Consider the following 57,671-nt stretch of genomic DNA (forward strand, 5'->3'; position numbering starts at 1 on the left):
CGCCGGACTCGTAGCTGCGATGCGTCGACAACACGCCCGATCATCTATGCAAACCGTCCTCTTCAAGACGGAACTCATTTTGCCGATCAGCTCATCAGCAACAAGGTGCGGGAGACACGCCGCTTACGATTGAGCAGCAGGCTCATCGTTTTGCCGGCGCCTTTCTGTTTCCACGAGAAGCATTTCGTTTTGAGGTGACGCGTCCGACGCTGGACTATTTCTGCGCGCTCAAGAAGCGATGGGGGATGTCAATCGCCGCTATGATCTATCGAGCGTTCGACCTGGGCATGATCGACGATAGGAAAAGAGCGTTCTCTATCGAAATTTGACGCGGCGAGGCTGGCGTGGCCCATTGCAAGAGCCATTCGACAACCCGTCTGAGATGCTGATCGAACGGCCGAGAATGATCCGCCGTGGAATGCGGGTTGTCATTGAGCTCGGGACAAGCAACGTAGCCATCAAAGCCGCGTTGAATTTGCCTGAGAAGGAGATTGAGCAGATCGCGGGCTTAGAGCCAGGTTCTTTCGACCTGCGGCCGAGGTTCATAGCCTTGCGACGGCGAAACGGCAGACGCTGAAAGCAGTCGACGTCGAAAGCGGCGAGGTAATAGAGTTTCCGCACGCCACAAAGCGTTCCTAATCTCGCATCCGATAAGCCCCATCGGCCGAGCCGCGAGGAACGAGAGGGGCAGCAGACTCGGGAAGCCGCGCAGAAGTCAAGTCGCGTAAGCAATCCGCGACGCGGCAAACAAACTTCGCATCGCGCGGTGTACTTCACTAGATGGAAGCCGCCCGAGAGGCGGTACCTAGCATTTCCAACGGTCCACGTGCATTGGCCGACTCAAGTTCCTCGGACGTGCCGAAGGCTCAGAACGCCAATGTGTCATTCCATGAAGGTGTCCGCCAGGCAAGTTCAGCCTGATGGATGTCGAGAGCTGGTTGGAGGCTGGGACGCTGCAGCTCAAGGAGGCGCAGCACACGATTTTATCGGAGTGCGTTTGTCGTCGTTCCTCAAGTGTTGTGGGCAGCGGCTGTATAATGGATACGTGAGCAGCGCAAGAAACGAGCCTGCCGAAAGGCGAGTGACAGGAGTGTTAGGAGGGTCGGCCAATGTGCAAAGCGCAGCTGCACAATGAACGAGGTGACCACCATTGCTCAGCATTTGTGAGGCTCAAAAGACAGCGCCTACCACTATCGATCCCTAGCGCCGGACGGCAAGCCTTATGTTCGGCCAACTCCCGCAGCGACTTCAGACCGAATGATGGTTGCGGTGTTCAATGAGGCCTCTAGCGAGAGGTCCCCAAATGCGAGCTGACAAAGAAGATAGTTGGCACCTGCCTCTTCCAGATGATTAAGAAGTGTTTGTCGTATTGAAGCGGCCGTCCCGACAACGCACAACTCACTCTCGATTGCTGCATCGAACGTCAAGGGCAGGTTTTGTGGAGTGGGGATGTTGTTGCGTTCATAAAGGAACTTGAAGCTGTCGAGCCAGCGTCCGTAAGCAGGTGCAGCGAGTGAATAAGCATCTGCTTCAGAACTTCCAGCCACGACCATGCGAAGCAAGCCAAGAAACGGCGACGGACCATTCGCGTCTGAGCGTTGCTCTCGACGCGAGCGGTATGCGTCCGTGACCCTCCGGACGGACGATGAGGGTCCAAGACTCGCGATGTTTGCACCGAGTTCCGCGGCCCAGCTTGCCGAATCGGGTTGATTTACAGCGATCCATGTCGGGGGGTGCGGCCACTGACGAGGCGTCAGCGTCAATGGAACCTCGTCCAATCGGTAATGGATACCCTCGTAGGAGAGCGTGCCGCCTCGCATAGCTTTAACAAGGATTTCGCTGGCTTCCGTATAACGTCCCGGCGCCGCGTCTGCACTGACGCCGAAATATCCCAACTCAACCGGGAGGGAGCCGCGTCCGATGCCAAGTTCAAGCCTGCCGCCGCTCAAGTGATCCAGCATACAGGCCTCTTCAAAGACTCGCAGCGGATGGTGAAGGCTAAGCAGCATAACCAACGGGCCGATGCGAAGATTGGTTGTGCGTTGAGCGACGCTGGACAAGAACAGATTCGGCGAAGGACTTCTGCCATGTGGAGTGCAATGGTGCTCTGCCAGATGATAGGCATAGAACCCCAGGCGGTCGCATGCCTCGGCGAGCAGCAGCCGATCGTCATATTGTTTGGCGACATCACGGCCGTTCGCGTCCAGGTGATCGAAGATGCCGAACGTCAGTGTTGAAGAAGGGAGATTTTTCACTTGACCACCTCGAGAATTGCAGCAGGAGAGCTATCGGCTTGGCTTAGAGCGAAGATCTGGAAATGTCACAGACCGCTGAAAGAAACGTATCCATTTGCGTGTCTGTGCCGATTGCAATGCGTATGAAATTTTCGAGACCGCTTTCAGGAAAGAATGCAACAAGCACGTTGTGGCCCTGCAATGCGGCTTGCCACCAAGCGCCATCGTGCTCGCCGGGCACCCGAGCCAGCAAAAAATTGGCGTGGGAAGGCAATACCGAAAACCCAAGTTTGGACAGCTCAATTGTCGTTCGCTCTCTTGCAAGCATGATACGTTGGTGGTTCTCCTCGAAGGCGGCCCGATGCGCAATGATGCTCGCGCCGACCGCATGACCAATCACATTCATGTTGAAGAGGTTCTGCATGGTACGCAGCCTGCCGATGAGCTCGGGGTGACCGAAGCCGAAGCCGATGCGAAGGCCTGCGGTGGCATAACTTTTCGAAAAAGTTCTCAGTACCAGAAGATTTGAATAGCGGTTGACGAGCCGTAGTCCGTTATCGGGCGCAAAGTCGACATACGCTTCGTCGAGCACGATCAGTCGATCCGATTGTGCTACGAGCCTTTCGATATCGGCGATCGGAACAAACGTTCCCGTCGGATTGTTCGGATTGGCCACCACGATGAACTTGGCATCTCTGGCGGGACCGAAAAGCAGTTGGTGCGTGGGTAAGGAATGGGTCTTACCCCACCCGACCTCCAGAAGTTGAGCTTCGTGCAACATGGCGAGCTTGCGGTTGAACGAAAATCCGGGCGATATCATCGCGACGGTGTCGCCCGGAGCGAGGAACGCTTTGTAGATGAGACCGAGAAGTTCGGACGATCCGTTCCCAGCAATCACCTGATCGGCGGACAGGCCGTACACACAGGCCGCTGCCTCGCGTAAGCCGGCGTTCTCGTTTTCCGGATACAGATAGTGCTGCTCAAGGGCGGCAATCGCGCTTTGTCTGACGATTGGCGGCAACGGGAATGGGTTCTCGTTCATGTTGAGTTTGACGCAATTAGCATCAAGCGCGGGCGGAGCAGGCGGTGCAACATCCAACTGTTTTGCCACGTGCGAGAGGGACGAGAGTGCGCTTAGCAGCCTTGCGTCTGACATGTGGTCGCTCCGTCGAAAAGCATGGGTTCTGAGCATGGCGATGGTCCGATCTGGCTGAACACCCGGGTCTTGGCGCATGAGCTTCCGCACCAGCAGGCCGACCTGTCTCTTCACAGTCGGACGGCGCGGGGCTTCACCCGTTTTTAGATATCTATCCTAACAGTTGCATGAATGCAGTAGCGAAACCGTAACTTGCGTTACTCGTTCCTTGTATTGCGAGGGGTAAGCCGGTCGGATGTGTGCTCCCGCATGATACCTGCATTGAGTGCTGTTCAACTCCAGCGAAGGCGCATTGTCGGCCTGGAGAACTTCGTCGACATCTCGATGAAGACTGTCGGCGGTGAATTCAGGCAGATCGATGTCTGCTGTTCGGTAACGGCGGACCTCAAGAATGCCCGCCGTGCGGCCGCCGGTCATGCTTGGAGTTGAGGGACATCGTAGTTGTTCTCCAGCAGGGAGATATAGATGCTCTTGGGCGCTTTCTTGGACGTGATCGAGGAGCGTGACAGACTGACGCGGCGTAAACATTTGCGTTTGAGACATTCACAACCCTCGTTCCAGAGCCATCGACGGCCCCGATGCCCTACTTGTTCTGGTAGTGTACAACTTGACCCCACGTTCGTTTCAAGGGGGCCGATAGTCATTGGACAATGTGTCCTACTCGCTACAATGAGACTCGCGCGCGCTAACGATCGACGAAATCGCCAAGCCATCAAGAAACTGGTCGAACAAAAGTGCAGCGAGGCAGCCGTTCCACAAAATTGCGTGAGCGACAACTAGCTCAAAGCCGCATTGACCTTTCATTCATCGCCAAAGGAAGCGAGAGAGCTGCAGTAGCATTGCTCGAGAGTGGCATTGTTGTTGCAGAAGCTATGCAGTCGAAGTGGGCAGGTGCTCCAGAGCGTGCCCATAGAGCGTGCCCATATGGCACGAGCGGGAAGGAAATGCGATGGAAGAGAAATTGCCATGGAGGATCTGAACGACAAGGAGCCAGGAGACACAGAAACCCTACTTTGTCACCTAGGTCGTGCGCCGGCCGAACATGCCGGGATGGTGAATGTGCCGATCTACTGCGGTTCTACCATTGTTTCGGAGACCTTGGAGGATTGGGATATCCGGAACAAAGACACTCCGAGCGACGGTCGCCTTGGCTCGCCCCTGTCTCGCGCGCTTGAAGCGGCCGTTTGCAAGTTAGAGGGTGGCTTCCGTTCGATTCTCTTCCCATCAGGGCAATCTGCTTGCACTCATTCGCTGCTTGCGTGTCTAAAGGCCGGCGACGCTATTCTGATCAGCGACGGCGTTTACGCGCATGTGAGAGCCTTCGCGGATAGCGTTCTTGCGAGACTGCAGATCAAGGCACAGTATTTTTGTCCAACCCGCCCGTCAGAATTGGCGGCAAAGATCAGCGCAAATACACGGGCCATCTATCTGGAGTCGCCGTCGTCCACGACCTTCGAGGTTCAAGATGTGCCAGCACTCGCGGCCATTGCACATCAGTCAGGCGCGCTTGTGATCATGGACAATACCTGGGCGACACCTCTGTATTTCAGACCATTCGAGCATGGGGTCGATATATCGATCCAGGCCGCGACGAAGTATATCGTTGGTCATTCCGATGCATTTCTTGGCGTTGCAACTGCGAATGAAGCGGCATGGCCTGCACTGAAGTCTACCGCGCACCATTTCGGCGAAATTGGCGGACCAGATGACATTTATCTGGCTCTCCGGGGACTGCGTAGTCTGGCTTTGCGCATGAAGCGGCATTGGGAAAAATGGCCTTATTCTGGCGCAAAGCCTGCAGACACATCCAGCTGTCGACCGGGTGTTGCACCCGGCCCTTCCCGACGATCCCGGCCATATCATTTGGAGAAGGGATTTTTTTGGGCGCCAGTGGACTCTTCGCGATTGTTCTGAAGCCCATGTCACGGGAACAACTTTCGGTTCTCTTCAGTCGCCTGCGCCTCTTTGGGATTGGTCTGTCCTGGGGCGGGTACGAAAGTCTCGCTCTGCTTGTCGAGCCACCAAAGCGAACGGAAGCCTCGCACGCGTTCGCAGGACCGCTGATTCGCGTACACGCGGGCCTGGAGAGTCCCAACGAGTTGATCGCGGACATGCACAACGCACTGAGCGCCGCCTGCAACGCTGCAACTGATGGCATTGAGCGCCAGGAAATGAGCGAACTCGTCAGTCAATGCCAAGTAGTCAGTTAGCGCTGGTGCTTTAACCTTAAGTAGTGTCGCAAAGGGGCCTCGTGGCTGCGGCGCTGACACGCATCAGTTAGGCACGAACGTCTCGTCGAATGCGTGGGACATGAAAGCGGCAATGCGCGGCCGCGCAGTGTCTCATAGTCTCAGCGCCAGAGGTTTGTCCTGGCAAGATCAATGACCTCATCGGTCCGGCCATTCACAATTGCTTTAAGCGTGTAGAGAGAGAAGCCCTTGGCCATCTCCATCGTGACGGAAGGCGGCACGGCGAGCTCGGTCCGATTGACGACGGCGTCGATTAAAGCGGCCCTTCGTGCGCGAGCGCGGCGGCGATGCCGTTGTCTACCTCCGAGGGATGTTCAAGGCGCACCCCATACATACCAGCGGCTCTGGCAATTTCGGCAAAGTCTGGATTGTTGAGCTCGGTCCCGAAATTGAGCAATCCCGTCGACTTTTGTTCCAACTCGATAAAGCCGAGAGTACCGTTATTGAAGACGACGGCTTTCACTGGCAGGTCGAGTTGCACAAGGCTCAGCAAATCGCCCATCAGCATCGTAAAGCCACCGTCGCCCGAGAGGGAGATCACCTGTCGACGAGGATACGTGGCCTGTGCCCCGATAGCCTGAGCCATGGCGTTGGCCATTGAACCGTGCCAAAACGGCGAGGAGGCGACGTTGACCGTTCATCGCCAAATAACGCGCGGCCCAGACGGTAGCCAGGCCGACGTCGCAGGAAAAAACGGCATCGTCAGCCGCCTGGTCGCTGATTGCTTTAGCGACCTGTTGAGCATGGATGAGCTGGCTACCTGGCTTGATCTCGGCTAGCCCGTCCAGCTGTTTGCGGGTCCGGGCATAGTGTTGTTGTGCTCTCTTGAGACGCTAATCATTGGACTTGGAAGACAGACGTGGCAGCAAGTCCGCCAGAGTTGCGCGGACATCACCAACCACCGGGAGGTCGATAGCCACCCGGCGACCTAGATGTTCCGGACGTATGTCCACTTGCGCAATCCGTACGCTGCTTCCCTGAGGATAGAACTGGCGATAGGGGAGATCGCTTCCAAGGATAAAAAGAACGTCGCAATCGGCATGGCGTAATAGCCCGAAGATAGGCCGATCAGCCCGGTCATGCCGACGTTGTAAGGATTGTCCACACGTTCTTTGCCGCGCAGAGCATGCACGATCGGCGACTTCAGCCGCTCGCCGAGCGCCAGCAGTTCATCATGGGCCCCGGCGCAACCAGACCCGCAAAGAACGGTTACCCGCTGAGCTCTGTTCAGCATGTCGGCGAGGCGATCGAGTTCGGCGGCCTTCGGCGAGATCACCGGCTGCGGAGGCCGCAACCCAGCGAGCTTCGGCCGCATCCTATCGGCCGCAGGACGAAGTGCCACATCACCAGGAATGACGACGACGGAAACGCCGCGCTTTCCCACAGCCTCGCGGATGGCTGCCTCAAGGATGCGTGGCATTTGATTGGCGCCGGAGACCAGCTCACAATAGTGGCTACACTAAAGAGGATCTCGGGATGGCTATCCCGAAAGTACGACACGCCGATCTCTGCCGAAGGAATGTGTGCAGCGATCGCAAGCACTGGCACGCGCGAACGATGACAATCAAAGAGGCCGTTAATGAGATGGAGATTGCCTGGCCCGCAGCTTCCGGCGCAGACGGCGAGCTCGCTGGTCAGATGTGCCTCGGCACCGGCCGCAAAGGCGGCCACTTCCTCGTGCCGGACATGAATCCAGTCGATGCATCCGTGACGGCGGATCGCATCGGTAAGGCCATTCAGGCTATCCCTAACGATTCCATAGATGCGCTTGACCCCCACCTTAGCAAGAGTGTGGGCGAACTGATCTGCAACAGACTGCGCCATGACCCATGTCTCGTCCGAGAGATTGACTTAGCGAAGCGCGAATGCCTCGCAAACATATCTACGGCGCAGCGCGATATCGCGTAAATGAATTGTTCGACTGCAATTCAGTCGCCACTGGCATGATTGTCTTCGCGCGTGCAAGCCACCAGATCTAGCCACGCCCTCGCGGCATGTGACAAATAAGCACCGCGGCGCCAAATCATTGCAATGTGCCAGTCCATATCAGCTTCATCGAGCGGCACCCTGGCGATCGACAGATGTTTGCGTTGTTCCGCGATCATCCGTGGCAGAAAAGCGGCCCCCATGCCCGTCGCAGCAAGCTCGACGATAAAATCAATCTGGCTGCTACGCGCGACGACTCGCGGCTCAAAGCCGTGCCGATGACACGCGTCTAAAATCACCCGGTTCAATGCAAATCCGGTTTCGAAGAGAATGAGCGGTAGATCCCGCAATGCCGGAAGATCAAGGGATCGGCACCCCGAAAGCTCGTGATTCACCGGTAGCACGACAGTAAGGGGCTCGCGCTTGACGTCCTGCCACTCAAAGCCTTCTGACACCGGGAGAAGCGAGGCCGCAAGTTCGATCTCCCCCGATAGCAAAACCTCCTCAAGCCGCTCGCTTCCGTACTCCACGAGCCGGATATCAACGCCCGGATAACGTTCGCGGTAGATCGCAAATAGCTTTGCGAACAGCGTGCCGCTACCCACCGGTGGCAGACCGAGCTTGAGAATGCCGCAGTCAAGGCCGCGCAGATCGCCCAGTTCTGAAATCAGATCGTCCCGCTCCATCAGAATCCTGATCGCACGGCGGTAAACAATTTCGCCGGCAGCGGTAAGCTTGCTGCGATGGCCGATCCGATCAAGTAGCGGGACGCCAATCTCATCCTCGAGCTGCTTGACCGCCTTGCTGACTGTGGACTGAGTCGCGAATACGACTTTGCCGGCCTTGGAAAACCCGCCTTGCCGTACGACCTCGACGAAAGCACGTAATGTCCGAAACTCCATGTGAATTCCAAAATCGAATAGACTCTAGTCGATCAATTCATTCGAGAGAGTGCCGCGAGCTTCAGGCCGAAAAGTGTTTTCTTGTTCTTGCTTGTTTAGCGCGGGTTTTCTCTTCCGGACGAGTTGTCTTACATATTGGTCATGCTCTTGCACTTTGCGGCGAGGTCGCGATCGGCTCGACACGCTGCTTTGATGTCGAGTGTCGCAGCGTGGTTCTTTGTTGGCGCCGACCCAGGACTACAAGCGGCTCATTTTTCGCTAGTAGCAACATTCTCTTTGAATGCAATCGGAATCAGGATCGGGCCCCGGTGTCTGAACCTCCGCCGATGATCCTCTGCGCATCGTCTCCAACTAAAGGCAGCGCAAGGTTGAGGCCGTGCCGGAAAAGGCAGTACGGCTTTCTCGACTTGGTGACGAGGTCGATCGGAACGGCCGCTCGGGTGTATACCGCCTTGTGTTTCAGGCAAAAGATCTGTGCTGCATGCCTTGGCGTGTCAAATGCTCGAAAACTGCTCAGTCTTCCGGATGCGTTTGTCTAAGCGCTGGGCGGTTCGGTGCAAGCCAGATCAAAACGATCGCGAAAGAATGCCGAAGAGCGATGAATGATCTCACGAGCTCTGCACATAAATGCCCCTGACGGTCGCTACACCTACGTTGCGTCTGGGGCATCTCCTTCCGCCCCTGTGCACTAGGAAAAGTCCAGTCGACGAGTAAGAATAATCCAGTCGACATTGCGTTTGCACGCCTCCATCGGGCCAGCGCGCTTTCATGTTGCATCGCGCGACAAATCGACCTGCGCATGGGCGCGCCGCAGGTCGGTCGTCTTTTTGCCCTAACGCAGACAAATGCCCTTGCAAGGAGCCGAGCCGCCGACACGATGTTCGACAGGAGAGACGGTGCAAGTGTTGCAGGTAAGAAGTGGTGTCTTCGATCCGGAAGACCTTTCCATGTTGGGAAAGATCTTTGATGAGGCGGTGGCGGCGCTGCCGGCAAGTATGCGAACTCCCATCAACAGAACGGAGATCGCCAAGCTTGTGCTTGGACGCACAGCCGCTGGTCAGGCCGAATTGGTCCTCCTCAGGAAGCTGATGGTAGCCATTGCTTCTGCCGTTTAGTTCAGCAGAGGTCCAATGCTTCTCTGGATGCGCCCATGACGAGGTCATCCGACGCGAAGTCTTCAGTGTGTTGCTGCTGGCTTCTTGCATGTCACATCCGCCCGGTGAAGCGCTTCCCCGGTAGGCAAAGTTCGATATCTCGAGCGAAAACTTCGCAACAAGATCGCCCGGCCGTCAAAACTGCTTGAACCTCACGTGGCGTTAGGTTGTAGGTTTGAAAATTGAGAAACATGACCAGACCTACAGTACTCAGGCGTCGATGGCGACGCATCGGTGAACTTGCGGATGCGACCGGCGTGACGGTGCGCACTCTGCGTCACTATGAGCACACGGGATTGCTGGCCGCCTCGCAGCGCACGTGCGGTGGTCACCGGATCTACGACTGTGAAAGCCTCAGAAGAGTTTATCATATTCTGGCGCTTCGTGAGCTCGGATTCTCTCTTCGAGAGATTCGCAAGGCGATGGACGGCAGAACGTCGCTTCCTGACTTATTGAGCGAGCAATTGGAACGGGCGGAGCTTCAGGTCGCGCGTGCAACAAAGTTGCGCGATCGTCTGCGCAACATCACGAAGAATACGGAATCGGATGTCAGTGTAGACGAGCTACCCGCTCGCCTTGATGCAATGTCGCGAGAGAGCTGTGGTCAGACGCGCCGGCGGGCACGCGCTCCCGATGATGCGGATCGATAGTGGCGGCAGGAGAACGAGGGTTGCGCGAACGATCGGTCAACAACGCGACGTTATGCGTGCTGCAACAACCACGACGCAGGTGCCACACGAGCGCAAATTGTAGCGCGAATCAGCCGACGTCAGGGGCCTCAAATGGCATTCCTACGCATGAGTTCATTTGCCTGTGCAGCGGTCTTTGCTTTCGTGTTGGTCTCCGGCGCCTCCGCTGACGATGTTTACGTTGCAGTGGCCGGACCTATGACAGGCAGCAACGCTGCGGTTGGTGCTCAGATGCTTTACGGCGCAAGTGCGGCCCTGGATGATTTGAACTCTTCCGGATTGCTTCCAGAATTCAAGATTAGATTGACCGTCGCCGACGACGCCTGCGATCCGAAGCAGGCCGTTGCGGTAGCCAATCGGCTGGCGGCTGATCAGGTGAGGTTGGTTGTTGGCCACTATTGTTCTTCTTCCTCAATTCCCGCTTCCGACGTTTACGCCGAAGCCGGAATTATTCAGATTTCGCCCGGATCAACCAATCCTCAGCTGACCGAGCGGGGTCTGCGAACGGTGTTTCGGATCTGTGGCCGCGACGACCAGCAAGGTGTAGTGGCCGCCAACTATATCCTGCAGCACCACTCCAACAGCAAGATTGCCGTCCTCGATGACAAGAGCACAGCCGGCAAGGGCATTGCGGATGTCGTTGCGTCTCGTCTTCAAGATGCGGGTCTGCAGATTATCATGCGGCAAAGCTATATGGCCGGCGGAAAAGACTACACCGCGCTGGTATCAAGAATGAAGAGGGAAGGTATCGAAATCGCCTATATTGGTGGCTATTACGCCGAAATCGGCCTTATTGTACGCCAAGCCGCAGACGCACACGCTCATCTCACGGTCATGGCTAACGACCCGCTGATGACGGGCGAATTCTGGGCGATTGCGAGCAGTGCCGCAAATGGCACTCTCTTCACATTCATGCTCGATGCCACCAAAAACGCGGAGGCGGCCGACGTCGTAGCCAGATTGAAAGCAACAAAACGAACTGCGGAAGGCTACACGCTTTATGCTTATGCCGCTGTACAGGCGTGGGCTCTTGCGGTGAGGCGCGCTGGCTCTTTCAACGCTCTGCGCGTTGCGAAAGCGCTTCGTTCGCAAGAAGCGGAAACCGTGATTGGCCACGTGCGGTTTGATGCGAAAGGCGACAATTCATCTGCCGGTTTCGTCGTCAATCGCTGGCGCGACAACTCGATCGAGAGGGTCGAGTAGACCAGATAGCGGTGACCGAACGAGCGACCTGAACTTCAACAAGCCCGCCGCCGGATTTGGCCAATCGATCGCCCAATAGAGTTGCGCTGGACGAGAATGCGATCCTCCGAGGCAACCATCGCGGGTCGAAAGACACCCGCGATCAACGTGGCCGGGTGGATCAGGGAGAGAACGCTCGAGCTGCTTGACAGAAATAATGTGCTGCGAAGAGCAGCCTCCGAAGAATCACCGGGGACGGAAAGCTGTATCGACTCGGGACTTCTCACTGTCGTCGAGCCAACATTCCTTGGAGCGAGCGAAATTCCTGCGAACCGCGGTTGTCATTCCGACGCGTCTACCGCTGTGTCTTTAGCTTGCGAAGAGTGGTTCGGAAGATCCCGTAGGGGTGTCTTGGCGCGGGGAGAGACCAGGCGCCCTGCCTCCTGCAACAAAACCTCACGCATCCATATGCTTGCCGGATCAGTATTGTGAAGGGAAGGCCATTGGACGGCCTCGGTAAAGCCCGGAAGCGGTAGCGGGAGTTTAGTGATCCGTAGCGGCATCGCTTTTGCGAAATACTTCACGAGCGTCAGTGGCATCGTCGCTATTCGGTTGGTTCCAAGTAACATGGGAGGGATCATGCTGAAGCTTTGCACGACGACCTCAACGCGTCTCTTGATGCCGTGCTCTTGCATAAACCATTCGTCTATGGAAGGCACTCGATTGCTCCCGAACTTGACCGCGACGTGCCCCAACGACATGTACCTCTCGAATGTAAGCTGCCGCGATAGGTGCTTGTTCGAGCGGCAGCCGACGCACACGAGTGTCTCGTCGAAAAGGGTCGCCTTGGGGTGCGCGTCCGACATGTACAGCTCGGGCACGATAAGAAAATCGATTTCGGCGCGTTGGAGAGGGTGATCGAACGGATTCGCGAGAGGCATCAACTCGAATCTGACGCCGGGCGCATCTCGTGCGACACGCTCCACGACATGTCGAAACCACACGACCGTAGCAAAGTCAGACAGGCTGATCCTAAAGCGCCGCTCAGACTCGCTCGGTTTGAATGTATCCCTGGAGGTAATGGAGAACTGGATGTGAAGTAGAGCCTCGCGAGTTGGAGCAGCGAGGGCTTCCGCACGTGGAGTCGGAATAAGTTCGCGGCCCTTCATCGTAAAGAGGTCGTCTTTGAAATACGCGCGTAGGCGGCCAACCGCCGCGCTCATGGCCGGCTGGCTCAAGTTGATGCTGCGTGCTGCTGCCGTGAGGTTGCGCTCGGTCATCAGAGCATCGAGCGCGACGAGGAGATTAAGATCAAGCCCTCGGAAACGCATTGTCACCTATCCGCAGTGTAGATGTTTCTCATCCAAACAATCGATTTTACGAATTCGCTCGGCGCCGTCTAGGAAATCTCCAGTACCTGAGCAATCGGGTAGGTTTCGGAGAAGCAGAGCGTGGCACCGCAAATCGCAAGCATTGGTGATGGAGTGTCGTCAGCGGTTGTGCGCAACAGCTTAGCTCGGCGTCCGTCATTGTATTGTCACATCCGAATGCATTGCATCGATTCCAGTGTTAACCACTCATGCGAACGCCGGCCGAGCGCACACGCGGCGAGCCGTCATGCCCGCTTTAAGAGAACAAATGAGCGGCAACAAGTTCGTCGCGCGCATCAAGCTCGGCGCCAGATATTGGACGAGGCAAATGAAGCCGCGGCTAACACCCTCGTGTCCTGCTTTCCGTGCCCGCGATCAGCATATCTGCCGTGCGGCCAGAGGAGCGTGACGTCGCTTGCAGCGGAGTCGCAGTCCCTTCGCCCGGTCGAGACAGTTTCTACAATGGGGTCGTCTCCCACTGCAACTGTAGGCGGCTCAATAATGCGGCCAGGAGCGCGATTTAAACCATCGTATATGCTCCGCATACCATTCAATGGAGGGCGTCTACCTCGATATGATTGGGTAACTGGGTGGTCCTTCGATAACTTGAGTACCACACATCGCGGCCGCGGAGGATTTGAGGCAGTAGACAGAGCACGACCTGTAACAGAGCCGGTCGCCACTCGCCTGGAGACAGCGGCGATAATGAGCCGCGGCACACACAAGAGGAGCACGCAAATTGGCCGGCTCCCCGCGCGATGCGATCTTAACGCCGTCCACAAGCCAACATTCCCCCCATTCGCTGACGACCCCATCGAAACGAGCACCGTCACACTGCCCGTCGCTCGCTTGATGCGTGCCTCAGGAACGTAGCAAGAAGCAGGAGAGTCTTTCATGCGCCCTCAACTCCAGTGGAGGACGTGCTGGGAAAATGACTTACAACTCGCCGACCACGTCCAAATCTCCGAGTTCTTTCGAAGCGCCTACGGGCCGACCGGGGCGTTCAACGCAAAACCGTTTGAAGGCAATCGAAGCTGGGCCGGCGCGAGACCGGAGCTTCGGGTAGTTGGCTACGATGATCGCGGCGTGGCGGCTCATATCGGCGCATTGCGCCGGTTCATCAAAGTCGGTGAAATCGATCTGTTGGTGGCCGAACTTGGATTGTACGCGGTACGTCCGGATCTCGAAGGACTCGGAATCAGTCATTCCATGCGCGTGATGTATCCCGTGTTGCAGGAGCTCGGTGTCCCCTTCGGCTTCGGTACGGTTCGACACGAACTCAAAGAGCATATCTTTAGGCTGCTCGGCCGCCCAGGAATGGCGACAATCGTTCCGGGCATTCGCGTGCGATCAACTCTTCCGGATATCTATGCCGACCTGCCCCCAACTCGGGTCGATGACGCGCTGCTTGTGGTGTTCCCTATAGCGCGGTCGATGAGCGAGTGGCCCACCGGTACAGTCATCGAGCGTAATGGGCCAGAGCTGTGAAACACACCAGTTGCTTCTTCGAAGCGGACAGCAAGCGCCTCACGGACACCGCTCGCCACAGCGTCCATCTGACGTTCGATGACGGGCCTAATCCATACTGCACGCCGGATATTCTCGATGTGCTGGCGGAGCACCGCGCGCCGGCGACGTTCTGCGTCATTGGCACGTACGCGACGAATGAGCCAAAGCTGATCCGTCGGATGATCGCGGAAGGGCACGAGGTCGCGAACCACACGATGACACATCCGGATCTGTCCAGATGCGACCCCGACGAAGTGCAATTTGAAATAATGACCGCGAGTAGCGCCATCAGGAGCGCATGCCCTCAGGCCTCGGTGCGACGCGTGCGCGCGCCGTATGGCATTTGGACCGAAGCCGTGCTGGCCAAGTCAGCGAAGGCCGGACTTAACGCTCTCCACTGGTCAGTAGACCCGCGCGACTGGTCCTGTCCCGGCGTGGATACGATCGTCGAAACAGTGTTAGCCTCTGTCCGCCCTGGTGCGATCGTTCTCCTGCATGATGGATGCCCGCCCGACGAGGTGGGACGGGGCATTCATGCCGGTCTGCGCCACCAGACGGTGAAGGCACTTTCCCAACTTATTCCAGCCTTGCACGATCGCGGTTTCGCGATCCGCCCGCTTCCGCAAACTCATTGAACAATTGGCCTCCCAATGAACCTGCTTGCCACAACTAGTACTATTGTCGTCTCGTCTTATGCGTTGCTCTCTGCGGTCTACAAGTCCGTGCAGGCGTTCCATGCCTCGCCGACACAAGTGTCGTTGGTGTCATCGGATGGGGGCGACCCTGAATCGATGCCCAGCGTGGATGTAATCGTGCCCTGCTTCAACGAGGACCCGCGCACGCTGTCGGCATGCCTAGAATCCATTGCGAGCCAAGACTACGTCGGGCAGCTACGCATCTATGTGGTCGATGACGGTTCTGGAAATCGGGAGGATGTGGCACCCGTCCATCATGCCTATGCGTACGATTCAAGGTTCAACTTTATTCTCCTGCGAAAGAACGTTGGAAAACGGAAGGCACAGATTGCCGCGATCCGCCGGTCATCCGGAGATCTGGTCCTCAACGTCGACTCGGACACCATACTCGCGACCGATGTGGTCAGGAAGCTTGCACTGAGGATGCAAGATAATGCGATCGGCGCTGCCATGGGGCAGCTGACGGCGAGCAACCGGAGCGCCACTTGGTTAACTCGGTTGATCGACATGGAGTACTGGTTGGCGTGCAACGAAGAGCGCGCAGCTCAAGCTCGTTTCGGCGCGGTCATGTGCTGCTGCGGTCCATGTGCGATGTACCGACGATCAGCTCTCGATCTGCTGCTGGATCAGTACGAGGCGCAATTCTTCCGAGGAAAGCCGAGCGATTTTGGTGAGGATCGCCATCTGACGATTCTTATGCTGAAAGCAGGATTTCGAACTGAGTACGTTCCGGACGCGTACGCCGCAACAGTCGTTCCAGATAGGGTAGGGCCGTATCTGCGCCAACAGCTTCGCTGGGCCCGCAGCACTTTCCGAGATACGCTGCTTGCGTTGCGCCTTTTGCCCGGTCTGGATCGATACCTGACATTGGACGTTATCGGGCAAAACGTCGGCCCGCTTCTTCTGGCGCTTTCGGTGGTAATGGGCATTGCGCAGCTCGCCCTGACGGCCACTGTGCCATGGTGGACAGTTCTGATAGTCGCATCAATGACCATGGTGAGATGCGGCGTAGCTGCCTTGCGTGCCCGTCAACTGCGATTCTTCGCTTTTGCTCTGCACACGCCCATCAATATCTTTCTGCTACTTCCGGTAAAGGCCTATGCGTTGTGTACGCTAAGCAATAGCGATTGGCTCTCACGCAAGCCAGCCAAGGCACCTGGGTTTGGCGGAAACCAGGCGCGTGATTCCCAACCAGACCCAATCCGGCCTACGGGATCCGCAGTTCCGATTCGCAGCTCGTGCCGTCCAACTAGCGGTGACACGACCGCACTTGCAGCGGCAAGCGATGCGGACTGAGAAGCGGATAGCTTATGAACCCGGATAACAGTTATCAATCGTTAGAACGAGAATTGACGGCCGATGATCCATGGCGGCTGGACGGCAATCCGTTCGAGCGAGAGCGTCATACGCAAATGCTCCGGCTGTCGCTTTCCAACGGCTTCATCACGAATGCGCTCGAGGTCGGGTGCGCGGCCGGCGCATTCACGGAGAAGCTGGCGCCCCATTGCGAACGACTTACAGTCGTTGACGTCGTGCCGCGAGCGATCGGTCGGGCGAGTCAGCGGACGAAGCGATGGTCGCACATCACCTGGATAGTCTCTGACATTCAGCGGTTCTCTCGAACGGAACGGTTCGACTTGATCGTGGTGGCGGAAGTGCTTTACTACCTCCGCGATATTGCCGAGATGCGTACGGCCATCGGCAATTTGGTGGGAATGCTTGCGCCGAATGGTCATCTGGTTTTCGGATCAGCTCGTGATGCCACCTGCCGCGGTTGGGGACATGTTGCCGGCGCCGAAACGATCATCGCAATGTTGAACGAAACATTGGTCGAGGTCGAACGGGTGCAATGTCAGGGCGAGTCGGCCAACGAAGACTGCTTGCTCGCTTGTTTTCGGAATTCGGTCTTCCCATCCATCTAAAAACCGACCTTAGCATCGAGGCACTATGCGCATCTGTGGCATCAAGCTGACGCACGACGGGTCCATCGCTCTTGTAGAGGATGGACGTCTGGTCTTTTGCATCGAGCATGAGAAACGCGAGAACAACCGACGGTACTCAGCCATCAAAAATCTCGACACAGTTGTTCTCACATTGGCGGAATATGGCCTTCATCCCCGCGATATTGACCAGTTCGTCATCGACGGTTGGGACGGGGAAATCGAAACACAATTCCAGGTCCTGAGTGGGTCGGAACGTCTGACGCTCAAAGGCGCACCGTATGTTGAACGTCCCGAGGGGCTCCTATCTTCACACGAGGGGGATGGGCTGGTGCTCGAGGGCGAAAGTGTCTCCTATAAGAGCTATGCGCACGTCACGGGCCATGTTGCCTCCGCTTACTGCACTAGCCCGTTTGCGAAAACGAGAGAACCGGCTTTCTGCCTCGTGTGGGATGGCTGCATCTTTCCACGACTTTATTATGTAGAGCCGGGCGGGGGCCGCTTCCTCGATTGCCTCTTCCCGATGATAGGCCACGCTTATGCTGTCGCGGGCCACCACTTCGGGCCCTATCGGCAGCCGAACCGGACCAACTGGGACCTTGGCGTTGCGGGCAAACTGATGGCCTATATCGGTCTGGGGGTGCCTGATGAAGACGTTGTGACGGTGTTTAGGGAGGTCTATGAGAAGCGCTTTGCGGCGGACACGGAGCCCGCTCGGCGTTATCGCGCGAACATAAATAATGCCGAAGCATCGCTTGCGGCTACGCACGAATTCTTCGAAGAAAGCGCACTTCGATTGGACGCCAAGCGACCCGAAGATGTACTCGCATCGTTTCATATTTTCCTTGAGCGTCTGCTCGTGCGGGAGATGGGCCTTGCTTTGCTTCGGCATTCGTCCTTTCCGGGGCCGCGCAATCTATGCATAGCCGGTGGTTGTGGTCTTAACATCAAATGGAACAGTGCGTTACGTGCGACCGGCCTGTTCGATGCGGTCTGGGTGCCGCCTTTCCCGAATGACAGCGGTTCAGCAATCGGAGCCGCTTGCTCGGCAATGGTGGCGGACAAAGGTTTCGTACCCCTCGAGTGGTCGGTCTATAGTGGTCCGGCCCTTGCAGGCGGCGATGCATCAACGGGATGGTACGCAGCGCCCTGCAGCATAAGCGAGCTTGCCGCACTCCTCGCATCCGATAAACCCGTGGTCTTCCTTAACGGCCGCGCCGAACTCGGCCCACGCGCCTTGGGTGGCAGAAGCATTCTTGCTGCCGCGACATCCCCGAAAATGAAGGACTATCTCAACGACATCAAATTCCGCGAACACTTCCGCCCGGTTGCGCCGATATGCCTGGAGGACCGAGCGCCGGACATTTTCGATCCTGGATCGCCGGACCCTTACATGCTCTTCGACCATCAGACGCGGCCAGAGTGGCGAGACAGAATCCCCGCTGTTGTGCACCTCGACGGATCCGCACGATTACAGACGATTGGCAGAACATCCCAGCATAAGGTTGCTGAACTGCTCATTGAATATGAAAAACTGACGGGCATTCCGCTGCTTTGCAACACCAGCGCCAATCACCATGGACGTGGCTTCTTCCCCGATGTCGCAGCTGCCTGCGAATGGGGTCGCATCGAACACATCTGGTGCGATGGCCTGCTCTGGACCAAAACGCTCGAAGTCAAGGTGCCGTTGTCCGAGATGGCTCTGACAAGCTGAGATGAACGCATGTCGAGCGTAGCGATCGAGTTTGCCGCTGTAAACAAATCATACCGCGGCAAAGCCGTTGTCAACGAGCTGGCATTCACCGTTGCAGCGGGAGAGTGCTTCGGACTGCTCGGACCAAATGGTGCGGGCAAGAGCACTATTGTGCGTATGATACTCGGCATGGTGCCGCCGGACTCTGGCCAGATTACGGTGCTCGGCAAGCAAGTACCGGCGCACGCTCGCTTGGCACGCGCAGGCGTGGGCGTGGTCCCGCAATTCGACAACCTCGAGAACGAGTTCACGGTCCGCGAGAACTTGCTGGTGTTCGGGCGCTATTTCGGCATGAACGCACGTGAAATCGATGCGGTCATTCCATCACTGCTCGAATTTTCCCGCCTCGAGAGCAAGGCGGATGCGCGCGTTGCCGAGTTGTCCGGCGGCATGAAGCGCCGACTGGTGCTGGCACGTGCGCTGATCAACGACCCGCATCTGCTCGTTATGGACGAACCAACGACCGGTCTTGATCCGCACGCGCGCCATCTGATCTGGGAGCGTCTGCGTGCGCTCCTTGCGCGCGGCAAGACGATCCTGCTGACAACCCATTTTATGGAAGAGGCCGAACGCTTGTGCGATAGGCTCTGCGTGCTTGAGGAAGGACGCAAGATCGCCGAAGGTGAGCCTCAGGCGCTCATCATCGAACAGATCGGTTGCGATGTCATGGAGATCTATGGTGGCAACCCGCAGGAATCCATTGAACTGATCAGGCCTTACGCGCAGCGCATCGAACTAAGCGGCGAGACGATCTTTTGCTATGCACCGGATCTGGAGCAGGTGCGGAAGCAGTTGAGAGGAGCTGTGGGTTTGCGCCTTCTGGAGCGTCCGCCGAATCTCGAGGATGTGTTCTTGCGGCTGACCGGACGCGAGATAGAGATATGATGAGAATGACTTATGGCGCGGCCATGCCCGCTAACGCGTTTAACTGGGTTGCGGTATGGCGACGCAACTATCTGGCATGGAGGAAGGTAGCGCTTGCGTCGCTTCTCGGCAATCTCGCCGATCCAATGACCAATCTACTCGGTCTTGGCTTTGGCCTCGGACTCATCGTCGGTCGTGTCAACGGGACTTCATATATCGATTTTCTAGTGGGCGGGATGGTCGCGACCAGCGCGATGACTTCGGCAAGCTTCGAGACGATTTACGCAACGTTCGCCCGCATGCACTCGCAACGGACCTGGGAGGCAATGCTCTGCACACAGCTTACTCTTGGCGACATCCTGCTCGGAGAGGTGGCATGGGCAGCCAGCAAGGCCGTTCTGGCTGGCACAGGCATCACAATCGTTGCCGCGGGACTGGGTTACGCGGCGTGGCCTTCCATGCTGTATGCGCTACCCGCAATCGCTCTTACTGGGTTCGTGTTCGCGAGCTTGGCGATGGTCATTGTATCCCTAGCGCCCAGCTACGACTATTTCGTATTCTACCAAACACTCGTCCTTACACCCATGGTGTTCCTCTGCGGCGCAGTGTTTCCGATCAATCAGTTGCCCGCGGCCTTCCAGTTCGTAGCAGGCCTGTTGCCGCTGGAGCATTCGATTGAGCTCATTCGCCCGGCGATGCTCGGGCGGCCAATCGGCAGCGTCGGTATACATATAGGTGCACTCTGCCTTTATGCGGTCGTGCCATTCTTGTTGTCGGTTGCGCTGCTTCTCCGACGCCTCATGCGCTGAGAGTGCCGCAGTGGACAACACGACGCCGCAGCGAGCAACCGTGAGTCGGGTTGTTCCAATAGAGCCCTCTTACAATAGATGGAGAGTAAGATGCTGTGTCTCGGAGTGAGCGGCGGATTAGACAAGGTTTTTGAATTCCGACCCGAGCTTCCAAGTACATTTCTTCACGACGGCGCTGCTGTGCTCGTGCGTGACGGTCGCGTGATAGCGGCCGTCGAAGAAGAACGCCTCAATCGCGTCAAGCATTCCAATAAATTTCCAAGCAACTCGATCCAATACTGTCTCGATGCTGCCGGTGTTCGACTGCGCGACGTCGATCGCATCGCGTTCTATGCGACCGAAGCGTATTGCAATGCAATGCTCGAACGCCTGTTTGTCTCGCAGACATCCGACGCCATTCCGATGGATGCCAGGCTGCTGCTTCGGACGATGCTGGCTCAGGAGTTCAACACCGAAGTTGATCCATCGCGCGTCTCATTCGTGAGTCACCACCAGGCGCACGCAGTAAGTGCATTTGCAATGTCCGGATTTGAGCAGAGTCTGGTCCTTGCAATCGATGGCGGAGGTGAGTTTCTCTCAGGTCTCGTGGCGATCGGGTCCGGAACCGAAGTCAATCAACTCGAGAGCTTCCCGGAGAGCAACTCTTTGGGGCTATTTTATCTCGAGACGATCCGGTATCTGGGTTATAGCTTGTTCGATGAATACAAGGTCATGGGCCTTGCTCCTTATGGCGATCCCGCGCCTTATCGCAAGCTGTTTGAGCGGTTCTACGAGCTCTCTGAGAACGGGGGCTACCGGCTCTACCTGGATCGCATCGGACCGGCGTTGGTCCACAATATTCAGGTCCGACGAAAAGGAATGCCATTCACCCAGCAACATCGAGATGTCAGCGCGTCACTGCAGGAAGCGCTCGAACGAATCGTGTTTCACATAGTTCGGCATTACCGCGAAGCCACGGGCATGAAGCGGCTGTGCTTGGCTGGCGGCGTGGCCCACAACTGCACCGTCAATGGTAAGCTGTTGTATTCGGGGCTTTTCGAGGAGATCTTCGTGCAACCTGCGGCGCATGACGCAGGCTGCGCCCTAGGCGCTGCGTTGATGGCATCTGATGAGGTTGGACGGCCAGCGCCGCGCGAGCGGCTGAAGGAAGTCTATTGGGGGCCAGATCTCGGGACCGACCGTGCCGTGGAGCAGGAATTGGCGGCATGGGCTGGACATCTTGACGTCGAACGCAGCGATGACGTGGCGGGCAGAGCGGCCGATTGGATGGCAAACGGCGCAGTAATCGGATGGGTGCAGGGTCGGTCGGAGTTCGGACCACGTGCGCTGGGTAACCGCAGTATTCTCGCCGATCCCCGACCTGCGGCGAACAAGGATCGCATAAACGCGATGGTCAAGAAGCGCGAGGGCTATCGACCGTTCGCGCCTTCCGTATTGGAGGAGGATGCGCGCGAATATTTCGATCTCCCGGCCGGAACGGACGAATTTCCCTTCATGAACTTCGTAGTTGGCGTACGTGATGCCAAGCGCGGTTTGCTGGGCGCCATTACGCATGTTGATGGTACTGCACGGCTACAAACAGTGTCGCGCAGCTCGAATCCAGCCTACTGGCGGCTTATCGATGAGTTCAAGAAACGGACGGGCATCCCGGTTGTGCTCAATACCTCCTTTAACAACAATGCCGAGCCGATCGTGGATTCGGTTGCAGATGCCGTTGCGACATTTCTGACGACGGAACTCGATGCTCTCGTAGTTGGGCCGTTCCTTGTCAAAAAGCGCGCTGCAACGCTCGAGGATTGGACCTCGCTCGCGGTTTCACTGCCGCCTTATTCATCGCTGTATCGCGTCCGCGCACACACAGCACGAGATCGACAGGAGACGGTATGCGAGATCCGCACGACCTTCTCCGGCGGCGGTGGTGTGCGCATTTCAGATAGCGTGTTCGATCTGCTGATGCGGATCAAGGGCGAAGCCGTCCTCCGCGACCTCTCCAATTCGATGACATTGGATCAGGCCGAGCGCGAAGTTCTCGTCAAAGAACTACGGAGCCTATGGGAGCAGCGGCGTGTTCGCCTGCATCCTCCCTCACGCGCGACTCGGGTGCAGAACGACTGCGATCGTATGGCAGAGCCAGCATGAACGTCGATCGATCAATAAGGCCGCGATGACCTCTGGAGATCTTACGCAGAGCTACCTACATTCTGATCCGTCCGGTATGTCGTGACGAGGACGGTAGAATGCTAGTTGATGGTGGTTCCGTGAAAGAAAGGTTCGTTGTTTCCCGGCGACGTACTGGTTTCGGTGATTGCCTGTGGTCGCTCGCGTCAGCTTGGCAATACGCCAAGCGGACAGGGCGCACGCTGGTTATCGACTGGCGCGGATCCTGTTATCTCGATGACCCCTTCACCAACGCCTTTGGGGTGTTCTTCGAGCCAATTCAGGACATCGCCGGTGTACCCGTGATTTGCGATGATCGGATCAATCAACTCTCTTTTCCGGGACCGTTTTTTCCAACTTGGTGGAATCGGCCATCCATCGACTGCGTTTATCGACCATACGAACAGATTTTCCGCGAACGCGATGAGCTGAGGCAGCTCTTCGAAGCGCGGGATGACACTCACGCGAATACTGTGGTGTGTGATGCTTGTTTGATGTGGGGTTGTGATCAAGATGCCGAGCGACAAATATTTCGGGCCGTCAAACTGCGGTCTGAAATTCAAGCTCGGATTGACGCGATCTATCAGGGGCACTTCAAGGGTCACAGCGTAATAGGCGTTCATGTTCGACACGGCAATGGCGAAGATATCATGGGGCACACGCCATACTGGGCCGATCCGCAGCGTGCGTTGCGGCAGGTATGCGCTGCCATCGAAAAGGCCAAGGCATCGCCCCACGAAAAGCCAGTGAAAGTGTTTTTATGTACGGACAGCCCGAAAGTTCTGGATCGGGGGTCGGCCATGTTTCCCGACCTCTTTACCATCTCAAAGCGCTTCCTGGCGGTTCAAGCAGGGCCATTGCATAGTGCGGAACTGGGAGCGGAGGGAGGGTTCTCTGCTCTCATCGAGATGTACCTCCTCGGTCGATGCGATACCGTGATTCGCTTTCCGCCGACCAGCGCCTTTACGCGCTATGCGCGCCTTGTCGCGCCGCGCATTATTGAGTTCGATTTGAATGATCCGAATCGTCTCATCTTGATCGATGAGTCGCCCGAGCATCACCCGATCTTATAAGCCGCATGCCCTTACCCTCTCGCCGATCGTGCCGCGACTTTGTGTTTGTTCTGTTGTTGCGCCGCCGGGTCTTGCCGAGGGTGGCGGGCCTTTGGTCGATTGGGGCGCCTTGAAGGTCGTCGCTCTAATTTAGCTCATTGCGCCGAAACGAGCTCACCGCTCGAAGCGAGCCGGTTCCGGACCACTGAGCCAACAAACCTGACGTACGGGGCTGGTAACGTTCGATTAGCGGGCGTAGCGGGCATTGTTGCGGGTGCGGCGGTGAGTGCCGTTGTTCTGAGATGTCTGCCCGCGCAACAGGCTGTCGTGCTCGTTGTCTTAGGGGCCCGCAGATAGTCGAGTGATCCCAATTCGATCGAGAGACGAAAGGCTGCCGAACCGCAACCTGGGTCGTGGGACGTGACGAAGCCGCGCGACTTCATTTCCCGCGAGTCGAAGGCGGTCAGACAAAAAAAGGTGCCAGCGGCTGATACGTCGGATCGTTCGGCTGACAAATGACAAACTGTTCGCTCAAGGATGCATTGAAGCATTTCCAACAAACTTGGCACTGTTGCCGTAGTTGCGCTTGGGTAAGAGAAGAGACGAATTTGACGGGAGCGCACGTCCGCCGGGGACAATTGGGGAGCTCGAAGACACGATACGGATCCGTCGCCCGTGTGGCTGTCAGAAAGCACACGCGCTTAGTGTCTTTGATCCGCTAAGCTGTTAGCGAGCGCGACATCGCGTCGCAATCGTATCGGCATTCTTCGTATTGCCCTGGCCCAAATCCTGCACCGATCCAAGCTCAAGTGAGTGCGGCAAGGGGAAGAAAGATGCGTATGGGCCGGCATGTCAGACAACCATGCGCTCCACTGTCGCATGTCGGAAGTCGACGTCAATATCCTCTTCATGTTGGTGTGAGCTGCATGCTGCAGGAAAGGCTGGAACCTGCTGGTGCCCAGTGGAAGTTGCGACTTCGGCTCGACCGCCAGAGGTCGAGTTTTGCGCTGGCACACCATCTCATGCGCGCGGCAAGCTGCCGATGATGATTTATATCCGCAAGGGGCGGTGGCTGAACGCGATCTCGAGGTCGAGCTGGCTACCGCCCGATCCGGCCGCGCCGCGTGATCAAACTCAAAAAGTTTGCGCGCAAGCGGTTGCTGGCATTGCGCAACAGCGCGGCCGGCCCACCCTAGGTGCCGGAGGGCGCGCTGCTGACATCATCGGCAACGCCAGTCGTCAACGGGCGCGTTCAACATCAGTCACGGCCGGCCGAGCCTGTTGGCGTCGCGGCGGCGTTCGTTCCTTTGACCCACTTGCGGCCTGCATGGCCACACTGGGTAGGCATATCACTCCAACATTCCGGGACGTCGTGGTGGGAGAGCGTAAAGCTCACCTTGCGTTCGAATGAAGCAAGCGAAACACGAGGGATCGCGATCCGCGGCGTAGGCCGTATGTGATCGTCTGCGAATACGTGAGAAATCATTGCTCGTTTTTGTTGGGTCTGCACCAATATTATTCCAACAGAGGATTTGTGCGCGATTTTGTGAAGGAGCGTGAATCGAATGAAGCCATCTTGTTTACCATCGTGCCATGAAAAGATGTTATCTCCTAGCGTCCGAATGGACACGAGATTGAGTGTGAGATGCAAGACGATGTTTCGAAGTGCGAACTAAGTGCAAGCAAGAAGGGCGACGTCGGCGTTGTCACAGTGCATATTGCTTCCGAGTGCGAATGGCCTGGCTCGGAAGGCGAGGCGAACCATCCCGTGGTCGTGCCCTTGAACGAAATCGCCCTCAGAGGAGTGTTCGAAATATCGAACATGCTTGCCAGCCCTTCGCGGCTCGAAGTCGCTCTGGCAAGCGTTATCGAACTGCTGCAATCCTCACTGCAGATGCGGCACGGTGTCGTGTCTCTCCTGGCAGACGACGACGTGGCGGAGATTGCGGTCGGCGCCGGTTGGACCGAAGGAAGCGATGAACGCTACCGCATGCGCCTGCCTCAAAAGGCGATTGAGGAGATTGTGGCGACGGGTATGCCGTTCGTGGCTGAAGACGTTGCAACGCATCCAGCGTTTAGCGCTGCTGATATGGATGTGCTCGGGGCCAGCGATCACATACGGTTATCCTTCATCGGAGTTCCCATCAGCGTCGATGGAAAAGTAGTCGGCACCCTATCGATCGAGCGTGTGCCAGACATCGACTCGATGTTCCCGCTCGATTCCGATGTCCGGTTACTCACCATGATTGCCAACCTGATCGGACAGGCGGTGAAGCTCCATCGCTTGGTAGTGCGCGACCGCAAGCGCCTCATGGCGGAGAGCTATCGGTGGCAGAAGGAGCTCCTCGAATTTAAGCAACCGGCGCGAGAGCGTAAGAAGGTTCATATCGATGGTATTATCGGTACCAGCCCGGCGCTACGCGGACTGCTCGACAAGATCGCGGTGGTGGCCAAGTCGAATGCCACAGTTCTGTTGCGAGGTGAATCAGGCACCGGCAAGGAGCTGGTCGCCAAAGCTATTCACGAGTTGTCTCCGCGGGCTAAGCGGCCGTTCATTAAGATGAACTGCGCGGCGCTGCCTGAGACAGTGCTGGAATCCGAATTGTTCGGTCATGAAAAGGGGGCGTTTACTGGTGCCCTTAACTCACGCAAAGGGCGCTTCGAGCTTGCCGACAAGGGTACGCTCTTTCTGGACGAGATCGGCGAGATCTCGGGCTCGTTTCAGGCAAAGCTGTTGCGGGTTCTTCAGGAACAAGAGTTCGAGCGGGTCGGTAGCGGCCACACTATGAAAGTTGATGTCCGCGTGATCGCTGCAACCAACAAGGACCTGGAAGGGGCGGTGGCAAAGAACGAGTTTCGCGCCGACCTTTATTATCGTATTAGCGTAGTTCCCTTGCTGCTGCCCCCGTTGCGCGAAAGACGTAGCGACATTCCGCTGCTTGCCACTGAGTTTCTCAAGAATTTCAACAGCGAAAACAGTCGTACGTTAACGTTCGATCCGAGTGCCATGGACGTGCTGATGAATTGTGGTTTTCCGGGTAATGTGCGTGAACTCGAAAACTGCGTGCAGCGGACCGCAACACTGGCGCCAGGGCCGTTCATCGTCAGGCGCGATTTTGCCTGCTGTCACGGTCAATGCCTCTCTGCCCTGTTGTGGAAGAGCGGACTGGATCAAACGAAGCCGCGGACCGCGGTGATCGGTGAGCTATCGGCGAAACCAGTTATATCGGCCCCTGACACAGCTGCGTCGATTGCCGTTCTAACTCCACCTGTCGAGGTCGCGCCGGCCGATGGTGCGATCGTGAGTGGTGCGAAGCTGACGGATCGCGAGCGCCTCATTGCTGCAATGGAAAAAGCTGGCTGGGTTCAAGCAAAGGCCGCGCGCCTTCTTGCACTAACGCCGCGCCAAATCGGCTACGCGCTCAGGAAATATGGCATCGAAATCAAGCGCCTGTGAACGGCTGCTGGATTTGGTCTATGCTGCCAGGACCGCGAGTGTGAAGTGACGAGAGGACCTCCCACGTCCAAGAAGAAACAGCATCGGAGATCCGGCGCCGATGGCAAAGTGGTGGGCCGACGATCGGGCTGAATACCTGCGACTATGTCCAGTAGCTCGAGCAGGTTGCGGCGCCATAGCATGAACCGAGCAGGATTGATCGGACTGTCAGAGACGGGAAACTCAGCCTTGGGACCTAGCGGAGGCTCATTTGCAGGTAGCTCCACCGAGAATGATCGAGCGTCGGACTTTCGTTTCGTGACGACGTATTGAAAGTGGCCGGACCCGTCCAGCCGTTCTTGCTCATGCCATAGCTCGGAATTGATGGGAGGATATCGGGCGCACCAAGCTTATGCATTTCCTCGGGGAGCGGAGTATGAGGAACGGATGTCGTCCATCTCCAAACGGATCGAAACCGGGCGTCTTGCCCCTCGGCGACTAGCTCCCGGCCTAACCGATTTTGTCGACCGCAGCGGAATTAAGCATCGTCGTCGGGGGCTCCCGGATCCGCAAACCACTTCTTCCGAATCTTTAGAAGGAAGGCCTGCGAGGTATCGGCAGATATCGCCGTCTCGCGCGGCGTCCAATTCGCATCGTGCCGGTCCATGTCTGCGTCCATCCCAACATGACATGCGAATGGACTATTGCAAGTACCAGAACCAGCTCGAACCCAGTACGTGGCGGCCCGGATCCCAGAAGTTCGGTATCCCCTCTCGATAAGGCGGTTACCATTGGCAATCACCCCTCGGTGTGGCCGCCGAAGTGAAAAAGCGAAGTGTTCCGGCCCCCGCACAAGTACAGACCGAACGATACGGCCTTGAGCTGGCTCCTTGAGATGATTAGGGCAACGGCAAGGAATTTAGGCTGAGCCCCCCACATGCGAGGGAGTTGAACGGTCAGAATGGCCAACATGTGTTTTGCCGCGTTTGGTGGATCTTGTGCTATCTCGGCGGTCGGATGCAGCATGAATCTTCTTTGCCGGGCGCGGCTAGGAGCTTGACGAAGAGCCTCCTCTCGAGTGGTTAATTAGCCAGAAAGACCGTTGAAGTTTTGTATCTGAAAGTTGCGCGTCGTTGGTCCTATGGCGGGAGATCAGACGATCCGCTGGGTGGGGTGCAGAAGGACGACCACCTCTGGTGTATCCCTGCCGGCCATCAGGCCGACAGTACAGATCGGTAGGAAGATGTAGTCCGGGAGCTGGAAGAACGAGGGCCGCAGCCTATGCGAGGCCGCTAGATCCGTGCCAGGGGGGCCACACCACGCCACCGCTGAGGGCGACACTATAATCCGGGCCGCCGTCCTAGTTCGGTACGTAGATTACAAATAGCGTTGTTCGCCAGATCAAATACATTCTTTTCTCCTGTTCGCAATGAACGTTCCAGGTGGGCTCGTAGCCTAGCCCGGAGCAACGCCTCAGCATTGTGGGTCAGAAATGGATCTTTCTCTACGAAACGCCATGACTTCTCAAACGCCGCGCTTACCAGAGTATCGAGTGTGTTCTCCTGCTTGGGCGAAGTGTGATCCATGGATAGAAACTCCAACAAGATATCCTTTTTCAGCAACGACTCGCTGCTGGTCAGCGAAGGTAGGTTGAAAGCGGCGCTTAAGCGGGTCGGGGAGTACCTGCAGTCATTCAGCTCGTGAACCCATGCCTATACAGGTGCTTGTTGAAGCGATGATGACTGCTGCTGTGCAAAGTTGCTTCAGTACTTCACAAATTCGGTATTCTAGTAAATTTTGCTGAGGTTGGCGCCTCACGTGATGGATAAAATCTATCGTCCATCCGTAAAACGAATCCGTTAGCTCGGCGGCGGCGGGCTAAAACCCCATTGGCGTCACAGCTGCTAGCCGAGCACGATAGCGCCGATCGGGCGCATTGGAGCGCCCAGCCAGAACACACCAAACGTGTTAAGCAGCGAAGCGGTTTCATCAGCCGATGGAAAGAATGCCTTCGCGATGGCGCTAGCATAGAAGCCGAACAGGAAGAAGTCGAACTGCTCGGGAAAATTTCCGCTCATGGCGCGCAAGATCGCACCGTGGGGACCGCTAACACCAGCAACAGGATCAGTCCGCCGAAGGCCAGGGTCAGGGCTTCGGAAGCAGGCTCGAGAAGCAGCCAGCGCTGCCATTGGACGAGACAAATGCGGTCTATAAGTCTCGAGTAACGGCCATATAGTCTCCGCAACCCCCTTGCGCATACCCGGGCGGAAACGCAAGACAGCTCGCGGTCCGACAAGCAGTGCCGGATAGCGGTCCTCGAGTTCGGCTGGCATGGTCTGACTCACGTGGATCTTTCACTTCTACTATGTGCGTGGGCCTGGGATGCTCAGGCGGATTTTTCTGAGGTCCGACGGCAAACCCCAAGTCGGTAGCTTGATATTCCAGGAGGCCGCTGCCATTTGGCGCAGCAGAGGCCAGCGCGAGGCTGACATATCCACTGCTGCGGAGGGCGCTTGCGGCCGAGTGGCTGTCGTGACTTGAGCTCACATGTCCGCTTAGGATTGCGGAAGCCGAGCAAAACGACCGGAGTTCGTCTTTGGAAAAGTCGAACAGTCCAGGTGGATCCATGCTGGTTGCAAGGACGATCGCTCGCCGGTGCGGTCGATAGGATGCTGAAAGACGTGCAAAACGATCCGCCGTCCGAGATCCTGCTAAGGACAAGGCTGGAATTTCCTTTCAAGCGCGCCATCGCGTGAGAGTTGCTCATGGAGCGGCCACATGCGCGGGCGAGGCACATGAACTGCGGTGGCAAGCAATCCAAGTTCCGTCAATTGCTGAAGTCTTGCTCGCCTGATCGGGAATCAAAGGTTCTGAGTACACTATGCTGAATCTTGCCTAAGGCCGTTCGCGGCAATTCCTCCGTGAAAATAATTTCGCGGGGCACTTTGAAACGCGCGAGATGCGATTGCGCATGCATTACGAGAGCCTCTGCGTTCGTCCCGGCTCCGGGGCGCGTGATCACATAAGCGACCGGTACCTCGTCCCATAATGGATCCGGCCGGCCAATGACCGCGCACTCTGCAACGTCAGTGTGCTCCAGGAGTACACGTTCGACCTCCGCCGGATAGATGTTTTCCCCGCCGGAAATAATCAGGTTTTTCTTGCGGTCATGAATCCAAAAATAGCCGTCGCGATCGCGAGAGGCGATGTCGCCAGTGCGATACCAGCCGTCATGCATTGCTTCGCGCGTGGCTGCTTGATTGTCCCAATATGCGTACAATACGTTTGGGCCGCGCACTGCGATCTCACCAGGCGTCCCTGCGGGCAACTCGCTACCGGCATCGTCCATCACGATCGCTTCACAGCACAGTCCAGGTAGGCCGGTCGACCCCTCGCGCGAAAGGTCACCGCCGAGCCTCGTATAGATCGCAATGGGGCTCGTTTCCGTAGCGCCGTAAATCTGCAGCACGGGTACGCGGCGTGCAACCAAGCGATCGATCAGGTGCTGCGGCACAATCGTTGAACCCACCGAGATCGCTTTCAGCGAAGACAGATCGGCCGTCGACCACCGAAGGTCGCCAGTCAAGGTTTGAATGATCGCAGGCACCAAGGCGGTCAAAGTCGGCCGATCATGCTCGAGTGCGGCAAAGGTGGCGTCAGTCGTAAACCGCGAAGAGATGCTAACGGTCGCGCCAAGATGCAATGCCGGCGTCGTCTGAATGTTGAGCCCGCCGACGTGGAAAAGCGGCAATACTGTCAGCACATGATCGCGGGATGTGAGGGCGTGCATATGCTGACTCATCACGCCGTTCCACAACAAGGCTTCCTGGCTCAGCACTGCTCCCTTTGGCCGGCCCGTGGTCCCTGAAGTATAGACGATCAGAAGCGGGTCGGTCAGGTCCGCGTTGGGGGTGTAGCTGTCCCGCTGCATCTGCTCCAACAAGCCTTCCCACGTCCGCGTGCCGGAACACGCAAAGTCGAAGCCCACGGTCGTTACCTGGGGCAGTGTCTCTGCTAGAATCGGCAGAAGTCCTTCAAAAGCCTGCTCGATGACCAGAAGCTTGGCCCCCACGTCGGACAAGATAAAAAGCTGCTCGGTAACCGCCAGCCGCCAATTCAAGGGCACCAGTATCGCCCCGAGTCGCGCGCAAGCGTAGAGGAGAACGAGGTAATCAGGGCGATTGAGGCTGAGGAGAGCAACGCGATCGCCTCTGTTGACGCCGAGCTCATTTTTCATGGCACGTGCTGCACGGCCGATGCGTCGATTAAGGTCGGCGTAACTTAAGGTCTCGCCTTCGAAATGGATCGCAGGCTTGTTAGGAGCGAACGCTGCGTTGCGCTCAATCAGTGTGCAGAGATCCACTATTGTTGATCCTCTCTTGGGGTCTTTCCAGGGCTCTCAACTGAGTTGTCCGATCAGCGTTTGTCAGCGCCCCATTTGAAAGTTGTAATTGTGTTTTACGCTTCTGAGGCCGATGTAGCCAAACGGACCAGACGTCAGGGCCATTCAACAACTGGCTGCACCGAAATCGCCGGGATAGTGGCGCCCAGAGCTCCGCATAACTCAGGCCGCCGCAGGGGCGGGCTTCGAACCAGACGCGTTCGGCATTGTCGTGGGGTCCGATCGGCTCCCATTTTTCATGTCATTCGCGCCTCACGCCTTAGCACGACTACTGCGGTATCACACTCGACTCGAGATCACGGAAGCTGGTGTAGTTCTGCCGAATCCACTGATGCAGTTCGCTCGAGGAATCCTTTTCATGGCGTAGATAGCCAGTGAAAGACAAACCTAATCGCCAGATAAAGGCGTTCAGAAATACCGGCAGCGCCGCGAAGCGGAGCATGCGGCCACGCTTCATGGCTTCGAATAATTCGCCGCGGACAACGAACTCGTTATGCACGGTGATCAGTATCTGCGGCGGAACCAGCCGCCGTAGCATCTCATGGGCGCGCGCTGAGGCACGGTCGATGTCAGGCATGAACAGGACGATTGGCACGACGTGGTGCAGTATCGCCTCGCTCAAGAAGTCAATTTCGCGGCACATTTTGAAAAACTCGTCGAAGGCGTGGAAGCCGAGGTCGATCACCTTGGCCACGCTATCATTGAGGATCAGTCGATCAACGAGTTGCATCTTGCCATAGGTATCCATGACATCCGCTGTCTCAGTGGCAGTGGGGAGGTAGTCGACCAGCGACGGCTCCCTCAAATTGAGGTCGAAGGAGAGCACTGTACCGTTCTTCAGCTGCAAGAACTCGCTCAAGAGCCGCGCGACCAGCGTCTTGCCGACCTGCGGGCTCGCAGAGCAGATGATGTAGACCGGGGTTACCAAAACTGCGATCCAGCGCTGCATAAGTCCTCGATTGACTACCTCTCGCCCGCGCGGGTCACCGACTTGGCGCCGGCGAGGTCTGTCAAGTTGATGCGGTCATACTCGCTCCAGACATTGGCGAGCCAATGTCTGACGTAACCGCGCAGCACGAAAGAGTAGTCGGCGGCGTCATCGTGCGGTCCTTTGTTCGCGACAAAATTGACGAACGGGACGGAAGCGACCTCGACCTGTTCATAGGCCATCTCGTTGAGCTTCGGGATCGTTAAGTCAGTGACGTCTTTGATGCGGCGGAAATAGGAATTGTACGTCGCTTGGTCCCATTGAAAGAACTGCGTGTCGTTGATGAAGTTCTTGACCAGGTAGTATTTTGCGCCGGCCATGAAATTGCTCGTTTCGGCGATCTCGTCCAGCGAGGCGATAGACGATCCCAATACATGGAATACGGCAAAGGTGATTTGCCCCGATCGCGCGGCGTCCAAAAAACCTATATCGCGCAGCGACGCGAGTGCTGGGGACATCAGTCCTGCGCGCACGTCGATCACGCTGACGGATAGGCCGGAGTTCAGCGTGTCGAAAATCTTCATCTGGTCCGCGGTCCTCGTCATATCCACGATTTCGGTGATCGCGGGATGAAAGCGCTTGAGCGTCCCGCGCGGGGACTCGGTGTCAAATGCGCGTGTCTGCACATTATTCGCGCTGAAATAATCCAGAAGCGTCCGAGACACGGTCGTTTTTCCGACCCCGCCCTTGTCCGCGCCGATCACAATAACAACTGGCTTTACCATAGAAGTCCTCTCAAGATGCTCGTTCAATCCATGCGATCGCGAAGCGCGCGGCCTGCGTGTCTGCGGTCGTGCCTTCGACGCAATCATGGCCCAATGTGGAGTTCGTTCGATTTGTGAGAATTGACAGCCGCTACTGTTGAGGATGCGGCTGTCCATCGTCGCTCGGGAAGAGATGGCATCCTAGTTCATGTTTGCGTTTCCATCTCCGAGTGGCCTACTGAAGCGATAGCGACTTCGCGTTGTCATACAAACCTCCGGAACGAGCAGCATCATCGGACCAATCACAACCGAAAGCACGATTGCGACCGCAGCGACAGAAGTACGCTTGTCCCAACCCCTGCCTTCTCGAAGATCTCGATGCGCCAACAATAACGGCTTCAGGCCGCGGCTTAAGGTGCTGGAAAGAGCGGATGCGCATGGGTCGGTCCTACTAGTCAGGTGAGACGGATCGCCAGACCGGCATTCTCGAGCGCTTGTAGGATCTCACTTGCAACATGTTGAGCGCCGCCCTTGTGCTCGCCGATCTGGCTAGATGCCACGACGCCGGTGATTATGGAGTACGCTTTCTGTCGCTCGGCGAACGTGTCTTCAACATAGTCGCCGCATGCCTTGCAATCGATCACAGGACGGCCGCTCCATGGGTCATGTGATGCGGTTTGATCTCCGGCATGACATTTGGGGCATTGCATGTGTCAGGCTTTCGGCGTGCTTTGGTTTGCGAGTGATCTTTGTCGGTGAAAGCAACTGTGCTTCCGGAGGAAGTGAGTTGCGCGTCGGAAGGCTCGTCCAGATGAGTTGGAGTCATCGTTTTCGTGAAGCGTAGGTCGGCGCGGGGTATCTTTTGTCCAAGTCGTCGCGCGCGAAGCGCGACCTACATTCTGAAGATGCCATAATGTGGCGCTTCGATTGGAGTATTAAGCGAAGCACTCAATGCGATGGAGAGTGCGTTTCTGGTGTCTATGGGATCGAGAATGCCGTCATCCCAAAGCTCGGATGTTGCATAATAGGCACTCGATCGCTCCCGATACTCTTCCAAAATCGGCTCTCGAATGGCCGCTAATTCTTGGTCGGACAAACGCCCACCGTCACGGGCCAATTGCCTCGCCTTGACATGGGTTAGCACGCCAGCCGCTTGCTCCGCCCCCATGGCCGAAATCTGAGAGTGTGGCCAGGTAAACATAAAACGTGGATCGAAGGCTCGACCAGCCATGGCGTATGTCCCCGCTCCATGAGAGCCGTTGCAAATCACGGTAAGTTTCGGGACCTCCGCTCCGGAGACGGCCATGATGAGCTTGGCACCGTCCTTCGTGATGCCGCGCTCTTCGTATTCCCGTCCAACCATGAAGCCGGTGGTGTTCTGCAGGAAGAGCAAAGGCGTCCGGTTGTTGTCGCAGAGTTGTATGAAGTGGGCGCCCTTCAGAACACTATTGTTCTGCAACACGCCGTTGTTTGCGATTACCCCGATCTGGTATCCATGGAGTCGCGCGAAACCGCATACCAGGGATTGGCCATAGCGGGGTTGGTACTCGTGGAACCGGCTGCCATCAACGAGGCGCGCGATGATCTCCCGCATGTCGAACTGAGCGCGAGGATCCTTTGGAATAATGCCGTATAGTTCGGCTGGATCATAGGCGGGAGGCTCCGGAGCAGATTGAGCAATCGCTTCTTTCGCTGGACGCTTCATCTGAGCAACAATGTCCCGCGCAATGGCAATTGCATGCATCTCGGAAGTCGCGAAATAGTCACTCGTTCCCGAAACGCTCGTATGCATGCGAGCGCCACCGAGCTCTTCTGCAGATACCACCTCTCCGGTGGCGGCCTTTACGACTGGAGGTCCGCCGAGAAAGATGGCCCCGGTCCCCTGCACGATGATATTGTAATCGCTCAGCGCCGGAACGTAGGCTCCTCCCGCGGTACAGTGCCCCATTACGATGGCAACCTGCGGCACCCCCATCTTGGAGAGGATTGATTGGTTACGCAGAATCCGACCTGCGTGATAGCGATCAGCGAAGAACTCTGCCTGCAAAGGCAAGAATCCGCCAGCGCAGTCACAAAGATGAACCACCATCAGGCGGTTCTCAATTGCGATATCCAAGGCGCGTACGATCTTTTTCACGGATAGTGGATACCAAGCGCCGCCCTTCACACTGGCATCATCCGCATGAACAATGACCTCGCGACCCGCCACTATGCCGATGCCGACGATCTGCGCTGCACACGGCACCTCGCCCTCGTAGGCCTTGTTGGCAGCGAGCGTCGAAAGCTCGAGAAACGGAGTGTGGGGATCAAGCAACGCCTCGATCCGATCGCGAACGAATAGCTTGTTTTGCTGCCGCAGGCGCCCGAGGTCTCGTGCCGGTCGGTCGAAGCGAGCTGAACACTGGCGCTCCTTCAATTCGGTCGCAAGTCGTCGGTTATGGAGCTCGTTGAGGCGAAATTCTCGCGACTTGGTGTCCACCCGGGAAACAATCCGCTGCACGTCAGTGCCCTTCCTCGGAAAATGTAACTAGCGCGGAGTCTCGCTCGAAACTGTCGCCTACGCCAAAATGAATGCGCTCGACCACACCGCCCCGGGGAGCGCGTACGACGAATTCCAATTTCATGCTTTCGACCAACATCAGCGTCGCGCCTGCAGGCACGACATCACCACGCGAAACCTTGGTTGCAATCACGACTCCAGGCATCGGTGCGCGAGCCACAAGATGGCTCGCCTGATCATGCAAGCAAGCGAGCGTTCGCAGTTGATCACGATACCGTAAAATGTACGTCCTGCCGCGGATATGCAGATAAAGCATATCGCCGTCGATTGCGAATTTGACCGGGACGGTGTCGCTCGCAATGACAAGGGTACCGCTACCGTCGAGTTCGTGTGAAAACGACACCGGGGCAAATACCTCGTCGTCCAGGTGAAGACGATAGCCGTGTTGGCTAGGTGAAAGCCATAATTCATAGTTCTCGCCATCAAGCGCAAAGGAGTGCTTCACCTCAATTTCTCCACATGCCGATCTCTGCGTGGAGCGTGGGCACGGCGTCCGCTGAATCGCGAACGGGCCTCGTCAGGAGCGCGGCGGCCGCTAGGACGGCGGGTAGGTCGCTCGCACATTGGCCAGCCGCCACGTGCGGGTTTTCATCGAGATAGCCGGTATGAATCTGTCCGCTCAAAAACGTCTCGTCAGCGAACAGACGCGCAAGGAAATCTACGTTTGTCTCGCAGCCAAGAAGCACCAACTCGCGCATTACGCCTTCCGACACTAATGCGGCGTCACGGCGCGTGGACGAATGTACAACGACCTTTGCGAGCATGGGATCGAATGCCGTCGTGATCTGCTGACCTTGAACAATGCCGCTGTCGATTCGTACCCCCTCGCGCTGAGGGTACTCCAGCATGAGTATCTTTCCGGTCGTCGGAACGTAGTCGCGTTCAGGAGCTTCAGCGTATACTCTGGCCTCAATCGCGTGGCCTTTAGAGACGATATCGGACTGTGAAAGGCGAAGCGGGCGACCTGCGGCGATATGAAGTTGCTCGGCAACGAGATCGACGCCGGTGACCATCTCGGTTACAGGATGCTCAACCTGAAGCCGAGTATTCATCTCGAGGAAGTGGAATTCACTCCCATCGAAGATGAATTCGACGGTTCCAGCATTTCGATAGTTAGCACTACGAGCGATGCCGACCGCGATTTCGCAGACCTCTTTGCGCAACTCTGGCGACAAGGCAGGTGAGGGTGTCTCCTCAATGATTTTCTGGAAGCGGCGTTGCACCGAGCACTCTCGTTCGAAAAGGTGGATCACGTTTCCGAAGGAATCGCCTAGCACCTGCACTTCGATGTGGCGTGGGTTTTCAGCATATCGCTCGACATAGAGCCGGCCATCATCGAAGTAACGTAGCCCCTCACGGCGCGCGTGAGCGATCGCGTCATCAAGGGTGTCGAGATTGCGAACAATCCGCATGCCCTTGCCGCCGCCGCCAGCGGAAGGTTTCACCAGTAAAGGTAGGCCAAGGGCCCGCGCTCTGAAAGGGAAGGTCTCTGGATCGTCTTCCTCGACGGCGGAAGGCGCGACGGGAAATCCACTCCGCTGAACAAAACGGCGGGCGCGAATTTTATCGCCCATCAGTTCGATGCTTTCCGAACTCGGCCCGACGAATGCAATGCCTGCCCGTTCAACAGCTCTCGCAAACTCCGCGCTCTCCGACAGAAATCCATAGCCGGGATGCAAGGCGCCGACCCTTGCTCTACAGGCGCAAGCGACAATTTGATCGGCATCGAGATAGGCCGCGATCGGGGAACAACCGTCGATGGCGATCGCGATATCCGCCATGGAAACCGCTGGCGTGTCTGCATCGACGTCGTGATAGACGATTGCGGAACGTAACCCCAATTTGCGCAACGTCTTGATGATGCGCACGGCTATCTCGCCCCTATTGGCGATCAGGACCGTATCGAAAGGTAGTGTCTGCATCGCTTATTCGTCCGAGGAGGTCGGAATTCCGACGTTCGATAGCTGTTGGTTCACGAGCAAGTGCACGCGATCGTCACGCAAAGCCGACATAGCCGCGATGCTCTTTGGATCGGGCTCGAGCGGGGCCGACCGGGACCAATCGAAGCCGCGCCGAAGTCATTTCGAGCCTGCTTTTGCCTTTGCGCTATCATGCGTTGACATTACGTAGCGACACTGATCACTCAAGCTGGTGAACTTCGTTCGGAGACAAGCAGTGATTGCCTCCGCATCCGGTATGACGCTGCTGCAGAGCCGAAACACGTCCGGCGTGCAAGCCCTCTGCTCCTCCTCCGTTGCAGGTTTATCTCGGGCGACGGCGCGCTCGAAGGTGAGAGAGAGCATGGTCGCAAACGCAACGAAAGCTATTGCATTGCAACCGGTTCTATAGGCCCAGAGAGCGAGGGGACACAGGCTTCGAGTCAAGAGATCCTCTTTGACGGTAGATTGGCGCCGTATTGAGCGTCGTGCGCGACGGTCAACGGCTCCTGCAAGAGAGAGAGTTGGCTAAGGATTCAGATCAGCGACTACCGCGACAAGGCCACGCGGCTTAACTCACGGGAGGGGGCGCTGCTCTGAGCCATCGTGACGGTGACTTCAAGTGAGCTCGAATGCATCCGAAAGCGACAGATGAGGGGCAATTGCAACGCGCGTTTCGGAACGGAGGTGAACTGCACGTCGCACATTGTCATCAAAGTGTCCCGTGTCGGACATCCTCGTGACGCGTAGGAGGGGTGCTGTATCGGACATGTCGGGTTTGTGACGATGAGCACGAACCACGATGCGAGATCGAATTGGCAAACTGAACGGATTGCTCTTGCGATGGGCGACAAAGAGGTGCGCATGCTGGGCATCGAGTTCGGAGTCCGCGCTCTCTTTCGCCTGACTTGGCCAAAAGGTGGCAAGCAATTCGAGGTCTAAAGGAAGTCGGCGATCGCTTTTTCGGGCGAGAGTGTCCGGATCCTGATAGCGTCGTTCGCGGTGAACAAGAAAAGGGTGGGACATTGGCGATCCTTGGATTCCTTGGAGACGTTGGCCTCGCTGGAGACCACCATCACTTGTTCGAGATCGTACAATTTGACGCCACGTGCGATTCAAGCCCTCCGAGCGGTTGGTTTGACGAAATTGTGTGAATTCGTGTGGCGGCGGCAGGCACCTCATTCGCGACAATGTTTCGCGGGCAAGGCGACAAGAAAGATGGAGGGTGAAACGATTTCGCGGCTCAGCCCACCAAATCGCAAAGTTGATCGTGGCCGATCCTGAGTGATTGCGAGGCAGAAGCTGACGTCAGTCGCCAAACCGGACCACTCGTCGACAAAAGGCAAAAAAAGGCCCGTTCGCCGTCCACCCACGCGGAAATGACGCGAGCGGTCAAGCAGGCAAAGACGGTGGCATGAGAAGGGGTAGCGCGTCCGAAGCGAGCCGAACAAGCAGCTGTCAGCCCAACTTCGACGTGCTCTATTGCTGCGTTGCGAATTGAAAGCCCATGTCCTCAGGCTCAATAAGGAGAGAAGGGTCGCGGCTGCAGCCAACTAGATTTGGTAGGCACCAAAGGAATAGCTTGAATCTTACGTAACGTCACATTGTAGGCGTGGAGAGCAGAACATGAACGGAATATGAAAGGTATGCACCATGCATGAATGGCGCGTTTTTCAATTGAATACGCTCCCCACTTACATGCTCGGCAGAGAGCATGGCATCGTGACGCCGGCTGCCGACTATCCTCTCGCCAATAATTGCGGCCGGTCTAAGGAAGACGAGCAAGAGCAGGCCAAAAATATATGGGCGGACTGCTTCGCACCTCAGGATCGGATCAAGTACATCCGTAAAAATCGCTCGCAGTTTGAGTTCCGCGACTACAATCAGATGATGGACGTCGTGCGGGGCCGCTGCTTCACCGGTTGCGCATGGGAGCTAGTCGACTCGCGCAATCGATTCAGGGTAAGGGCGTGGCGCGTCGTCCTATTGTTCTGCCTGGCCACATGGTTGGCCATTGTCTTCGCCGTGGTTCGAGCAGTCAGTTGAACGTTGGCACGCGAAGCCATCACAAGCAGAGGGACCTGAGCATTGGTTCGGATCAAGAAGTGTCGAGGAGCGTGCGAACATCTGCGAGTCCGGCACTCGCTGGCAATCCGTCGAGCCAAGAGTTCGTCAAACGAGGTTGTCGTCCGCCCATCGGTGCAGAGGCCGGCATGGGCGATGCGTTGGCATATGTGAGCGCACCAGCGGTGCCGGAAATCGGTCGGTCTAGCGCGACTTCGACGATCGAGTGATGAGACCAGATATCGGCGATCTGCCGAAAGTCGCCTCGGACGCGTCGAGCCGCCCACGCTAGGGCGAAAGCAGCTCGAGTTCTCTTTTTGGAATTGTCGTGACTGTTCGTGTTACAACGAGGAGCGAGGTCTATTAGTATTCAAGTGGCAGCCACAAGGGCGATAATCAACTTAACGAGAAGACCAAGTTCGATTTGAGTAAAAGATGCACGTCCTAGGATGAGTTTGGCGATGTCTGTCCGGTTGGAAGGAGTTCGCAAGCTTGGGGGTAACGCCAAGACTGCTTCATCAAAAAGCCGTCCCAGCTTCAAAAGCTGTTCCGGCTCGTACAGTGTGCCGTACCCCTGCTCGATGCGGTTCGCTTTCCCTCCTGTGACTGCACTATCAGTTTGTTCGTCAACTTTCGAGTACATGTCGAGCTTCGCCGATACCAGCTCGTTTGTAAGTGCATTGAGGAGCCGAGTTGCTTCAAGCGCGCTCTGGTCCTCGCAGATCAATCTTGCAATCTCTTCGATTTGTAACTCGATCCTCTGTTTAAGGTGTTGAACACGGGAATTGCAGCAACGTGAGAGCGCAGCACGCTCTCCAGGCGGCGCAGTGGGGATATGTGGGTCGGCATCAGCTTTCAGTCGAACGGGAGATGAGTTGGCGAAAGCGAGAAAAGGAAGAGCGAAATATCGAAGGAGCTGCGTAAAAAAACCAAATGCCATCACCCGATATGCTTGGTTCAGGCGCTCAACTGCCCTCGATTTTCGAGATACGTACACTGTCAAAGTCATAGCTGCCTCATGCATCGTTCTGGTACACGAATCGTCTATTGCGACGCGCTGGCCTCCAGCGCGCGGGAGGATGCTGGCCGACAAGACCTGCTGACAACCGTTCGAAAGGCCTTCCTGGAGCCTTAGCGTTGAACAGGTGGCGAATGAGCCCACCTGGAGCAACTGCCCTCAACAGTCGACGATTAATCCTCACGACCCGCTCCATCTCCGAGCTCAAGCGCTGCGTTGACTAGCAGCCTTCATTGGGATTGGTAAAATCGATTGTTGTGATGCAGCGCATTCACCCCATGGATAGAATGAGCGAGCATGGCGTATTCCGGATTACGTTCGCGGCAATTGAAATGCCGTTGATGCCGCGCTACGACCACGTTTCTTTCGCGCCTGGTCGAGCTTAGCGCTGCGGAGTTGCCGAACGGTGGGCCAAGGAGCGAGTTTTCTCGCGCTACGACACAGACTAGGTGAAGCAGAGGAAATGGTCGCCTTCGAATAAGTCTGACTTCGAATCGAGGGGGGGAGCTGACTGGCGGATTGAGGCAGAATTTCGGCAGCAAGCGCCTCGATCACGGAATGCGGAATCCCTGCGCGTTGGTCAGGGCACGATGCAATGCCGAGTAATCACTGGTCGTTCGATCGCCGCTCGTTGACACGATGGCGCCGCGCCCTCGAAGCATAGCTGGGTCGGCAGCTCACGTTCGAGGCGCGGGCGTATGGCTTTGACAAGTGGTTCTGTCGAAAGTCTGGCGAAACTTGCTTTACATGGCTAGCTGGACGCAGGTTGAGTTTTCAGCAAGCCTGAGTGTGGCGGCGTTCCGAGAACAATTCGCGGCATGAATCCAAGGTCGTGCACAATCCAGCGGATGTCTGGCGCGACCACAATGATCGTCACGCCATGCGCGATTGTGACGGCAATCCTGGTCGGGAGATCCCAGAGTTCTCCGAACTGGACTAGGTCCATGAGACGGAAGAGGCTCGCTTGGAGGAGGTAAAGGAGCAGCGTGCTCTGACCCAGGTCCATTGGGATAAAGCGAGCGACCCGACTTGAACCACAACAGTTCCAGCATCGCAGCATAAGTCCGGCGGCGACAGCAGAGGCAGCTGCAGAGCCGATGAACATTAGCATTACTTGTTTGGCCGACGGAACATCGTCAATCAGAACGAGATTGTTGTAGGCATAAGTCTCCTTGCCCCAAGCAAGAAAGCACGCGCAAGCCAGACCAAAGAGCAAGAGGAGCGAAAGAGAATTGTGGCGGACGGAGGCGCTCGTCCGCCAGTGCCGGTTCGGTTCTGCCCTATTTCCGTTCTCAATGGAAGTTGACCGCGACTCTCGATGTCGCTTTGTAGATTTCAACGCTCTTCGGATGCGGCCGGATCGACGCAATGAGTCCATTGTCGATCCGGAACGTGCGTACTATCTACAACGTTAGCTAATCGGATTCCTGGCGCACGGCGATCTGCTTCAGATGCCTAGCAATAGAACGTTCGTGGAGTGGTTAGGACTGAATTCGCGGATCGCCCGTGTTCAGCAACTCTCGATCGTACCCGCCATTTTGAAAGTGGTATTAGGGCCTAGTTGCGCGATTAGATTGTGCGCGCTTGTCATGCCTTTTGAAGACGCGTCACTGCAACCGGCAATGCAAGCGATCATAGCCTCCTGCGGGCGGCAATCGTCTCAAGGTTGTATCTGGTAAGATGCGGTAAGTGGGGACATGCCGGGCTCCTACATTTCCCGCGGCCGCCCCATGAGGGTTCAAAGAGCCTGCCCCCGCTACGGATCGCTCAGACAAGCGGAAATCTGAAACTCCCGCCAATGCGCAGAAATTGTCATGTTGCGGAATATATGGCAGGTTCTATTTAAGCGTAGTTTAATCGACCGGACGGTCGAATGTCGCAGGACCCTCTCAAGCCGCCTCAGTTCGACATGGAAAGACATGAGGATTCGGTGGTCCTTTGGGAAGACGATGATTGGGTCTTCTGCCGCGCGTGGCGTCCGACCGCCGACGGTGACCGGCAACTAGTTTTGATTGTGCGACCCGCTCCAGCGCACCCTCCGCGTGCTGCGCACGACCGCCTGGCCCATGAGTATGAATTAAGGGAAGGGCTCGACCGCGAATGGGCGGTGCGGCCTCTGGAGCTACTCCGCGAAGCTGGCCGAACCACTCTGGTTCTGGAGGATCCGTCCGGTGAACCCCTGGTTCGCTTGCTGGGCGCACCTTTGGAGCTGGACCGCTTTCTGGGGCTGACCGTTAGCATCACCGTAACTCTCGGTAGCATTCACCGGAGCGGCTTGGTCCATAGAGACGTGAAGCCCGCGCATATTCTGGTGAATTGTCTAGACGGACAGGCCCGGTTCACCGGCTTTGGTCTTGCTTCGCGTCACCCGCGCGAGCGGCAGGCGAGCGAACCGCCCGAGTTCATCGCAGGCACACTGCCCTACATGGCGCCAGAACAGACGGGACGGATGAACCGCTCGATCGATTCTCGCAGTGACCTCTACTCACTCGGCGTCACGTTCTACGAGATGCTCACCGGTGCCCTGCCGTTCGCCGCGTCAGATTCAATGGAGTGGATCCACTGTCATATCGCGAGAAAACCAATACCACCGAGAGAAAAATCGGAAGGCATCCCGGAGCCGCTCTCCCAGATAGTGATGAAGCTACTCGCCAAGACCGCGGAGGATCGTTATCAGACGGCCGCCGGCGTTGAGCACGATCTGCGGCGCTGTCTCGCCGAATGGTCGAGCCACCGACGTATCGAACCATTCGAGCTAGGCGAACGGGATACACCAGATCGCCTGCTGATCCCCGAGAAGCTCTACGGGAGAGGCTCCGAGATCGAGGCGCTGCTCGCCGCTTTCGATCGGGTGGTGAAGAGCGGCGCGCCAAGGTTGGTACTTGTCGCCGGTTACTCCGGCATCGGCAAGTCGTCTATTGTCCATGAGCTGCATAAAGCTCTGGTGCCATCGCGCGGGGTTTTCGCGTCGGGCAAATTTGATCAATTCAAGCGTGACATTCCCTACGCGACGCTAGTTCAGGCATTTCAGGGTATCGTCCGGCCTCTTCTCGGCAAAAGTGAAGCTGAGCTCGCGACTTGGCGCAACGCACTCCTGGATGCGCTTGGTCCCAACGGACGACTGATGATCGACCTGATTCCCGACCTAAGGCTGATCATCGGCGAACAGCCCGCCGTTCCGGAGCTTCCGCTCCAGCAAGCACAAACTCGCTTCCAGCTGGTCTTTCGCCGGTTTGTCAGCGTTTTCGCCCGGCAACACCATCCGTTGGTGATCTTCCTGGACGATTTGCAATGGTTCGATGCAGCTACACTTGACGTGCTCGAGCATCTCCTGACCGAGACTGATTTGCAACTGCTGCTCATCGGTGCGTACCGGAGTAACGAGGTTGATTCCAGCCATCCGCTGAAACGCAAGCTCGATAGCATTAGTAGCACCGGCAGGAACGTCGAGGAGATCACGCTGCTGCCGCTGACCCCCGGGCATGTCGAGCAGCTGATCGCGGATGCATTTCGCTGCGAGCCAAAGCGCGCAGCGCCACTTGCGCGGTTGGTTCACCAGAAGACTGTGGGCAATCCGTTCTTTGTCATTCAATTCGTTTCTGCTCTCTCCGCAGAAAAACTATTGAGCTTCGATCACAGCACGGCGCGCTGGACTTGGGATCTCGAACGCATCCACGCAAAGGGATACACCGATAACGTAGTGGACCTGATGGTCGGGAAGCTCACCCGCCTGCCGGCCGCAACTCAGAACGCGCTACAGCAGCTTGCCTGTTTCGGTAACACCGCCGAAACTTCGGAACTTTCAATTGTTTTCGGGACGTCAGAGGCGCGGGTACATGCGCTGCTGTGGCCAGCCATCCATCAGGGTCTAGTCGAGCGGCACGCGCACACAACTTACAGTTTCATTCACGATCGAGTTCAGGAGGCGGCCTACTTGTTAGTCCCGGAGGTATCGCGCGCTCCGGCTCATCTGCGGATTGGCAGGATGCTCGCGGCACATACACCTGCGGAGAGCCGTCGAGCGGCTATCTTTAATATCGTTAATCAGCTCGATCGAGGTCTGTCGCTAATAACCTCCAGTAAGGAGCGAGAACAGCTCGCAGAGTTCAACCTGATCGCCGGCCAGCGTGCCAAAGCGTCCGCAGCTTACGCATCTGCGCTGACATACCTGATCGCCGGTATTGCGCTGCTCGCGAAAGATTCTTGGCAAAATCAACGCGAGCTCACCTTCGCACTGGAGTTGAACCGGTCCGAATGCGAATTCCTGATCGGCGAGCTGGATGTCGCCGAGGAGCGCCTATCCGCGCTTTCCAAGCGCACTATGCATGCGGTCGAGCAAGCAAGTGTAGCATGTTTGCGAGTGGACCTGTACCTAACGCGCGGCCACAATGCGCGTGCGGTGGCGGTAGGTCTCGAGTATTTGCGCTGCGTTGGGATTGAGTGGTCGCCACGTCCAACGCAGGAGGAGGCTCAATCCGAATATCAGCTGATGTGGTCAAAGATCGCTGATGGCCAGATTGAAAAAATTGCAGATTTGCCTTTAATGAAGGACGAGACATGCCTTGCTATTTTAGCCGTCTTGACTCGGATCCTGCCTCCGGCCGCGTTTACTGACGCCAACCTGCCTACCTTGGTCATATGCCGAGCGGTGAATCTTAGCCTCGACCACGGCAACTCTGACGCTTCGTGTGCGCACTACGCTTGGCTTAACCGGGTCTTAGGTGGCCGGTTCGGTGACTATCAAGCCGCTTATCGTTTTGGTCAGCTCGCCTGCGATCTGGTCGATCGTCGTGGGTTGGTCCGTTTTCAGGCTCCGGTCTACCTGGCCGTCGGATCCACCGTGATCCCTTGGATCGGACACATCCGGGCCGGTCGCGACTTGATAACGCGGGCGTTCAAGGCGGCCACCGAAGTCGGCGATCTCGTTTATGAGGCCTATAGTCTGGCGCATTTGACCTCAAACATGATCAGCGCGGGCGATCCTCTGAAAGACGTACAGAGCGAAATAGCGAGAAACCTCGCTACCGTTCGTAAGATGAAGTTCCGCTTCGCGGCCGACATCATCGGTCTGCAGCTCGGATTCGTTCGCACCATGCGTGGCCTCACGCGCAGATTCGGCTGCTTTGATGGTCACGAAATTGACGAACTGGCCGTCGAGCGGTCGCTCGAGCAAGGTCCAGAAGTAGCCGCTCTTGGAGCCATCTATTGGACCCGTAAGCTTCAGGCGCGTTTCTTTGCGGGTGACTACGTCGCCGCGATCAATGCGAGGTCAAAGGCAGAACCTCTAATATGGACCGTACCGACGGAAGGCTCAACAGCGGATTTCCACTTCTACGGTGCGCTGGCTCACTCTTGTCATTGCGACGGTGCAGTCGCGAGTGAAGAGCAAGAGCATCGAGGTATCATAGACGCCCATCACAAACAGCTTCTGGCGTGGGCGAGGAATTGCTCTCAGAATTTTGAACACCGAGCTGCTTTGGTTGCGGCCGAAATGGCAAGGCTTGACAATCGCGATGTGGAAGCAATGCGGCTCTACGAGCACTCCATACGATCCGCAGCGGCCGATGGTTTTCTTCACCATGAGGCGATCGCCTGCGAGCTTGCGGGGCGATTTTACGCTGCGCGTGGGTATGAGAGGATCGCAAAGACTTATCTGAGAGACGCACGGCACAACTATCTGCGTTGGGGAGCGGATGGGAAAGTGCGACAGCTCGGCGAGTTGTTTCCTTATCTGAATGAGCAGGATGACGCGCGAGCCCTGTCCGGCACGAGCATAGGAGCGCCGGTTGAAAATCTAGACCTTGCTACGGTAATCAAAGTCTCGCAGGCGGTCTCCGGTGAGATCATTCTGCAGAGGCTCATTGATAGGCTTATGCGTACCGCCATTGAGCAGGCCGGTGCCGAGCGAGGTCTGCTGATTCTGCTCCGTGGCAATGAACCGCGGATCGAGGCAGAAGCCACAACCGGCAGTCAAGCGCTCGTTGTGCACATGCATGAGCAATCGGTGACCGCGGCAGCCCTCCCAGAATCGGTGCTCCACTATGTCATGCGCACCGGTGAAAACGTCATTCTCGAGAATGCTGCCGTCCAATCTTCATTTGCTAACGACCCCTATATCCGCGAACACGGGTCGCGTTCCGTTCTGTGCCTTCCCCTCATCACTCAATCCAAGCTCATCGGTCTGCTCTACCTCGAAAACAACCTGGCGCCTGGCATCTTCGCGCTAGCGCGGAGTTCGGTGCTAAAGCTGCTCGCCTCGCAAGCAGCAATAGCCTTAGAAAATAGTCGTTTGTACCGTGATGTTCAGGAGCGTGAAACGAAAATCCGCCGCCTGGTCGATGCCAACATTATCGGGATCTTCATCTTTAGCGATAAGGGTGACATTATCGAGGCTAATCGTGCCTTTCTCGAGATTGTCGGATACGACCGCGAAGATCTCGTCGCGGGCCGGTTGCGCTGGAACGAGCTGACCCCGCCAAACTGGAATGAGCGTACTGAGCGCGCTCAGACAGAGATACAAGTTACTGGAGCTGTCCGAGCGTTCGAGAAGGAGTACGTCCGCAAGGACGGCACTCGCGTGCCTGTTCTGATCGGGGCGGCCGCTTTCGACGAGCGACAAGGTGTCGCTTTTGTCGTCGACTTGACTGAACGCAAGCGGGCGGAAGCCGAAGCCCGCGAGAGCGAGCGGCGGTACCGTGAGACCCTGATCGAGCTCGCACACGCAAATCGCGTCACCACAATGGGACAATTGACGGCCTCGATCGCACACGAAGTCAACCAACCCATCGGTGCGGTCGTCAGCAACGCGGAGGCCGGTCTAAACTGGCTCGATGCGCAGCCGCCAAACCTGCAACGGGTCCGGCAGACATTCGGTCGGATTCTCAGCAATGCCGTGCGAGCTGGAGAGATCATCGATCGGATCCGGGCGCTAATCAGGAACGCGCCTCCACAAAAGGCCCCCTTGGCGATCAATGATGTGGTACTTGAAGTTGTAGCCCTGACCCGCGTGGAAGTGATGAATAACAGTGTCTCGGTGCAAACCCAACTCGCGGGCGCCTTGCCGCTCATTCGGGCAGATCGAGTTCAACTCCAACAGGTGATTATCAATTTGATCATCAACGCCGTCGAGGCGATGAGCGGAGCAGAGGAGGGAGCGCGGGAGCTGGTAATCAGCACTGCCAGATCTGGCTCGACTGGTATACTGGTTAGCTTGCAAGATTCCGGTCCAGGATGTGATTCGAACAGTGTAGAGCGCCTGTTCGAGGCCTTCTACACCACCAAAGCCCAAGGTATGGGCATGGGACTGGCCATCTGCCGTTCAATCGTCGAGGCCCATGGCGGACGCATGTGGGCGAGTGCGAAAGAGACTAGCGGCGCCGTCTTTCAGTTCACTCTGCCTGTCCAGCCGGATGATACCGATCCCGCCTTACAAACTGATGGAATACCAGCGGCATGAGACACGACGAGAGTCCAGGCAAAGGTCAGTCCGCGTAGCGATTGGTTCTGTCTCGGACAATTGCGTCCGTTGTCATTCCGCCTTCTGATGCGCGGATTTGTCGAGCCTGGCCTCCTGGCAGATCGAAACGGTCCGAAGCGCTGAAATTTCTCAGGTCGGCCGGAACTATCGAAATCGCACGGCGGCAAACTAGAGAACGATTGCGCTTCTGATCGAGGACGGGTGACCTGGGTTTAGGGCGTCGGAGAGGTCGGCCTTCAGACCCGACTTCGGAATCGAAAAACTGATCGAGCCTACAAGTTCCACAAAGAAAACCGTTAACTCCATAAGCGGTGTCCCTGCAGCCTACGTCGAATGAATACTCTTGAATCGGCGTTTCGCGCCGTCTTTTCGTCGTTTTGTCAATCGGAACGTCATCTCCCGCTCCAATCGGCCGGTCCTCCGTGCGGGATCGGCAACCACGAAAACATCTCCCCCCCGCTTCCTTTAAGTTGCGCTCACTGCTTCAGACATGGCGCAGGCGCAGCCTCTCTCTCGAGACGCCGTTGTAGGCATGGATGCGAACGCCGTTTCGCGGCTCCGCACCAATCGCCATTCGCGCGTGGAAGGCTCGTGTTTGGTCGGGTGTACCAGAGTCAGGACAATTTTGAAGTCGCGTGCTCGCTCAAAATAGTCTGAAGAGCACGCCGTATCCTGCCGTGGAAGAAGTCGCTTACTGGTCGCTGAAATTTTGGAGCTTGTCAGCTCCTGAACAGCTAGCTGACCTATTGAGGAGTGTCCCAAAAATCTGAACGTCAATTCCTTCTACCAGACTGAGAACGACACGGACTGGCCGATGTCAATATGAACTGAAGGGGTGCCCGCTTGCTGACAGTACGCGCGACTAATCTGCTGGGCTGCAGAGCTCGATACTCGGAGTCCGGGCCGAAGCTTTCACGTCTTCACTCGGCCGTTTCCCGTGGGCCAGGTTCGATGTCTTCCAGCTGCGCGGATTTGTGAGGTGCCATGGAGCGAACAAACAACAATTTCAACCTGTTCGACTTTGATGTGGAAGGATTCGCGCGGGCGTACGGTCAGCAGCCGCTGGCCGATCAGCGCTCCGGCAATACCGTTCAAGGTTTTGAGGAGCGATTGGGCGAGTTGCAACTGAGCTCGTCTAGCGAAAACTCCGCAGAAGCTAGTTCGCCTGATGCTCACCCCGGAGGGAGTGGAGCGATCCGGTGGGGCGACATCGGAGGTTCGATGCGGATGCCGCGACAGGCGGGGAGCGCGTTCAGGTCCACGCGGCGCAGCGTTGATATCCCCTGCGCTCTCCCTCGAGATTGGATCGAAGAACAGCCGCAGTCCGATCTGCGGGGTGATCGCTTCGGCAGTGCACGGTACATCCCGTCATCCGATTCGGAGTCCCCGACCCAAGCCAAGAGCAGCAAGAAACGGGGACTATGGTCGCGCATCAAGTCAGAAGTGGGGAAGGCGTTCGGAGGGAGACGCAGCGGAAAATCGTCTGGCTTCCAGGCGCAGCATGATATCCTTTCAACGAGCATTCGAGTTGATCACGCCAAGCAACCGGCCCGCATACGCGGCGTCTTCGAGGAGGACGAGGCGCTCTTGAACGAGTTCGAGAGCCAAGCCCCAGGGCTGAGCGCTGGCACAATTCGGAATGCTCGAGCCGACATTCGCAATTTCAGCGCCTGGCTTAACGAGAATGGAAGGGCACAAATCGCCTACCGGCTGGGTAATCCAGCGCTGGAACCGGGATTGGATCGCGATTTAGAGGCCTACGCGAAGGCTCGCAATATCAACAGAAGGCGCACGGATGCCGCTTTGAAGAAGCTTCGGGATGTCAAGGCCGGAAAGGCTGTGACAACCGATAGCTTTCGATTGGCTCCTTATGCCGTGGACGCGACCCTGATCGACATGTGGAGGGCGGCGGAAAAAAGGACACATAGGGTCGAGCCGGAGACTGTGAACCGACAGGCTAGCCGTCTTTCCAGGCTGAGTGACTGGCTGCAAACGCGAGAGAGGGGAGCCATGGCTGGCAGGTTCTTCACTCAAGGGCTCGCTCAAGACGTCAAGGAGTACAGGCAGCAAACTGGGGACGGCAAAATCGACGCCGATTTGCTCCGGCTCCAGCGATATCAACAAGTGGTCGACGCAAATCAAGCGCTGGGATTAGGTCCTCCTGAGGATGCTGCCGGGAATACAGTTCGACAGCCCAGCCCACCGCAAGATCCTCTCGCAATGCCGGCCACACCAAGTGACGGGGCATGGGATCTCTGGAGGGAGGTCATGCAACAACCCGATTCACCATCAGCCACACAGGTTCGTGGACCGCAGCCGAGCCCAGCCCAGGATCTTGCCGCAATGCCAGAGACTCCGAGCGAAGGGGCTTGGGGCGTCTGGAGGGAGTTTATGCAAGAACCCGCGTCATCATCATCCGCCGCGCGGACGCCGTCGGACATCTATGGCGATCTTGAGCCACTGGTTAATCTGAATCCTCCCACACCGTACGAATTGTACGACGATGCGCACTCTACGCTCGCACTTGGCGGGGCCAGACCGCCGTCGTTCGTTGGGCCATCAGTTCCCCAGCAGGAGGTCGGGGATATCGGGCCAATCATCGGTGAGGGGTGGCGCCACGGCTCCCAACCGGCCTCGGACGTGGTCATCGACATCCTCCATAACATTGATCGACTGCCAAACCAGTTCGGCCCGCGGCAGGTCGAGATCCACGGAGAGCTTTACTCGGTTACGCTGGGGCCGGGAGGACGCAACGACGTTCGTCTCATCCATCATCCGCGCGCTAGCCAGATAGATGAAGCTGGGCCATCCGTTCGGGCCACTGGGCAATCCCTTCGGCCTGTACCCGATCTTGGCTATCTCATCCGCGGTGGGTGGCAACACCGCGAACGCTTGCTTCCGAATTACCTTGCCCGAGCCTTGGAAGGCGAGGGCCTCATGCCCGCTGTCGGGCGCCCAACCTATGTCAACATCCACGGTGTGCCTTACAGGGCCGAGTTGGTACAAACGGACAGCGGCGAACGCGTTCGGATCCATCCTCAGCTTGGCTGAAGAGCGCGCTTTGACGGCAACGCATTCTAGTTTGGTAATCCTCGGCTTTAGCGAAGGAAGGTGAGCCCTAGTAGCGCAAACTCGATAAGCGGCAGGCCGCAGACCTGCCCAGCTCATCCAGATAGCGCGGGCGAGGATCTCGAAACCGCGTAATCGCCACGACGGGCCCAGAAAGGTAAGTCTTAAAGTGATCCAAAGCGTAGATGCAGCCCATCAACACAATCGATTTTACCAGTCTGATAGGATGCCGCATAAGGCAAAAGTCGGCTTGGAGAAAAGCCTTCAGTCAGATCGGAATGGTTATCGATCCTTGCTTAGATGGCCTGGAGAAACAGTCGATGTACGTCGAGCGTCAATACCAGCGCACGTCAAGTCCGGCCACGTGCTTCGGTTGGCATTCGGCCGAATTCCGTGGATCCCGTTTCGATAGAGCAGAAGAAAGCAGCACCAGATTTCGTTCGGGACGGACATCGGCCCTCTGTGGCAAAGGTTAGCGGTGAATGCCCTCGCCGCAAATGGACCGTCGGCAGCAACCCCTCCCTCCCTCTGCCGACGGAAGCTGGCGCGATGTGTGCAGTCGCATCGCTCCTTCCGAGACTGACTTCTGCCCGGCCACCGAAAGTGGCCGGGCATCTTTTGTGTGGCGCGGACGAGTGAGCGCTTGGAAGCGGTCGTCCGCAATTCAGTTTCGCTTCATTCCGGCAGCAGCGCATTTCCTCATAGTGGGGCAGGTGCATCATGAATGACTCTCAAGACAACAGACGATCATGCAGTTCATACTGGTAAATCACAGGACGCCAAGCAGCTCGTCGACCTGCATCGAGTGTCATCGACCTCTAGGGGGCGGCTACTTGCGAGATATGTCCACGCGGCAGCCCTATTGCAGCTACGCTTGTTATCTGTGCTACCGGGAGAAGAGACTATGCGTGCCCTGGCTCGCGATTAGATGCGGCGTCCGTCAGCTCGCGCGTGATTATTTTGCTCACATCGAAACTGTCGTTTCCTTTGCTGCCGCTACATGCTGGTATTCGATCGCACTCACCGAAGCCGCACTGCGTCTTGGCGAAATGGCACTGTTGAAGCGACCTCATACGTAAGAACGCGTGGTGTTAACTGGTCCGACAGCGAATCGTAGGACAAAAGCCATCTCGCAACAATTGTTTGAGCATCTTTGGCAATCGAGCGTCGCAAGAAAGTAAAGCGACTTTGAGAATCAATTTTACTGAAGTTGGGGGATATTGATCCGCATGTGCGGGATTGTCGGCATTCTCGGGCGCGAACCGGTTGCAGAGCAATTGGTGGATTCGCTCAAGCGGCTTGAATATCGTGGCTACGACTCCGCGGGTGTTGCCACGCTCGAAGGCGACCACCTTGAGCGCCGCCGCGCCGAAGGCAAGCTGAAGAACCTCGAGGCGCGGCTGCGCGACAGGCCGCTCAAGGGGACGACCGGCATCGGTCACACCCGCTGGGCCACCCACGGCAAGCCGACCGAACATAACGCCCATCCGCACGCCACCGAGCGCGTCGCGGTGGTTCATAACGGCATCATCGAGAATTTCCGCGAGCTGCGCGAGGAGCTCGAAGCGAAGGGCGCGATATTCCGCACCGAGACCGACACCGAGATCGTGCTGCATCTGGTCGACGATCTGCTCACGCATGGCAACAAGCCGGTCGAGGCGGTGAAGCTCGCATTGAGCCGGCTGCGCGGCGCGTTCGCGCTCGGCTTCATCTTCGCAGGCGAGGGTGATTTGATGATCGGCGCCCGCAACGGTCCGCCGCTCGCGGTGGGCTATGGCGATGGCGAGATGTTCCTTGGCTCGGACGCGATCGCGCTTGGGCCGTTCACCGACACGATCAGCTATCTCGAGGACGGCGACTGGGTCGTGCTGACCCGGAGCAGCGTTGCGGTCTTCGACAAGGACGGCCGCGCCGCCCAGCGCGACAAGATCAAGCATGCGGCCTCGACTTCGCTGGTCGACAAGGCCAACTACCGCCACTTCATGGCCAAGGAAATCCACGAGCAGCCCGAGGTCGTCGGCCACACGCTGGCCCGCTATGTCGACATGGCATCCGAGCGGGTGTCGCTGCCGGTGAAGCTGCCGTTCGAGTTCCGCGACATTCAGCGCGTCACGATCACGGCCTGCGGCACCGCGAGCTACGCCGGCTATGTCGCAAAATACTGGTTCGAGCGCATGGCGCGCCTGCCGGTCGAGGTCGACGTTGCCTCCGAGTTCCGCTACCGCGAGTCTCCCTTGCGCAAGGGCGATCTGGCTATCTTCATTTCGCAATCGGGCGAGACCGCCGATACGCTCGCCGCGCTCCGCTACGCCAAGGCCGAAGGCGTGCACACGCTCGCCGTCGTCAACGTGCCGACCTCGACGATCGCGCGCGAGAGCGAGACGGTGCTCCAGACGCTAGCCGGTCCCGAGATCGGCGTCGCATCCACAAAAGCCTTCACTTGCCAGCTCATGGTGCTCGCCTCGCTCGCGGTCGCGGCCGGCAAGGCACGCGGCGAATTGTCCGAGGAGGACGAGACCAGGCTCGTGCACGGCCTGGTCGAGATCCCGCGCCTGATGGCAGACGCGCTCGCCACCGAATTGCAGATCGAGAAGCTCGCGCACAGGATCGCAAAGTCGCGCGACGTGCTCTATCTCGGCCGCGGCACCAGCTTCCCGCTCGCGCTCGAGGGCGCCCTGAAGCTGAAGGAGATCTCCTACATCCACGCCGAGGGTTATGCCGCCGGCGAGCTCAAGCACGGGCCGATCGCGCTCATCGACGAAACCATGCCGGTCGTCGTCATTGCGCCCCACGATCGCGTGTTCGAGAAGACCGTCTCCAACATGCAGGAAGTCGCCGCCCGCGGCGGCAACATCATTCTGATGACGGACGCCAAGGGCGCGGCCGAGGCGACGGTCGATACCCTCGTCACCATCGTCATGCCCGACATGCCGGCAGCCTTCACGCCGATGGTGTATGCCGTGCCAGTGCAACTTTTGGCCTACCACACGGCGGTGGTGATGGGCACTGACGTCGATCAACCACGTAATCTCGCCAAGTCGGTGACTGTGGAATAGGCGCGACAGCACGGTCATCAGTCCTCAAACTCGGCTGAAACATCATGATCGAGCAGTTCATGACCGACCAAGAGCTCCGGCAGTTCAGATTTGCTGGCAGGCGTAGCCACATGTGATCAGGCCTGGCGCGCATCTTTTGTTTCTGTGTCGTGTGAATCTACCACACTTTTGCAAAGTTGTTTTCGTCAAGCTTCTGCTGGCTTGGCTGCTTGCCGGACAGCTTTGTCTAACGAGAGCTAGGAGCAACGTGGCATTCGGCTTTCGGATGATGACGGCGAGCATGGGTGGCGCCGCAAAACGAAGAGGTTGTTCATGTTACTCCCATTGCGCTATTGGGCGATGCTGTCCATGCTCGCCGCCGTAGGCGCCGGCGCACAAGCGAAAGATCGCCGCACGGTCGCCGAACCTGTCGCACCTGGTTATGTCTGCGCCCGCCTGGCGCCGTCGAGACAAAACGACACAGCCGGGCTGCAAGACGCCATTGCTCACTGCCCTCCTGGCTCAGCGGTTTACTTGTCCGGCGGGACGTTCCTGTCGGGCCCCCTCGAGATGAAATCCGGAGTAACGCTGTGGATCGAGCGCGACGCCACGCTTGTGGCGGTTGCCCAGAGGGAGGCCTATGACAAAGGCTTCGGAAATTGCGGTCGCATCGAAGGCAAGGGCGATGGCTGCCGGCCATTCATCAGCTTCTCCAAAACACGTGGTGGCGGCATCTATGGCGAGGGCATTATCGATGGCCAGGGCGGTGCGCTCATGGTCGGCACTACCGAGAGTTGGTGGCAGCTGGCTCGGCGCGCGCAAGCCGAGGGCGGCTATCAGAACGTCCCACGCCTGATCCAGATCGATCATGCCCATGACATCACCTTCCACGGCATCACACTGCGCAATGCGCCCAATTTCCACGTGGCGATGAACCGGGTCGAAGGTGCCACCTTTTGGGGTGTCACGATCGATACACCGGCCGACGCCCGCAATACGGACGGCATCGATCCCGGCGCCAGCCAGGATGTGACGATTACTCACTGTCAGATCCGCACTGGAGACGACAATGTGGCTATCAAAGCAGGCAACAATGGTCCCACACGCCATATTTCCATTATCGACAACTACTTTGGCTGGGGGCACGGCATGTCGATCGGCAGTGAAGTGAACTCAGGTGTCAGCGACATACTGGTGCACGGCCTGACCCTGGACGGCACGACGTCTGGCCTGCGCATCAAGAGCGATGTCAGCCGGGGCGGTCTGGTGGAGAGGGTGACCTATGAGAATGTGTGCCTGCGCGGCAACCGATGGCCCATCTATTTTGATACACGCTATGACATCCATGCATCCGGTAACCGAATTCCGCTCTACCGAAAGATCGCCCTACGCCACGTGCGTGGCGGTGATGGTGCGCTGGTGATGCACGGGCTTGATGGAGGTCATAACCTTGAGATTGCGCTCGACGATGTGCGATTTTCCGATTCTGCGACCTGGCAGGTGGAAAATGCGGATGTGGTGGTGTCCGACGTGTGGCCGCCGTTGCGGAGTGGGCAAGCCCCACTGTCGTCGGGTGCATGGGAAGGCTGTGCAAAGGCATTCCGCTAACCACCTCCCAACGCCCAGGACGGCCCCGCGCCCCGGTAGTACTCATCGCTTCATTGTAGCATCCCACTTGACCGAACAAGAATAGCAGGCGCTCGGAATGTGGCTGTCGTTGTTACTCGGGGCCTAGTCGAGGGATAAGCTTGGCTGTCCTAGGATCTGACGAGGTTCGCGAAGCGGTCGCAAACCTTAATGGGTCGGATAATGCCCCGTGTGCGCGCGAGAGAACGACGGCAGACGGATCAAATTTCCACGACCGGCCCTTAGTTCCTATTTTGACAATGAGTTCGGCAGCCAGTTGGTGTCATCGGCAAAAAAAGATTTCAGCGACCATTGCCTAGCTTCATCGTCCGTCAATTGATGGGAGTAAGGCTCCCGTCCTCTGAGATTGGCGCCGATTCCGGTGGATTGGTATTCGGCATAGTAGGCTGTCATCAGTCTGTTGGTCTTGTCGCGATCCCACTCGATCCAGCCTTCCGCTATCACCGGAGCATTCATCTTGGTGGATAAGAAGATCACCGTAGCATAAGAGCGCCAAGGGCGGCCAAGAGCGATGCCACGTGCGGCGGGATCGGCGGTCAGAGTGCAATGGTCAAAAACATAGGCGCTGTCCTCCTCCGGCGAGTCTTTGCTTTGTGCGGTGTACACCACTGCCTGATTGGCGATGCCGTGCAGCTCACAACGCTGAAAATAGGCCTTGGCGTTTCCGAATATATAGTCGACATGTCCCTCGATATAGCAGTCCGAAAAATATTGCCGTGCTCTTCGGCCATTAGGCCCTTTGTTGGCGAACAGCGTGTCCTGTGCGCCGAGTAGGCGGGTGTGGGTAATAACGTCCTTGTCTCCAGTAATAGCCAGCGCCACCGCCTGCGACGGCGGATTGACCGGATTTAGGGAATAGTCGTTTTGTACCGTTAGATTGTCGAGCCGGAAGTCATCGCCAGATGCGTCCATTGTAGCAGAATGAACGGTTCCACCCACGTTGATCGCGCCGTCGCCAAAGACGACAACCGTGTCTTCCGGCTTCTTCCCGGTGCCTCTGATATGAACGCCAGATTTGCCGACCTTCACCTTCTCGCGATAGATGCCCGCCGCAATCAGAATATCGCCGCCGCGAGCTGGCAATGCGTCTATGGCGTCCTGGATGGAGCGATATGCCTTGTCGGCGGATGGCGAGACAAGAATTTGCTCCGCACAGGTTTTCGGGAGCTGAAAGCAGCTGGTCAGAATGGCAGTGGAAATCAGGAAATATCGCACAACGGTCCCCATTCTTTGTCGGGCCAGTTGCTTACTTGCGGTTGCAATGCTCGCCCAAAGCAGCTGCGTCCAACATATGCCCATAGAGGCAGCTCCTACCCGTCCCACACCTGGATGCATGGGGCAACTTCAATCGTGGATGAGGATCGCGCCGCTTCTGCGTCGGCGTGAGGACGAATATGAAAATTGTCCGAGCTCGACACTTGGTTTCGTCGTATTGCGCCCTGCCTTGCTTGGTGTGGCCCATGTCCGAAACACGACATTAGGGTGAGAATGTTGCGTCGGCGCGATGCAAATCGTTGCATCCTCTCTTCAATCGTGGCTTGCAGGCCCCTGGCACGCAGATTGCTCGGTAGTGGCGCCGTCACGGCGATATTGCAGTCGCTGGCGAGGGAGTTCAGATGAGGCCAGGCCAGCTGGTGCGGACCAATGCCCTTGCCAAACTCTGGCTTCCCAAGCCGGCAGTCCGGCCCTGCAT

General features: G+C 57.3%; 35 protein-coding genes and 3 pseudogenes. 22 read left to right on the plus strand and 16 right to left on the minus strand.

The window, feature by feature from the left end:
- Positions 1–198, plus strand: a pseudogene (locus ACV1FX_RS16865) (hypothetical protein); the annotation flags it as partial.
- Positions 165–329: an ImmA/IrrE family metallo-endopeptidase gene (locus tag ACV1FX_RS16870; RefSeq protein ID WP_473118833.1), complete on the plus strand. Its 165-nt coding sequence runs from the start codon at positions 165–167 to the stop codon at positions 327–329. The pseudogene ACV1FX_RS16865 and the gene ACV1FX_RS16870, both read left to right, overlap by 34 nt.
- An 891-nt stretch (positions 330–1,220) precedes the next feature.
- On the opposite strand, the gene ACV1FX_RS16875 is transcribed toward ACV1FX_RS16870, so the two are convergent.
- Both ACV1FX_RS16875 and ACV1FX_RS16880 read right to left on the minus strand, forming a co-directional pair.
- Positions 1,221–2,255, minus strand: coding sequence for an LLM class flavin-dependent oxidoreductase (locus tag ACV1FX_RS16875; protein WP_473118683.1), 1,035 nt, complete (start codon positions 2,253–2,255; stop codon positions 1,221–1,223).
- A 43-nt stretch (positions 2,256–2,298) separates the two neighbouring features.
- The gene (locus ACV1FX_RS16880) at positions 2,299–3,390 is read right to left on the minus strand and encodes a pyridoxal phosphate-dependent aminotransferase (RefSeq protein WP_473118684.1); all 1,092 of its coding nucleotides are present in this window, start codon (positions 3,388–3,390) and stop codon (positions 2,299–2,301) included.
- A gap of 966 nt (positions 3,391–4,356) precedes the next feature.
- Here ACV1FX_RS16880 and ACV1FX_RS16885 point away from each other — a divergent pair.
- On the plus strand, positions 4,357–5,304 hold the full coding sequence (locus ACV1FX_RS16885; protein WP_473118685.1) for a trans-sulfuration enzyme family protein: 948 nt from the start codon (positions 4,357–4,359) through the stop codon (positions 5,302–5,304).
- A gap of 5 nt (positions 5,305–5,309) precedes the next feature.
- The gene (locus tag ACV1FX_RS16890) at positions 5,310–5,600 is read left to right on the plus strand and encodes a hypothetical protein (protein WP_473118686.1); all 291 of its coding nucleotides are present in this window, start codon (positions 5,310–5,312) and stop codon (positions 5,598–5,600) included.
- 140 nt (positions 5,601–5,740) lie between these two features.
- Here ACV1FX_RS16890 and poxB read toward each other — a convergent pair.
- Both poxB and ACV1FX_RS16900 read right to left on the minus strand, forming a co-directional pair.
- Positions 5,741–7,463 (minus strand): annotated as a pseudogene (poxB, locus tag ACV1FX_RS16895) (ubiquinone-dependent pyruvate dehydrogenase).
- 104 nt (positions 7,464–7,567) lie between these two features.
- A complete protein-coding gene (locus ACV1FX_RS16900) occupies positions 7,568–8,467 on the minus strand; it encodes a LysR family transcriptional regulator (protein WP_473118687.1) in 900 nt (299 codons plus the stop codon).
- An 896-nt stretch (positions 8,468–9,363) separates the two neighbouring features.
- On the opposite strand from ACV1FX_RS16900, the gene ACV1FX_RS16905 reads away from it, so the two are divergent.
- The 3 genes from ACV1FX_RS16905 to ACV1FX_RS16915 all read left to right on the plus strand — a co-directional run bounded on the left by ACV1FX_RS16905 (position 9,364) and on the right by ACV1FX_RS16915 (position 11,513).
- Positions 9,364–9,582 (plus strand): hypothetical protein, encoded by a 219-nt coding sequence (locus tag ACV1FX_RS16905; RefSeq protein WP_245288080.1) that lies wholly within the window; start codon positions 9,364–9,366, stop codon positions 9,580–9,582.
- Positions 9,583–9,812: 230 nt separating this feature from the next.
- Positions 9,813–10,271 (plus strand): MerR family transcriptional regulator, encoded by a 459-nt coding sequence (locus tag ACV1FX_RS16910; RefSeq protein WP_084801533.1) that lies wholly within the window; start codon positions 9,813–9,815, stop codon positions 10,269–10,271.
- 132 nt (positions 10,272–10,403) lie between these two features.
- Complete coding sequence (locus tag ACV1FX_RS16915) at positions 10,404–11,513, plus strand: branched-chain amino acid ABC transporter substrate-binding protein (protein WP_473118688.1); 1,110 nt, start codon at positions 10,404–10,406, stop codon at positions 11,511–11,513.
- 320 nt (positions 11,514–11,833) lie between these two features.
- On the opposite strand, the gene ACV1FX_RS16920 is transcribed toward ACV1FX_RS16915, so the two are convergent.
- A complete protein-coding gene (locus tag ACV1FX_RS16920; protein WP_473118689.1) occupies positions 11,834–12,823 on the minus strand; it encodes a LysR family transcriptional regulator in 990 nt (329 codons plus the stop codon).
- A 933-nt stretch (positions 12,824–13,756) separates the two neighbouring features.
- Between ACV1FX_RS16920 and ACV1FX_RS16925 the strand changes: the two genes are divergently transcribed.
- The 10 genes from ACV1FX_RS16925 to nifA all read left to right on the plus strand — a co-directional run bounded on the left by ACV1FX_RS16925 (position 13,757) and on the right by nifA (position 27,098).
- A complete protein-coding gene (locus tag ACV1FX_RS16925) occupies positions 13,757–14,350 on the plus strand; it encodes a NodA family N-acyltransferase (RefSeq protein ID WP_254103434.1) in 594 nt (197 codons plus the stop codon).
- The gene (gene nodB / locus ACV1FX_RS16930; RefSeq protein WP_473118690.1) at positions 14,347–15,006 is read left to right on the plus strand and encodes a chitooligosaccharide deacetylase NodB; all 660 of its coding nucleotides are present in this window, start codon (positions 14,347–14,349) and stop codon (positions 15,004–15,006) included. Before ACV1FX_RS16925 ends, nodB begins: the two co-directional genes overlap by 4 nt.
- 15 nt (positions 15,007–15,021) lie before the next feature.
- Positions 15,022–16,362 (plus strand): chitooligosaccharide synthase NodC, encoded by a 1,341-nt coding sequence (gene nodC, locus ACV1FX_RS16935; RefSeq protein WP_473118691.1) that lies wholly within the window; start codon positions 15,022–15,024, stop codon positions 16,360–16,362.
- Between the two features lie 14 nt (positions 16,363–16,376).
- Positions 16,377–16,988: a nodulation methyltransferase NodS gene (gene nodS / locus ACV1FX_RS16940; protein WP_473118692.1), complete on the plus strand. Its 612-nt coding sequence runs from the start codon at positions 16,377–16,379 to the stop codon at positions 16,986–16,988.
- A gap of 25 nt (positions 16,989–17,013) precedes the next feature.
- Positions 17,014–18,720 carry a nodulation protein NodU gene (gene nodU / locus ACV1FX_RS16945; protein ID WP_473118693.1) on the plus strand — a complete coding sequence of 569 codons (1,707 nt, stop codon included), beginning with the start codon at positions 17,014–17,016 and terminating at the stop codon, positions 18,718–18,720.
- A gap of 9 nt (positions 18,721–18,729) precedes the next feature.
- Complete coding sequence (nodI, locus tag ACV1FX_RS16950; RefSeq protein WP_473118694.1) at positions 18,730–19,644, plus strand: nodulation factor ABC transporter ATP-binding protein NodI; 915 nt, start codon at positions 18,730–18,732, stop codon at positions 19,642–19,644.
- Positions 19,644–20,432 (plus strand): ABC transporter permease, encoded by a 789-nt coding sequence (locus tag ACV1FX_RS16955; RefSeq protein ID WP_473118834.1) that lies wholly within the window; start codon positions 19,644–19,646, stop codon positions 20,430–20,432. The genes nodI and ACV1FX_RS16955 overlap by 1 nt, the downstream gene beginning before the upstream one ends.
- Before the next feature lie 90 nt (positions 20,433–20,522).
- A complete protein-coding gene (locus ACV1FX_RS16960) occupies positions 20,523–22,571 on the plus strand; it encodes a carbamoyltransferase family protein (RefSeq protein WP_473118695.1) in 2,049 nt (682 codons plus the stop codon).
- A 98-nt stretch (positions 22,572–22,669) separates the two neighbouring features.
- Positions 22,670–23,662 (plus strand): nodulation protein NodZ, encoded by a 993-nt coding sequence (locus ACV1FX_RS16965; RefSeq protein WP_473118696.1) that lies wholly within the window; start codon positions 22,670–22,672, stop codon positions 23,660–23,662.
- 1,624 nt (positions 23,663–25,286) lie between these two features.
- A complete protein-coding gene (nifA, locus tag ACV1FX_RS16970; protein WP_473118697.1) occupies positions 25,287–27,098 on the plus strand; it encodes a nif-specific transcriptional activator NifA in 1,812 nt (603 codons plus the stop codon).
- 1,886 nt (positions 27,099–28,984) lie between these two features.
- On the opposite strand, the pseudogene ACV1FX_RS16975 reads toward nifA, so the two are convergent.
- From ACV1FX_RS16975 to ACV1FX_RS17015, 9 genes and pseudogenes are all read right to left on the minus strand, one after another.
- A pseudogene (locus ACV1FX_RS16975) lies at positions 28,985–29,167 on the minus strand (citrate-proton symporter); the annotation flags it as partial.
- A gap of 737 nt (positions 29,168–29,904) precedes the next feature.
- The gene (locus ACV1FX_RS16980) at positions 29,905–31,440 is read right to left on the minus strand and encodes a class I adenylate-forming enzyme family protein (protein ID WP_473118698.1); all 1,536 of its coding nucleotides are present in this window, start codon (positions 31,438–31,440) and stop codon (positions 29,905–29,907) included.
- A gap of 307 nt (positions 31,441–31,747) precedes the next feature.
- Entirely contained in the window at positions 31,748–32,428 is a 681-nt protein-coding gene (locus ACV1FX_RS16985; RefSeq protein WP_473118699.1) for a hypothetical protein, read from the minus strand.
- A 14-nt stretch (positions 32,429–32,442) separates the two neighbouring features.
- Positions 32,443–33,192 (minus strand): P-loop NTPase family protein, encoded by a 750-nt coding sequence (locus tag ACV1FX_RS16990; protein ID WP_473118700.1) that lies wholly within the window; start codon positions 33,190–33,192, stop codon positions 32,443–32,445.
- Between the two features lie 434 nt (positions 33,193–33,626).
- Positions 33,627–33,815 carry a hypothetical protein gene (locus ACV1FX_RS16995; RefSeq protein ID WP_027524779.1) on the minus strand — a complete coding sequence of 63 codons (189 nt, stop codon included), beginning with the start codon at positions 33,813–33,815 and terminating at the stop codon, positions 33,627–33,629.
- A 248-nt stretch (positions 33,816–34,063) separates the two neighbouring features.
- Entirely contained in the window at positions 34,064–35,671 is a 1,608-nt protein-coding gene (locus ACV1FX_RS17000) for an acyl-CoA carboxylase subunit beta (protein WP_473118701.1), read from the minus strand.
- Position 35,672: 1 nt separating this feature from the next.
- Entirely contained in the window at positions 35,673–36,176 is a 504-nt protein-coding gene (locus ACV1FX_RS17005; RefSeq protein ID WP_473118702.1) for an acyl-CoA carboxylase biotin carboxyl carrier protein subunit, read from the minus strand.
- Between the two features lies 1 nt (position 36,177).
- Positions 36,178–37,653 carry an acetyl-CoA carboxylase biotin carboxylase subunit gene (locus ACV1FX_RS17010; protein WP_473118703.1) on the minus strand — a complete coding sequence of 492 codons (1,476 nt, stop codon included), beginning with the start codon at positions 37,651–37,653 and terminating at the stop codon, positions 36,178–36,180.
- Positions 37,654–38,286: 633 nt separating this feature from the next.
- Positions 38,287–38,694: a hypothetical protein gene (locus tag ACV1FX_RS17015; RefSeq protein ID WP_473118704.1), complete on the minus strand. Its 408-nt coding sequence runs from the start codon at positions 38,692–38,694 to the stop codon at positions 38,287–38,289.
- Between the two features lie 627 nt (positions 38,695–39,321).
- On the opposite strand from ACV1FX_RS17015, the gene ACV1FX_RS17020 reads away from it, so the two are divergent.
- Entirely contained in the window at positions 39,322–39,714 is a 393-nt protein-coding gene (locus ACV1FX_RS17020; RefSeq protein ID WP_473118705.1) for a hypothetical protein, read from the plus strand.
- A 388-nt stretch (positions 39,715–40,102) separates the two neighbouring features.
- Here the strand turns inward: ACV1FX_RS17020 and ACV1FX_RS17025 are convergent, their stop codons facing one another.
- Positions 40,103–40,741: a hypothetical protein gene (locus tag ACV1FX_RS17025; RefSeq protein WP_473118706.1), complete on the minus strand. Its 639-nt coding sequence runs from the start codon at positions 40,739–40,741 to the stop codon at positions 40,103–40,105.
- 1,882 nt (positions 40,742–42,623) lie between these two features.
- On the opposite strand from ACV1FX_RS17025, the gene ACV1FX_RS17030 reads away from it, so the two are divergent.
- The 4 genes from ACV1FX_RS17030 to ACV1FX_RS17045 all read left to right on the plus strand — a co-directional run bounded on the left by ACV1FX_RS17030 (position 42,624) and on the right by ACV1FX_RS17045 (position 55,939).
- Positions 42,624–48,206 (plus strand): trifunctional serine/threonine-protein kinase/ATP-binding protein/sensor histidine kinase, encoded by a 5,583-nt coding sequence (locus tag ACV1FX_RS17030; protein ID WP_473118707.1) that lies wholly within the window; start codon positions 42,624–42,626, stop codon positions 48,204–48,206.
- Positions 48,207–49,211: 1,005 nt separating this feature from the next.
- Positions 49,212–51,278 (plus strand): hypothetical protein, encoded by a 2,067-nt coding sequence (locus ACV1FX_RS17035; RefSeq protein WP_473118708.1) that lies wholly within the window; start codon positions 49,212–49,214, stop codon positions 51,276–51,278.
- Between the two features lie 1,247 nt (positions 51,279–52,525).
- Positions 52,526–54,352: a glutamine--fructose-6-phosphate transaminase (isomerizing) gene (glmS, locus tag ACV1FX_RS17040; RefSeq protein ID WP_473118709.1), complete on the plus strand. Its 1,827-nt coding sequence runs from the start codon at positions 52,526–52,528 to the stop codon at positions 54,350–54,352.
- 312 nt (positions 54,353–54,664) lie between these two features.
- On the plus strand, positions 54,665–55,939 hold the full coding sequence (locus tag ACV1FX_RS17045; protein ID WP_473118710.1) for a glycoside hydrolase family 28 protein: 1,275 nt from the start codon (positions 54,665–54,667) through the stop codon (positions 55,937–55,939).
- Positions 55,940–56,206: 267 nt separating this feature from the next.
- Here the strand turns inward: ACV1FX_RS17045 and ACV1FX_RS17050 are convergent, their stop codons facing one another.
- Positions 56,207–57,205, minus strand: a complete 999-nt coding sequence (locus tag ACV1FX_RS17050; RefSeq protein ID WP_473118711.1) for a pectinesterase family protein — start codon at positions 57,203–57,205, stop codon at positions 56,207–56,209.
- Positions 57,206–57,671: the final 466 nt, after the last annotated feature.

Source organism: Bradyrhizobium ingae, from assembly GCF_055791185.1.

Excerpts from the sequence above, each read along its gene's own strand:
- ACV1FX_RS17025 (WP_473118706.1), bottom strand. The coding sequence starts at position 40,741 with ATGACTTTGACAGTGTACGTATCTCGAAAATCGAGGGCAGTTGAGCGC.
- nodI (WP_473118694.1), top strand. The coding sequence starts at position 18,730 with ATGTCGAGCGTAGCGATCGAGTTTGCCGCTGTAAACAAATCATACCGC.
- nodC (WP_473118691.1), top strand. The coding sequence starts at position 15,022 with ATGAACCTGCTTGCCACAACTAGTACTATTGTCGTCTCGTCTTATGCG.
- nodS (WP_473118692.1), top strand. The coding sequence starts at position 16,377 with ATGAACCCGGATAACAGTTATCAATCGTTAGAACGAGAATTGACGGCC.
- ACV1FX_RS16990 (WP_473118700.1), bottom strand. The coding sequence starts at position 33,192 with ATGGTAAAGCCAGTTGTTATTGTGATCGGCGCGGACAAGGGCGGGGTC.
- nodU (WP_473118693.1), top strand. The coding sequence starts at position 17,014 with ATGCGCATCTGTGGCATCAAGCTGACGCACGACGGGTCCATCGCTCTT.
- ACV1FX_RS16965 (WP_473118696.1), top strand. The coding sequence starts at position 22,670 with ATGCTAGTTGATGGTGGTTCCGTGAAAGAAAGGTTCGTTGTTTCCCGG.
- ACV1FX_RS17010 (WP_473118703.1), bottom strand. The coding sequence starts at position 37,653 with ATGCAGACACTACCTTTCGATACGGTCCTGATCGCCAATAGGGGCGAG.
- ACV1FX_RS16885 (WP_473118685.1), top strand. The coding sequence starts at position 4,357 with ATGGAGGATCTGAACGACAAGGAGCCAGGAGACACAGAAACCCTACTT.
- ACV1FX_RS16910 (WP_084801533.1), top strand. The coding sequence starts at position 9,813 with ATGACCAGACCTACAGTACTCAGGCGTCGATGGCGACGCATCGGTGAA.
- ACV1FX_RS16925 (WP_254103434.1), top strand. The coding sequence starts at position 13,757 with ATGCGCCCTCAACTCCAGTGGAGGACGTGCTGGGAAAATGACTTACAA.
- ACV1FX_RS16890 (WP_473118686.1), top strand. The coding sequence starts at position 5,310 with ATGTCACGGGAACAACTTTCGGTTCTCTTCAGTCGCCTGCGCCTCTTT.
- glmS (WP_473118709.1), top strand. The coding sequence starts at position 52,526 with ATGTGCGGGATTGTCGGCATTCTCGGGCGCGAACCGGTTGCAGAGCAA.
- ACV1FX_RS16880 (WP_473118684.1), bottom strand. The coding sequence starts at position 3,390 with ATGTCAGACGCAAGGCTGCTAAGCGCACTCTCGTCCCTCTCGCACGTG.
- ACV1FX_RS17035 (WP_473118708.1), top strand. The coding sequence starts at position 49,212 with ATGGAGCGAACAAACAACAATTTCAACCTGTTCGACTTTGATGTGGAA.
- ACV1FX_RS16900 (WP_473118687.1), bottom strand. The coding sequence starts at position 8,467 with ATGGAGTTTCGGACATTACGTGCTTTCGTCGAGGTCGTACGGCAAGGC.
- ACV1FX_RS17030 (WP_473118707.1), top strand. The coding sequence starts at position 42,624 with ATGTCGCAGGACCCTCTCAAGCCGCCTCAGTTCGACATGGAAAGACAT.
- nifA (WP_473118697.1), top strand. The coding sequence starts at position 25,287 with ATGCAAGACGATGTTTCGAAGTGCGAACTAAGTGCAAGCAAGAAGGGC.
- ACV1FX_RS17045 (WP_473118710.1), top strand. The coding sequence starts at position 54,665 with ATGTTACTCCCATTGCGCTATTGGGCGATGCTGTCCATGCTCGCCGCC.
- ACV1FX_RS17015 (WP_473118704.1), bottom strand. The coding sequence starts at position 38,694 with ATGTCCCACCCTTTTCTTGTTCACCGCGAACGACGCTATCAGGATCCG.
- ACV1FX_RS17050 (WP_473118711.1), bottom strand. The coding sequence starts at position 57,205 with ATGGGGACCGTTGTGCGATATTTCCTGATTTCCACTGCCATTCTGACC.
- ACV1FX_RS16955 (WP_473118834.1), top strand. The coding sequence starts at position 19,644 with ATGAGAATGACTTATGGCGCGGCCATGCCCGCTAACGCGTTTAACTGG.
- ACV1FX_RS16985 (WP_473118699.1), bottom strand. The coding sequence starts at position 32,428 with ATGCAGCGCTGGATCGCAGTTTTGGTAACCCCGGTCTACATCATCTGC.
- ACV1FX_RS16920 (WP_473118689.1), bottom strand. The coding sequence starts at position 12,823 with ATGCGTTTCCGAGGGCTTGATCTTAATCTCCTCGTCGCGCTCGATGCT.
- ACV1FX_RS17020 (WP_473118705.1), top strand. The coding sequence starts at position 39,322 with ATGCATGAATGGCGCGTTTTTCAATTGAATACGCTCCCCACTTACATG.
- ACV1FX_RS16915 (WP_473118688.1), top strand. The coding sequence starts at position 10,404 with ATGGCATTCCTACGCATGAGTTCATTTGCCTGTGCAGCGGTCTTTGCT.
- ACV1FX_RS16960 (WP_473118695.1), top strand. The coding sequence starts at position 20,523 with ATGCTGTGTCTCGGAGTGAGCGGCGGATTAGACAAGGTTTTTGAATTC.